The 57,671-nt window shown below is 75.1% G+C and carries 34 protein-coding genes and 1 pseudogene (2 of these 35 only partly in view); 16 read left to right on the top strand and 19 right to left on the bottom strand.

What is annotated here, in order from left to right; genetic code table 11:
* Together ACZ4M8_RS23895 and abc-f are read right to left on the bottom strand one after the other, a co-directional pair.
* Window positions 1-192: the 5' end (the start) of a CatB-related O-acetyltransferase gene (locus ACZ4M8_RS23895; protein ID WP_467610479.1), read on the bottom strand. 474 nt of this gene lie to the left of the window's left edge; only the first 192 of its 666 coding nucleotides appear in the window; its start codon is at window positions 190-192; its stop codon lies beyond the left edge, outside the window.
* A 50-nt stretch (window positions 193-242) separates the two neighbouring features.
* The gene (gene abc-f, locus ACZ4M8_RS23890; protein ID WP_467610478.1) at window positions 243-1,862 is read right to left on the bottom strand and encodes a ribosomal protection-like ABC-F family protein; all 1,620 of its coding nucleotides are present in this window, start codon (window positions 1,860-1,862) and stop codon (window positions 243-245) included.
* Between the two features lie 152 nt (window positions 1,863-2,014).
* On the opposite strand from abc-f, the gene ACZ4M8_RS23885 reads away from it, so the two are divergent.
* A complete protein-coding gene (locus ACZ4M8_RS23885) occupies window positions 2,015-2,680 on the top strand; it encodes a TetR/AcrR family transcriptional regulator (protein WP_467610476.1) in 666 nt (221 codons plus the stop codon).
* A 94-nt stretch (window positions 2,681-2,774) separates the two neighbouring features.
* On the opposite strand, the gene ACZ4M8_RS23880 is transcribed toward ACZ4M8_RS23885, so the two are convergent.
* From ACZ4M8_RS23880 to ACZ4M8_RS23870, 3 genes are read right to left on the bottom strand one after another with little or no spacing between them, the layout of a single operon-like run.
* The gene (locus tag ACZ4M8_RS23880) at window positions 2,775-3,665 is read right to left on the bottom strand and encodes a ricin-type beta-trefoil lectin domain protein (RefSeq protein ID WP_467610475.1); all 891 of its coding nucleotides are present in this window, start codon (window positions 3,663-3,665) and stop codon (window positions 2,775-2,777) included.
* 38 nt (window positions 3,666-3,703) lie between these two features.
* Window positions 3,704-6,388 (bottom strand): right-handed parallel beta-helix repeat-containing protein, encoded by a 2,685-nt coding sequence (locus ACZ4M8_RS23875; RefSeq protein WP_467610473.1) that lies wholly within the window; start codon window positions 6,386-6,388, stop codon window positions 3,704-3,706.
* Window positions 6,385-19,977, bottom strand: coding sequence for a hypothetical protein (locus ACZ4M8_RS23870; RefSeq protein WP_467610471.1), 13,593 nt, complete (start codon window positions 19,975-19,977; stop codon window positions 6,385-6,387). The genes ACZ4M8_RS23875 and ACZ4M8_RS23870 overlap by 4 nt, the downstream gene beginning before the upstream one ends.
* Before the next feature lie 293 nt (window positions 19,978-20,270).
* Here ACZ4M8_RS23870 and ACZ4M8_RS23865 point away from each other — a divergent pair, with 293 nt between their 5' ends.
* The 3 genes from ACZ4M8_RS23865 to ACZ4M8_RS23855 all read left to right on the top strand — a co-directional run bounded on the left by ACZ4M8_RS23865 (window position 20,271) and on the right by ACZ4M8_RS23855 (window position 21,976).
* Entirely contained in the window at window positions 20,271-21,212 is a 942-nt protein-coding gene (locus ACZ4M8_RS23865) for a serine/arginine repetitive matrix protein 2 (protein ID WP_467610470.1), read from the top strand.
* 86 nt (window positions 21,213-21,298) lie between these two features.
* Entirely contained in the window at window positions 21,299-21,607 is a 309-nt protein-coding gene (locus ACZ4M8_RS23860; RefSeq protein ID WP_143940075.1) for a M3 family metallopeptidase, read from the top strand.
* Between the two features lie 57 nt (window positions 21,608-21,664).
* Window positions 21,665-21,976, top strand: coding sequence for a WXG100 family type VII secretion target (locus ACZ4M8_RS23855; RefSeq protein WP_467610469.1), 312 nt, complete (start codon window positions 21,665-21,667; stop codon window positions 21,974-21,976).
* A 97-nt stretch (window positions 21,977-22,073) separates the two neighbouring features.
* Here the strand turns inward: ACZ4M8_RS23855 and ACZ4M8_RS23850 are convergent, their stop codons facing one another.
* The 4 genes from ACZ4M8_RS23850 to ACZ4M8_RS23835 form a co-directional block, all read right to left on the bottom strand.
* The gene (locus ACZ4M8_RS23850; RefSeq protein WP_467610467.1) at window positions 22,074-26,711 is read right to left on the bottom strand and encodes an FtsK/SpoIIIE domain-containing protein; all 4,638 of its coding nucleotides are present in this window, start codon (window positions 26,709-26,711) and stop codon (window positions 22,074-22,076) included.
* 87 nt (window positions 26,712-26,798) lie between these two features.
* Entirely contained in the window at window positions 26,799-28,136 is a 1,338-nt protein-coding gene (locus ACZ4M8_RS23845) for a hypothetical protein (RefSeq protein WP_467610465.1), read from the bottom strand.
* Window positions 28,133-29,188, bottom strand: a complete 1,056-nt coding sequence (locus ACZ4M8_RS23840) for a sigma factor (protein WP_467610463.1) — start codon at window positions 29,186-29,188, stop codon at window positions 28,133-28,135. Before ACZ4M8_RS23840 ends, ACZ4M8_RS23845 begins: the two co-directional genes overlap by 4 nt.
* A gap of 472 nt (window positions 29,189-29,660) precedes the next feature.
* Window positions 29,661-30,371 (bottom strand): DUF2470 domain-containing protein, encoded by a 711-nt coding sequence (locus tag ACZ4M8_RS23835; protein ID WP_467610462.1) that lies wholly within the window; start codon window positions 30,369-30,371, stop codon window positions 29,661-29,663.
* A gap of 405 nt (window positions 30,372-30,776) precedes the next feature.
* Here ACZ4M8_RS23835 and ACZ4M8_RS23830 point away from each other — a divergent pair, with 405 nt between their 5' ends.
* From ACZ4M8_RS23830 to ACZ4M8_RS23805, 6 genes are all read left to right on the top strand, one after another.
* Complete coding sequence (locus ACZ4M8_RS23830) at window positions 30,777-31,610, top strand: M55 family metallopeptidase (protein WP_467610461.1); 834 nt, start codon at window positions 30,777-30,779, stop codon at window positions 31,608-31,610.
* A complete protein-coding gene (locus tag ACZ4M8_RS23825) occupies window positions 31,603-32,940 on the top strand; it encodes a M20/M25/M40 family metallo-hydrolase (protein ID WP_467610459.1) in 1,338 nt (445 codons plus the stop codon). Before ACZ4M8_RS23830 ends, ACZ4M8_RS23825 begins: the two co-directional genes overlap by 8 nt.
* A 111-nt stretch (window positions 32,941-33,051) precedes the next feature.
* Window positions 33,052-35,064 (top strand): dipeptidyl-peptidase 5, encoded by a 2,013-nt coding sequence (locus tag ACZ4M8_RS23820; protein ID WP_467610458.1) that lies wholly within the window; start codon window positions 33,052-33,054, stop codon window positions 35,062-35,064.
* A 271-nt stretch (window positions 35,065-35,335) separates the two neighbouring features.
* Complete coding sequence (locus ACZ4M8_RS23815; RefSeq protein ID WP_467610626.1) at window positions 35,336-37,120, top strand: CocE/NonD family hydrolase; 1,785 nt, start codon at window positions 35,336-35,338, stop codon at window positions 37,118-37,120.
* Between the two features lie 286 nt (window positions 37,121-37,406).
* A complete protein-coding gene (locus ACZ4M8_RS23810) occupies window positions 37,407-38,816 on the top strand; it encodes a CoA transferase (RefSeq protein WP_467610456.1) in 1,410 nt (469 codons plus the stop codon).
* A gap of 75 nt (window positions 38,817-38,891) precedes the next feature.
* Entirely contained in the window at window positions 38,892-39,443 is a 552-nt protein-coding gene (locus ACZ4M8_RS23805) for a GNAT family N-acetyltransferase (RefSeq protein ID WP_467610454.1), read from the top strand.
* A 38-nt stretch (window positions 39,444-39,481) separates the two neighbouring features.
* Here ACZ4M8_RS23805 and ACZ4M8_RS23800 read toward each other — a convergent pair whose 3' ends face one another.
* On the bottom strand, window positions 39,482-39,817 hold the full coding sequence (locus ACZ4M8_RS23800; protein ID WP_467610453.1) for a DUF6204 family protein: 336 nt from the start codon (window positions 39,815-39,817) through the stop codon (window positions 39,482-39,484).
* A 241-nt stretch (window positions 39,818-40,058) separates the two neighbouring features.
* Between ACZ4M8_RS23800 and ACZ4M8_RS23795 the strand changes: the two genes are divergently transcribed.
* Entirely contained in the window at window positions 40,059-40,982 is a 924-nt protein-coding gene (locus ACZ4M8_RS23795) for an NADP-dependent oxidoreductase (protein WP_467610451.1), read from the top strand.
* A gap of 199 nt (window positions 40,983-41,181) precedes the next feature.
* On the opposite strand, the gene ACZ4M8_RS23790 is transcribed toward ACZ4M8_RS23795, so the two are convergent.
* From ACZ4M8_RS23790 to ACZ4M8_RS23780, 3 genes are all read right to left on the bottom strand, one after another.
* Window positions 41,182-41,532 carry a VOC family protein gene (locus ACZ4M8_RS23790; protein WP_467610449.1) on the bottom strand — a complete coding sequence of 117 codons (351 nt, stop codon included), beginning with the start codon at window positions 41,530-41,532 and terminating at the stop codon, window positions 41,182-41,184.
* A 267-nt stretch (window positions 41,533-41,799) separates the two neighbouring features.
* Complete coding sequence (locus ACZ4M8_RS23785) at window positions 41,800-42,615, bottom strand: class I SAM-dependent methyltransferase (RefSeq protein WP_467610447.1); 816 nt, start codon at window positions 42,613-42,615, stop codon at window positions 41,800-41,802.
* Between the two features lie 143 nt (window positions 42,616-42,758).
* Window positions 42,759-44,243 carry a phosphatase PAP2 family protein gene (locus ACZ4M8_RS23780; RefSeq protein ID WP_467610445.1) on the bottom strand — a complete coding sequence of 495 codons (1,485 nt, stop codon included), beginning with the start codon at window positions 44,241-44,243 and terminating at the stop codon, window positions 42,759-42,761.
* A 418-nt stretch (window positions 44,244-44,661) separates the two neighbouring features.
* Here ACZ4M8_RS23780 and ACZ4M8_RS23775 point away from each other — a divergent pair, with 418 nt between their 5' ends.
* Both ACZ4M8_RS23775 and ACZ4M8_RS23770 read left to right on the top strand, forming a co-directional pair.
* Complete coding sequence (locus ACZ4M8_RS23775; protein ID WP_467610443.1) at window positions 44,662-45,867, top strand: aminotransferase class I/II-fold pyridoxal phosphate-dependent enzyme; 1,206 nt, start codon at window positions 44,662-44,664, stop codon at window positions 45,865-45,867.
* A gap of 182 nt (window positions 45,868-46,049) precedes the next feature.
* Window positions 46,050-47,162 (top strand): MBL fold metallo-hydrolase, encoded by a 1,113-nt coding sequence (locus tag ACZ4M8_RS23770; RefSeq protein WP_467610441.1) that lies wholly within the window; start codon window positions 46,050-46,052, stop codon window positions 47,160-47,162.
* Window positions 47,163-47,169: 7 nt separating this feature from the next.
* On the opposite strand, the gene ACZ4M8_RS23765 is transcribed toward ACZ4M8_RS23770, so the two are convergent.
* Both ACZ4M8_RS23765 and ACZ4M8_RS23760 read right to left on the bottom strand, forming a co-directional pair.
* Window positions 47,170-47,799 (bottom strand): DedA family protein, encoded by a 630-nt coding sequence (locus ACZ4M8_RS23765; RefSeq protein ID WP_467610439.1) that lies wholly within the window; start codon window positions 47,797-47,799, stop codon window positions 47,170-47,172.
* Window positions 47,796-48,587, bottom strand: a complete 792-nt coding sequence (locus ACZ4M8_RS23760) for an MBL fold metallo-hydrolase (RefSeq protein WP_467610437.1) — start codon at window positions 48,585-48,587, stop codon at window positions 47,796-47,798. Before ACZ4M8_RS23760 ends, ACZ4M8_RS23765 begins: the two co-directional genes overlap by 4 nt.
* Window positions 48,588-48,813: 226 nt before the next feature.
* Between ACZ4M8_RS23760 and ACZ4M8_RS23755 the strand changes: the two genes are divergently transcribed.
* The 3 genes from ACZ4M8_RS23755 to ACZ4M8_RS23745 all read left to right on the top strand — a co-directional run bounded on the left by ACZ4M8_RS23755 (window position 48,814) and on the right by ACZ4M8_RS23745 (window position 52,989).
* The gene (locus tag ACZ4M8_RS23755) at window positions 48,814-50,925 is read left to right on the top strand and encodes a phage holin family protein (RefSeq protein WP_467610435.1); all 2,112 of its coding nucleotides are present in this window, start codon (window positions 48,814-48,816) and stop codon (window positions 50,923-50,925) included.
* Between the two features lie 207 nt (window positions 50,926-51,132).
* Window positions 51,133-52,533: an amino acid permease gene (locus tag ACZ4M8_RS23750; protein WP_467610433.1), complete on the top strand. Its 1,401-nt coding sequence runs from the start codon at window positions 51,133-51,135 to the stop codon at window positions 52,531-52,533.
* Between the two features lie 147 nt (window positions 52,534-52,680).
* Window positions 52,681-52,989 carry a 4a-hydroxytetrahydrobiopterin dehydratase gene (locus ACZ4M8_RS23745; RefSeq protein ID WP_399083618.1) on the top strand — a complete coding sequence of 103 codons (309 nt, stop codon included), beginning with the start codon at window positions 52,681-52,683 and terminating at the stop codon, window positions 52,987-52,989.
* A gap of 516 nt (window positions 52,990-53,505) precedes the next feature.
* Here the strand turns inward: ACZ4M8_RS23745 and ACZ4M8_RS23740 are convergent.
* The 4 genes and pseudogenes from ACZ4M8_RS23740 to ACZ4M8_RS23725 all read right to left on the bottom strand — a co-directional run.
* Window positions 53,506-54,375: pseudogene (locus tag ACZ4M8_RS23740) on the bottom strand (YihY/virulence factor BrkB family protein); the annotation flags it as partial.
* A gap of 135 nt (window positions 54,376-54,510) precedes the next feature.
* Entirely contained in the window at window positions 54,511-55,047 is a 537-nt protein-coding gene (locus ACZ4M8_RS23735) for a DUF6286 domain-containing protein (protein WP_467610431.1), read from the bottom strand.
* 181 nt (window positions 55,048-55,228) lie between these two features.
* Window positions 55,229-56,083: an endo alpha-1,4 polygalactosaminidase gene (locus ACZ4M8_RS23730; protein ID WP_467610429.1), complete on the bottom strand. Its 855-nt coding sequence runs from the start codon at window positions 56,081-56,083 to the stop codon at window positions 55,229-55,231.
* A gap of 324 nt (window positions 56,084-56,407) precedes the next feature.
* A protein-coding gene (locus ACZ4M8_RS23725; protein WP_467610427.1) for a cryptochrome/photolyase family protein crosses the window boundary here: on the bottom strand, window positions 56,408-57,671 show its 3' portion. It continues 137 nt past the right edge of the window; only the last 1,264 of its 1,401 coding nucleotides appear in the window; the start codon falls outside the window, past its right edge — the gene reads right to left on this strand; it ends in the stop codon at window positions 56,408-56,410.

Here is a 57,671-nt window from a genome sequence, read left to right as displayed (position 1 = left end):
GACCAGCCTCTCCGGCCCGTAGTGGTACAGCACGTTGCGGGTCTCGAAGGCGGTCGGGTCGTCGGGGTCGTCGTAGTAGGAGAACTCCCCGACCTCGATCAGCGGGGAGGTGACCAGCGGTTTGAGCAGCACCACCCGCGGCTGGCCGGGGATCGGGTGCAACACGGTCGGATCGGGGGGGAGGGGCGGCATGGCGGAGGGTTTCCTCACTGTGCGGGGGAGGGCGTGGAGGCGCGGCGGTCTCAGACGCGGGCGGCGGACAGCGCGGCGCCCGGCAGATCGAGCCGGGTGCCCTGCCAGCGCCGCCGCAGCCGGCGGTCGTGGCTGACGATGACGAGGGTGCCGCCGTACCCGGCCAGCGCGGTCTCCAACTCCTCGACGAGGGCGGGGGAGAGGTGGTTGGTGGGTTCGTCGAGCAGCAGGACGTCCGACGGCTCGTCGAGCAGCCGGGCCAGGGCGAGGCGCTGGAGCTGGCCGGTGGAGAGGCGGCCGACCGGCACCGTGAGCCGTTCGCGGTCGAACAGGCCGAGCGAGAGCAGCCGTTCGGCGTGGTCGGCCGGCTCCCCGGTCCGGCCGCGGGCGAAGGCGGCCAGTACGGTCTCGTGCGGCTCCCCGGGGCGCGGGTCCTGGGGGAGGTGGCCGATCCTGCCGCGGCGGATGACGCTTCCGTGGTCGGGGGCGGTCTCACCGGCCAGGACGCGCAGGAGGGTGCTCTTGCCCGCGCCGTTCGGGCCCGTGATCAGCAGCTTCTCGCCTGCCGTGACGGTGAGGTCGGTGCGGTCGAGCCGGCCGGTGACGGTGACGCCGGCGGCGTCGAGGACGGCGCCCTCCAGGCGGCCGGCCCGCAGGACGGGCGTGAAGCGCAGCGGCTCCGGCGGCGCCGGGACCGGGTCGGCGAGGAGACGGCGCAGCCGCTCCTCGGCGTTGCGCACCCGGGCGGCGAGCGACTGCTGCACCCGGCCGCCCGCCCGGTCGTAGGCCATCTTGTTGCCGTCCTTCATCGGGCGGCCCGGGGCCACCTGACGGGCGCTGGTCGCGGCGGACTCGCGGAGCCGGGCGATGTCGGCCCGCCACCCCTCGTACGCCTGGGCCCAGCGCTGCCGGGCGGCGGCCTTCCCGGCGAGGTAGCCGGAGTAGCCGTTGCCGTACCGGACGACGTGGTGCCGGTCGCCGTCCACCTCCAGCAGGGTGGTGGCGACGCGGTCGAGGAAGACCCGGTCGTGGGAGGCGGCCACCGTGGTGCCACGGCGGGCGCGCAGATGGTCCTCCAGCCAGGTCAGGGCGGTGTCGTCGAGGTGGTTGGTGGGCTCGTCCAGCAGCAGTACCTCCGGCGCGGACGCCAGGACGGCCGCCAGCCGGAGCCGGACCCGCTCCCCGCCGGAGAGGCTGCCGACGGTGCGGTCGCGGTCCACCAGGCCCAGACCGAGGCCGTGCAGGGCGCGCTCCACCCGGGCGTCGGCGTCGTAGCCGCCGCGGAGTTCGAAGACGGTCAGCAGCTCGCCGTACTCGGCCATACCGGACTCGTCGCCGGTGGCCATCGCGGCTTCCAGGTGGCGCATCCGCCGCTCGACGGCGCGCAGGTCGCCCAGGGCCCGGTCGATGATCTGCTGGACGGTCGCCCGCGGCGCCATCCGCTCGTTCTGCGCCAGGTAGCCGACGCCGCCGGTGGCCTGGACGACGATCTCGCCCTGATCGGGCCGTTCGCAGCCGGCGAGCAGCCGCAGGAGCGTGCTCTTGCCGGAGCCGTTCTCCCCGATGATGCCGGTGCGTTCACCCGCGGCGAGCGAGCAGCTCACGGAGGTGAGAACGGGCCTGCCGTTGAAGGACTTGCTGACGTCGAGGGCGGTGATCTGGGTGGGCATACGGGGTCTCCAGGGCATTCGGGAAGGGGGCGGTCCTCGTGGGCCGCGTGGCCGGGCGAACGCTCCGGTGAACCATCGATCACTCCACTAGTGCGACAACTGATGCTTTAAGATGGTGACACACCACCGTCCCCCGATCAATCGGATTTCCCGTGCCGCCTTCCGCAGAGCCGGAACCGGAGCCCGTACCGGAACCGGACACCACCACGCCGTCACCGCCCCGCCGCCGTCCCGGGGGCCGCACCGCCCGCATCCGCCGGCAGGTCCTCGACGCGGTCCTCGCCGAGCTGGGCGAACACGGCTACGACGGGCTCACCACCGATGCCGTCGCCGCCCGCGCGGGCGTCCACCGCACCACGGTCTACCGGCGCTGGGGAGACGTCGGCGGGCTGCTCGGCGACGTCCTCGACGCGGCGGGTGACGACGACTGGCAGCCGCCGGACACCGGCTCACTGCAAGGCGATCTGACCGCGCTGAACCAGGAGATCCAGGACGCGCTGAGTGCCGAGCCGCCGGTCGTGGCCGCGCTGATCGCCGCCTCCTTCCGCTCCGAGAAGGCCGCCGACGCCCAGCTGCGGCTCTGGGAGGACCGGTACACCCGCTGCGGCATCGTCGTCGAACGGGCCGCGCGCCGCGGGGAACTCCCGCCGCACACCGACGCCCGGCAACTGCTCCTGAGCGCCACCGCGCCCCTCTACCACCAGCTGCTGCTCCTGCGCGCCCCCGCCGATCCGCTGCTGCCCGCCCGCGCGGCCAGGACCACCGCCCTCGCCGCGGGCGCCGGCGCCTTCGTGGAGCCCTGGCCGGACGGCGGCTGAGGCGGGCGCCCGGACGCCGGGTACGGCAACGGGCGCGGAGGAGAGAAACCTCCGCGCCCGTTGCCCGTTCAGGCGTCGCCGTCCGGTGGCCGGATCAGGTCGGCACGCTCCACTTCTGCGCCGGGTTGCCGGAGCAGTTGGCGATCTGCACCCGGGTGCCGTTCGAGGCGTTGGCCGCGCGGATGTCCAGGCACTTGTTGGCCGGGAGGTTCACCAGGTCGTGCGGGGCGCCGGCGAAGACCCACTGCTGCGAGGCACGGCCGTTGCAGTCCCACAGGTGGATCAGCGAACCGTCCGACGTGGCGTTGTTCGCGACGTCCATGCACTTGCCGTAGGCGCGGACCGTGCCGTCCGACGCCATCGTCCAGCGCTGCGCGGGCATGCCGTTGCAGTCGTGGACCTGGATGGGCGTGCCGTTGGCGCGGTTGCCGTTGGCGACGTCCAGGCAGATGCCGTTCATCCCGGTGATGGTGCCGGTCGGGCCGGTGACCTTCGGCTTCGCCGGCTTGTGCTTCGTGGTGCCGGTGCCGGTGCCGGTGCGGGGCGGGTCGCCGGCCACCGCACCGCCGTTGACACCCTGCGGCGGCGGCGCGTCCCCGGTGCGCGGCGGGGGCGCGTCGTGCGCGGGTTTGCCGGCCGGCGGCGCGTCGTCGCTCTTCTTGCCGGGCGTCTCGGTGGGCTCGGCCTTCTTCGTCGCGCTGGGCGACGGGTCGGCCTTCTTCGACGCCTCCGGCGACGGGCTCGCCACCGAGGCGGCGGCCACCCGGGTGTCGTCGGCGCTCATCTGCAGCCCGCGCTGGGCCAGCGGCCCGAGCACCACGGCACCGGTGACCAGCGCGACGGTCGAGCCGAGCGCGATCCACACCCGGCGCTCGGGCAGCAGCCCGATCCGCGGCCGGCCCGGATCACGGGCGAACGTACGGGAGAAACCGCCGGCGGGATCCTTCGGCGGGGATTCGGGGGAACGGGAACTGTCCGGTGGCACGGGGACCTCCGAGTCGGAACGGATGGGAGGGAGGAAGGTCAGAGGGTGAGGGCGTTCTCCGGCAGGTCGAGCGGCGACAGCTGCATCAGCGCGTCGGCGTCCGGCGCCTCCAGCTCGGAGACGCGCATCGCCTGCCGCTCGGTCATCTCCTGGAACACCTGGCGCGCGGTACGGCCGTTGCCGAAGCGGACGGTCCGCGGGATCGCCGCGAAGTGGCCGGACAGCGCCTCGCGCGCCTCGTCGGTCAGCTTGTACGCGTGCCGCTCGGCGTGGTGCTCCACGATGTGCACCAGCTCGTCGGAGCTGTAGTCCTCGAACAGCAGGGTGCGGGAGAAACGCGACGACAGACCGGGGTTGGAGCCGATGAAGCGGTCCATGTCGTCCGGGTAGCCCGCCGCGATGACGACGACCTCGTCACGCTGGTCCTCCATGAGCTTCACCAGCGTGGCGATGGCCTCCGTACCGAAGTCGTTGCCGGCGATGGCCGGGGCCAGCGAGTACGCCTCGTCGATGAAGAGCACCCCGCCGCGCGCCCGGTTGAACGCCTCGGTCGTCTTCGGACCGGTGTGGCCGACGTACTCGCCGACCAGCGCGGAGCGGTCCACCTCCACCAGATGCCCGACGGCCAGCAGGCCCAGCGCCTTCAGCAGCCGGCCGTAGAGCCGGGCCACCGTCGTCTTGCCGGTGCCGGGGTTGCCCGCGAAGACCAGATGGCGGCTGAGGGGCGGCGCGGGCAGCCCGGCCTCGCGGCGGCGCCGGACCGTCTGCATCAGCTTCACCATGCCGCCGACATCGCTCTTGACCCGCTCCAGACCGACCAGTTCGCCCAGCTCGGTCAGCAGGTCCTCCAGCGACTCCGGCTCCGCCTCGGGCGCGCCCTCGTCGGCCAGCTCCGCGTCCTGGCCCTCCGCGGCCCCACTCTCCGGCGCCTCGGCCCCGGACGACGGGCCGGACGGTTGACCGGGCGCGCCGGGCCGGGCGGGGCCCGCCGGTCCCGGCCCCGGCCCCGGTGGTGTCGCGGTCGGCAGCATCGACTGCTCCACCCCGTGTGCCGTGCAGTCCTCGAACACCGGGGACGCGCCCTCGGCGGTGCCCAGGTCCTGGGCACAGTCGAAGACCCGGCAGCGGACGAACCGCGGCTCGGCCCGCTCCCCGACGTGCAGCGCGGGGAAGGCGGTGGCCCGGATGTCGCAGTACTCGAAGGTGCCGGACGCGTCGTCGCCGACGAGGATGCCGTTCTTGCCCGTGGTGTCGATCCGGACGCCGCTCACCGCGCAGTCGGTGTCCTTCCACAGCACCAGCGCCGTGCCGCCGGCCCGGAACACCCCGCCGCCGTCCATCCGCAGCCGTCCGCCGCCCGCCACCGTCACCCCCGCGCTGCCCACGTCCGCTATCCGGGCGCCGGTCAGCTGCGCCCGCGCACCGGGCCCCAGCTCCACACCGGCCTTGCGCTGCCCGGCGACCACCGTCTCGACCAGCACCGACTCCTCGTCCGACAGCAGCCGTACGCCGCTCTCGCCGCCGGTGACCCGGCATCCGGTCAGCGTCACCGCACCGGCCATCGCCACCTGCACCCCGCACATCGCGGCGTCCCGCAGCGCGGTGTCCCGGGCGTGCACCCGGGCCTCGTCCGTCACGACCAGCGCGTGCTCCTCGCTGTCCGTCACCCGGCAGCCGGTCAGCTCACCGCGGGCCCGCTCGCCCAGGTGCAGGGAGCTGAAACCGCTGCCACAGACCGCGCAGTCCGTCAGCTCCAGCGCGCTGTCGCCCAGCGCCAGCGCGCCGTTGGCCACCGGCGTCACCACCCGGCAATCGCGCGCGGCCAGCCGGGCACCGCCGCCGGTGACCAGCCCGCTGCCGCCCGGCGCCACGATCCGGCAGCCGGTCAGATCGACCCGCGCCTCGTGCTCGGCCTGGACACCGGAGCCGGCCGCGCCCTCCACCAGGCAGTCGTCCAGGAGTACCTGCGCGGTGTCCTGGGCCAGCAGCCCGTGGCGGCCCGGACCGGTCAGCCGGGCGGCGCGCACCGCCAGCCGGGTCGCGCCCCGGGCGCGCAGCGCGGAGCCCGAACTCCCGGTGATCCGCAGCCCGTCGGCGACCACCCGCGCGGTGCCCGACAGCACCACGCCGATGCCGTCGACCGAGGTGATCACGGTGTCCTCGATCCGCGCCCGGCCGTCGCCGCTGACGTGCAGCGCGGCATGGCGGGCACCGTGCAGCCGGGTGTGGCGCAGCAGCAGCACCCCGCCCGTCGTCGGATCCTGCAGCTCCTCCACCAGATCCGCGGCGAGCGCACCGTGCAGCGCCGCCAACCGGTCGCCCTCCTCGGGCGGTTCGCCGCCCTCCGGGGCGTCCGGCGCGTCGGGCCGCCCCAGCACCTCGATCCGGCCGTGGCTGAGCGCGCACTCCTCCAGCACCAGACCGGCCGCGTCCTCGACCCGTACCAGCGCCTCCGCGGGGTCGGTGCCCTGGAGTGTCAGCTGCCGCACCGCGCAGTCCGGGGCGGCGACGCTGAGCGCCGGGCCGTGTGCCGGACGGATCTCGACGGTGCCGGGGCCCTGTTCGGGGACGAGTACCACCCGGCGCTCCAGCCGGACGTTCTCCGGGTAGACACCGGGCGAGACGGCGACCACCGCGCCCGCGGGGACGGCCGCCACCGCGTCGGAGATCGTCCGGTGGGCACCGCGCCCCCGGGCGGCGACGCGGTACACGGGGTTGGTCATGACGTGCTCTCCTGCGGGTCGTGCGGGTCGTCCTCGGACGGCTCCGGTGCGGGCTGCTGCTGCCACCACGGCGGATCGGCCTTCCGCAGCTCGGGGGTGAGGATCAGCCCGCCGAACATCTTGTCGGCGAACTTGCTGATGCCACCCACCAGGAACAGGTCCACCAGACCCTGCCGATGGTAGAACCTGCCCGCCGCGGTCTGCTGCAGCACCGTCTTGGCCGCCCCGAAGCTGAGGCCGCCGGCCAGGCCCGACGCCATGCCGAGGGCGCCCTCGCGCAGTGCGTCGGTGCCCGAGAGATGGACGAGGTTGCCGTTGGAGTCGTACACCCCGAAGATCGCCGAGTTGGCGGCGCCGACGATGAGGCCGGACGCCAGGCCGGAGGTGATGCCGACGCTGAAGTCGTACGTACCGGCGCGCCAGCGGGTGACCTTCTCGTTGCCCGCCCACTCCGTCGACCAGGTGTCGTCGGAGGCCGGCGGCCGGGCGTACGGTTTGCCGGCGTCGACGTTGCTCATCCCGGTCTTGACGGAGCCGCCGCGGCCCGCCATGTTGTGCAGCCCGCTCACGCCGATCTTCACGGTGGAGCCGACCGCCGCGCCGAACGCCGCCTTCGCCACGTCCGTCCAGCTGAACTCCCGGCCGGAGATCTCCGCCGCGATGGCGTTGACGATCAGACCGACGGTGAAGTCCAGCGTGAACTCCTGGATGAACTCCACCAGCGCCTGGTTGGCGGCCTTCTGCACGAACGGTGTGTACAGCGATTCGCCGTTCACGTTCTTCGACCACTCGAAGCGGTTCGGCTCGCGCATCATCCGGCTGCCGCCGCGGAACTCGGCGGCCCAGCCCCGGAAGTCGTTCTCCCGGCCGACCAGCGTCATCCGGCCGAAGCTGTCCTTCTCCCAGACGTACCCGGCCATCGTCCGCTCGGACAGCAGCGTGGTGCCGTCCGCGCCGCCGTAGCGCCGCCACTGCTTGTTCCACTCGTCGGACTCCAGGAACGTCCCGTCGTCCAGTGCGGTCCGCGTGCGCACCGCCGCGCCGTTGTCGAACTCCCGCCACTCGCCGGGCTTGTACTCGGCGTCCGGGGTGGCGCGGTGCTCGCGGACCCGGAGCGACGGATCGCCGAAGTGGTCCTGGAAGAGGGAGCCGGAGCGCGGCACCGGCGGGATCTCCTGGACCAGGTCGCCGCCGGAGTGGTCGCGCCACAGCGCGCCCTCGCGCCAGTCGTCCAGCGGGTTGCCCCGGGCGTCGGTCCAGGTGCGGACGCGCCCGGCACCGTCGCCGAACTCCAGGATGTGGCCTTCCTTGTCGGTCTTGTTCCAGTGCCAGACCGGCGGTTCGCCCTCGCCGCCGGCGACCCGCCAGGCATCGACGGTCGTGCCGTCGTCGAGCACCCGGTGGTCGCGGACCAGCCGGCCCGCGGCGTCGAAGTCCTGGTACGAGGCGTTGTCCCAGTACCGTCCGGTGCCGCCGCCCGCCGACTGCACCCGGACGCCCAACTCGCCGCCCGCCTCCCAGGTGACCTTGGCGGCGCCGGGGCGGCCGGTCGCGGTGACCTCGATGCCCGCGCCGCCGTCGCCGCCCGGCCAGGTGTCGCGGCGCGCCACGACCTCGCCGTGCTGGTTGGTACGGATCCAGTCGTCGCCCGGTCCGGCGTGCACGGCCTCCCCGCCGGCGGCGCGCGGCGGGGTGCGGTACTCCACCACGGTGCCGTCGGCGAAGCCCTCCCGGGCCACGCGCCACTCCCCGGCGCCCGGCGTGAACCAGTCGCCCTCCGCGGCGCCGGGGCGGTAGCGGTCCTGCCAGAGGAGCGCGCCGTGGCCGCGGTCGCCGCCGCCGGTGCCGGTGAAGTCGTCGGGGTGGAAGGTGCGGTGGCCCTTGAGCCCGTCGTCCCCCGCCGACCAGGGCAGATAGCCGTCCTGGCGGGTAGCTCCGGCCGGCAGCTCCACATCGCCGACGGTCAGCTTGGAGCCGTCGGAGAGAGTGGTGGTGGCGCGGACGACGGTGCCGTCGGAGGCGATGTCGAGCGTTGAGCTGTCCCGGCCCACCAGCCGCACCCCGGTCGTCGTGGGCGCTTCGGCGCCGGCGGGGGTGTACTTCCAGGTGTGTACCTGGAAGCCGTTGTCGGCGGTGAGCCACGCCTTCCCGGCGAAGGTGCGGTGCTCGACGGAGGAGAGCAGGTTGCGGACCCACGACGGGGGCCGCTGCTCCGTGAGGCGGTGCGTCTGGAGGAACCCGCCGTCCTTGAGGGTCTTGCCCGCGGCGTTCTCCTTGCCGTGCGCGGAGTGCGAGATCCAGTCCTTCTTGAGGGAGCCGTCCGCCTCCATCTCCCGCTGGAAGTACCGGCGGTTGTCGTCGGCGTGCAGCCGCCCGAACCGCTCGTGGACGGTCTCGGTCAGCCCCGTCCGCGTGTCGGTCATGGTGTCGGTCCAGCCGCGCCCCGGGCTCCACGTCCGCTCGCCCTGGGCGAGGTGCGTGTACTCCTCGTCGTAGCGGTGCCAGGTGGTCGGGCGGCCGGTCAGGCCCTGGGTGAGCGGGTCGCGGTCCAGCTGGGCGAGGACGTGGCCGCCGTCGGGGTTCTCCCGCCAGTGCCGTACGCGGACGGCGCCGTCCATGTCGTACCAGCTGCGGCCGCTGGTGCCGAAGTGGCGCTTGCCGTGGCGTCCGGCGGAGCCGTCGGCCGCGATCTCCTGCCAGTCGCTGCGCTGGTGGCCGAAGCGGGCGAAGCCGGTGGAGGCGGTGGGCCGCTGGGCGTCCAGGAAGCCGCCGCCGGGCAGCGGGCGCCGCTCGAAGACCTCGGCGCCGCTGTGGCTGAGCAGCTGCACCCGGCCGCCCGCGACGCCCTTCTCACCGACGGTCCCGGAGTCGAACCACTTCGCGGTGGCGTCCGGCCGCTCCGTGGTGCCGGGTGTGACCCGCTTCCAGGTGGCCTTCGCAGCGTCGGTGCCGTCGGCGGGCTTCGCCGGGAAGTCCACCTCGAAGTGGTGGCCGGGCCGCGGCGACCCGTGGTGGATGACGTTGATCCGCATCTTTTCCAGGCTGCCGTCGGCCCGGTAGCGGGTGAACTCGCCCTGGCGCAGCGGCCCGGTGCCGTCGGTGCGGAAGCCGCCGCCGTCCTCCCGGGTGACGCGGACGCCGGTGCCCTCCAGGTTGGCGTCGAGCAGTTCGTCGGAGCCGGTCCGCAGGAACCGTCCGTCGGGCGCGTCGGCCAGCCGTACCGCGTCGTAGAGGTGGTTCCCGGCGCCGTCCGCGACGTGGAACGTACTGCCCTCGACGGTGACCACGTGGGTGGCGGCGCCGTCCTCGCCGACGAGCCGGAAGCCGCCGTCGCCGTCCTCGATACGGAAACCGCCGCCGGGCCGGGTACGGGCGGTGAACCCCTCGGCCCGGGTGCCGTCGCCGAGGACCTCCAGCGCGCCGTGTTCGTACGTGCGCAGCAGCTGTCCGGTGGCGCCGGGGGCGTCCGGGAGCCGCAGCGCGCGGAACTCGAAGGTGCCGGAGGAGTCGAAGACGTGCACGGTGGTGCCGTCCGTCACCCGGAAGCCGTCACCGTGCACGGCGACCTCGGTGCCGGCCACCGGCACGCCGTCCGCCCGGTGCAGCTCCCCGGACGGGAGCGGCGTCGTGCCGCCGTGCCGGGTGAGCGGCCGGTGGGCGAAGTACGTCAGGCCGTCCGCGCCGGTCAGTTCCACCAGGTCGTGGAGGTGGGTGCCGTCCGCGGCGAAGACCTGGTGCATCTGGGGGGTGGAGACGCGGAGGTGTTCCCCGTACGCCTCGACGCGGGCGCCCGGCACCGGGGCGCCGTCGGCGCCGGTGAAGCGCAGGACCGGCCCGTCGGGGGTGTGCACCACCTGGCGGAAGTGCGACAGGCCCTCCGGCGAGTGCAGCTGCACCGCGCCGGTGCCGCCGGTGCCCGCCGCCGCGGGCGGCGGGGCGCCGTGGGTGGCCGCCACGTCTCCGGCGGGCGGCGGCGGGGTGGGCCGTTCCCCGGGGATGTGCGCCGGGGGCAGGTCCGCGGGGGGTGTGCCGAGCCCGGTGCGGGTGGCCCGGAAGTGGGCCAGTTCCAGCTCCAGCTCCCGCAGCTCGTGCCATTCGCCCGAGGCCCGGCCCGGCCCCCGCCCGGAGCCGCCGAGCAGCCGGGGGCGTTCCTTGAGGGAATCGGCGGTCAGCTCGTCCATCCGGGCGCCGACCGCGTCCGGGTCCATGCCGTGCGCCCGGAACGCCTCCCGCGCCTCGTCGAACCGGGTCTGCGCGAGGTGCAGTTCGGCACGGGCCCGGTCGCCGACGCCGAGACCGCGCGAGGAGCCGTCGATCCGGCCGCCGTCGCGCTCCACACGGGCCTGCGCGTCCGCGAGGCCGTTCCGTGCGAGCTGTACGTCGTTCCAGGCGGCGGCGCGGGCGTTGACGACGTCCTCGGAGTCGCCGGGGCGGCGGAGGACGTCGAGGCGCGCCTCGGCCTCCCGGGCGTGGATCTTCTCCAGCTCCGCGCCGGTGAGGCGGGAGGAGTGCGGCGCGGGCACGCTGCCCTCGGGGAGCTTGCCGGCGGCCTTGGCGCTGACGCCGGAGGCGGGCGCGTCGCCCACGCGGAGGTCGCCGGTGGAGACGGTGAGGTCGTCCACGGCGCCGTCCACCGGGGTGTGCGGACTCTCCCAACTTCCCGGCTTCGGCAGGTTGGTGAACTCGTCGGCGTTGTGCAGCACCCCGCCGCGCAGGTCCGCGGCGATGTCGCGGAAGTCCGTACCGCTCCAGCTCTTCGGCGTCGCCAGCAGCCCGTCCGAGCCCGCGAAGGCGACGCCGACGCGGTTGTCGCCGGGCTGATGGGTGACGGTGATGGTCAGACGGTCGGGCGAGCCGGGCTTGGTGACGGTGAACGTCTTGACCAGCCCGTCCTCACTGGTCGACGGATGCACGGTGACATCGTCGAAGTCCTTCCAGCGCACGATGGAGGACTGGTCGAAAGCCTTGCCGAAGTCGTCGAACGCGGTGCCCGACGGCAGGCCGGGCCACTCCTCCTTGAGCACGGCGGCGAAGTCGTCCGGGGAGATCGCCTCCGCCCGCACCGGCACGACGTTCAGTCCGTCCTCGACGCGGGTGGGGCCGGTGCGCACCAGCTTCGTCGGGGGAAGGGTGATCTCCCACTGGTCGGGGCTGCGCGGCGCCGGGGAGCCGGTGGCGAGATGGTCGAAGTGCGGCGGGTACGCCATCGCGAGCTTGCCGTGACCGGCCGGGACGTGGATCTCGAAGACCACCCGGTTGCTCAGCTCCAGGCCCTTGGCCCACTCGTGCTGGAACGCGAAGTTGTTGGAGGTCGAGATCGGCAGCCGCTCCGTGAAGACGTCGGCCGACTGGCTCGCCGGGTCCATGGAGACACCGCGGTAGACCGTGATGTCCTTGTTGGCCCCCTCGAACAGCAGGTCCTGGGTGACCTGGTGGAAGTACCGCACATTGGTCAGGAGCTTGTCGTCCGCCGCCCCCGGCTTGAGGAAACCGCCGTAGCCGCGCTTGGACGTGAACGCCGAACCGGACCTGACGTCCGTCATCAGCGCGTAGATCTTGCTGTCGCCCGCCGCGCGCCCGAGGTGGCGGTGGCCGACGTCGACGAGGGCGTTCCAGTTCTCGGCGGCCTTCCCGTCGAGCCCCGCGGCGGCGGGCGGTGTGTCGGTGCGGGGCGCCGGGACCGGCGGCGCGTCGTGGAAGGCGCCGTTGGACCACAGATAGCGCTGCGGACCGGACGGCGAGGCGACGGTGATGTGGCCGTCCTCGACCTTCACCGGCCAGCTGTGGCCGCCGTTCGGGTCCGCCATCGGCGCCGCGTGGCGCTTGTCGAGGTCCGCCCTGGTGGTGATGGTGACGTCGTCGAGCGCCCCGCCGCGCAGGACGACGTCCTCGCCGGAGAGGGTGAGCCGGTTGCCGAACCCGACCTTGTAGTGCCAGGTGCGCACGGTGGCACCGCCCGGTGCGTCCAGCATGTCGACGCGGAACACCTTGTTGCGCGGGCCGAAGTCCTCGGCACGCATCACCAGCAGACCGTCCGCGTCGTCCCCGCCGCGGAACCGCGGCACCCCGCCGCGCGGCGCCTCGACGACGGTGCCCTTGCCGAAGGGCAGGGGCTGCTGGTGGGGGCCGAGTTCGTCGCCGCTGCCGCCGAGCAGGCGGGGGCGTTCCTTGAGCGAGTCGGCGGTCAACTCGTCGAGACGGGCGCCGACGGTGTCCGGGTCCATGCCGTGGGCGCGGAAGGCGTCCCGGGCCAGGTCGAGGCGGGCGACGGCCTCCGCGTGGCTGATCCGGGCGTGGTCGCCGGCGGTGAGGCCGTCGGAGGCGCCGGCGCCGCTGCCGCCCTCGGCGTCGAGGCGCACCTGCGCCTGGTCCAGCTGCTTCTGGGCCCGTACGACCTCTCCCCAGGCGTCGATCCGGGCGTTGACGACGCCGTCGGAGTCGCCGGGACGGCGGAACACATCGAGGCGCGCCGCGCTCTCCTGGGCGTGGATCTTCTCCAGCTCCGCGCCGGTGAGGCGGGAGGAGTGGGGCGCGGGGACGGACCCCTCGGGCAGCTTGCCCATCGCCTTGGCGCTGAGGCCGGAGGCGGGGGCGTCGCCGACGCGCAGACCGCCGACGGACGAGGCGAGGTCGTCCACGGCGCCCGCCGGGGTGTGCGGGGTCTCCCAACTACCGGGCTTCGGCAGGCTGCTGAACTCCTCCGCGTTGTGCAGGACACCGCCGCGCAGATCGGCGGCGATATGGGTGAAGCCGGTACCGCTCCAGCTCTTGTCGAGCAGCTTCTCGCCGCCGGGACCGGTGAAGGTCACGCCGACGCGGTTGTCGCCGGGGTGGTGGGTGACGGTGACGGTGAGGTGGTCGGGCGAGCCGGGCTTGGTGACGGTGAACGTCTTGACCAGCCCGTCCGCGCTGTCCGACGGGTGGACGGTGACGTCCTCGAAACCGCTCCAGCGGACGATGGAGGACTGGTCGAAAGCCTTGCCGAAGTCGTCGAAGGCGGTGCCCGACGGCAGACCCGGCCACTCCTCCTGGATGACCTTCGCGAAGTCGTCGGGGGAGATCGCCTCCGCGCGCACCGGCACGATCGTCAGGCCGCTGCCCGGATCGGTCCGGCTCGCGCCGGTGCGGACCAGCTTCGTCGGGGAGAGGGTGATCTCCCACTGATCGGGGCTGCGCGGCGCCGGGTTACCGGTGTGGTCGAAGTGCGGCGGGTACGCCATCGCCAGCTTGCCGTGGTCGGCGGGCACCTGGATCTCGAAGACGACGCGGTTGCTCACCACCCCGTTCTTCGCCCACTCGGGCTGGAAATCGAAGGTGTTGGACGTCGAGATCGGCAGCCGCTCGGTGAAGACGTCCGCCGCCTGGGCGGACGGTTCCATCGAGACGCCCCGGTAGACCGTCAGCTCCTTGTTGGGCCCCTCGAACAGCAGGTCCTGCGTGACGCGGTGGAAGTCCTCCACCTTCGCGAGCAGCGCCCCGTCCTCCAGCTTGGAGGGGATGACGAAACCGCCGTAGCCGCGCTTGGAGGTGAACGAGCCGCCGATGACGTCCCGCATCAGCGCGGCGACCTTGCCGTCGGTGTCCGCACGCCCCAGGTGCAGGCGGGCGACGTCGATGAGGGAGTTCCAGTTCTCCGCGGACGCGCCGTGCAGCCCCGACGCGGCGGGCGGGGTGCCGGTGTGCGGCGCCGGGACCGGCGGCGCGTCGTGGAACGCGCCGTCGGACCAGGTGTAGCGCTGCGGACCGGACGGCGAGGCGACGGTGATGTGGCCGTCCTCGATCTTCACCGGCCAGGCGTGGCCGCCGGCCGTGTCCAGCACCGGCGCCGCCGTCGAACTGCCCAGCTTGGACGTCGTGGCGACCGTGACCCCGTCGAGCGGGCCGCCGCGCAGGGCGATGTCCTCACCGGTCAGCGTCAGCCCGGAGAAGCCGCGCTGGTAGTGCCAGGTGCGGACGGGGCTGCCGCCCGGCGCGTCCAGCAACTGGACGTCGATCCGGGTGTCGGCGGCGCCGCCGTGGACGACGAGCCGGTCCCCGAACGCCTCGGCGTCCGCGAGCGTCGGCACCTGCCGGCGCGGCGCCTGGAGCACCACTCCGCCCAGCCCCGGGAGGTCCTTCTCGAAACGGTTCTGGGCCGAGGCGCCGCCCAGCAGCCGCGGACGCTCGTTGAGGGAGAGGTCGTCCAGCGCGCGCAGTTCGTGCGCGACGGTGTCCGGGTCCATCCCGAGCTGCCGGAAGCTGTCCCGGGCGTGGCCGAGGCGGTTGGCCGCCGCGTCCAGATCGACCCGTGCCTGCTCACCGACGGACGGCCCGGCGGAACTGCCGTCCGTACGGACGCCGTCGGCGTCGAAGTCGAGCTTCGCCCGGTCGAACTCCCGCTGTGCGCGCTGCACCTCACCCCAGGCGCCGACCCGCGCGTCCACCAGGTCGTCCGACGCGCCGGAGCCGCGGAAGACATCGAGGCGGGCATCGGACTCCTGGGCCCAGATCCTCTCCAGCTCCGCCCCCGAGGGACGGGACGGGGCGCCGTGGCCGCCGCCGGTACGCACATCGAGCGCACCGGTGCCCTCCGGCAGTCCGCCGGTGGCGCCGGTGACCGGGCCGGGTGCGGGGGGTGTGACGTCGGCGGTCGCGCCGGCGCCGGGGGAGTGGGGGGCCTCCGCGGGCGGACGCCATCCCTCGGGCAGCGGCAGCGGCCTCAGCGAGTCGTTCGCGTACATGACATCGCCCCGCAGGTCCGCGCCGATGCGCTGGAACTGCTCCTGGCCGAAGGTCCGCTCGGTGAGGATCTTGCCGTCGCCGTCGGTGAACGTGAGACGGACGGCTTCCTTCTCCGGCAGGTGGGCGATGTCGATGGTGAGTTCGCCCGCGTGGCCGGGCTTGGTGACGGTGATCGTCCGCCCCAGGCCGTCGCCGCTCAGCTCGGAGCGGGCGACGGAGCCCTCCAGCCCGCTCCAGCGGTCGATCGTGCCCGGGTCGAAGGCGCGGCCGAAGTCGTCGAAGGCGGTGCTGGACGGGAAGCCGGGCCATTTCTCGTTGATGAGGGCGGGGATGTCGCCCCGGGGGATCGCCTCGGCACGGACCGGCACGATCGTCAGACCGCTCTCGGGGTCGATGCGGTTGGGGCCGGTCCGCACCAGCGTCGTCGGCGCGAGGGTGATCTCCCACTGGTCGGTCAGGGGCGGCGGCGCGCCGGCTCCGGCGTGGTCGTAGTGCGGCGGGTACGACATGGCGATCTTGCCGTGGTCGGCCGGGACATCGATCTCGAAGACGACGCGGTTGCTCAGCGGCAGGTTCTTCGCCCACAGCGGCTGGAACTCGAAGGTGTTGGACGTGGAGACCGGCACCCGCTCGATGAAGGCGTCCACCCTCTGCGCCTGCGGTTCCATCGACACACCGCGGTAGACGGTGATCCGCTCGTTGGCGCCCTTGAACAGCAGATCCTGGGCGATGTCGTGGAACTTCTCCGTGCTGCTGACGAGGACGCCGTCCTCCAGCTTGCTGGGCTTGACGAAACCGCCGTAGCCGCGCTTGTCGGTGAAGCCGTTGACCTTGACGCGGTCGATCATGGAGGCGAGCGCCTTGTTGCCGACCGCCTCGCCCAGGTGTACATGGGCCAGGTCGACGAGCTTGCCCCAGTTGGCGGCGGCGTCGCCGGTCAGGCCCGCGGCGGCGGGCGGGGCGGGGTGCGGCGCCGGGACGGGCGGGCCCTCCTGGAAGGCGCCGTCGGACCAGGAGTAGCGCTGCGGCCCGGTCGGCGAGGCGATCGTGACCTGGTCCCCGTCGATCCGGATCGGCCAGGAGTGTCCGGCCGAGTCGAGGGGCGCCGCCGTCGACGTGCCCAGCTTCGAGGTGGTGGAGACCGTCGCGCCGTCGAACGCCCCGCCGCGCAGGACGAAGTCCTCACCGGCGAGGCCGAGCCCCATACCGCGCTGATAGTGCCAGGTGCGGACGGGGCTGCCGCCCGGCGCGTCCAGCAGCTGGACGCTGAACTGCCGGTCGGCGGCGCCGCCGTGGACCACCAGCCGGTCCCCGAGGGCACCGGCGTCGAGGACCTCCGGTACCTGGCCGCGCGGCGCGTTCACCACCGCGCCCTCGACACCGGGCAGTTCCTTCTGGAACCGGCCGCTCGGCGTCGCACCGCCCAGCAGCCGCGGCCGCTCCTTCAGCGACGCGGCGTCCAGCGCGTCCAGCTTCCGGGTCACGTCGTGCGGGTCCATCCCGTGGACCCGGAACGCGTCCTCGGCGTCGCCGAGCGCCTTCCCGGTGGCCCGGAAATCGTTCAGCGCCTGCTCCCCGACGGACGGACCGGACGACGGGCCGTCGATCCGCCCGCCGACCGCGTCCAGACGCGCCTCGGCCGCCGCGTGGTCGATCCGCGCCTGCTGCACCCGGTTCCACGCGCCCAGCCGGGCCTCCAGGTCGCCGGGGAGGTCGCCCGGCTTGCGGAACACGTCCACCTTGGCGAGCGATTCGTTCTTCCAGTCCGCGAACGGATCGGGCGCCTTGCCCTTGCCCTTGCCGCCGATGCCGCTGCCGCTGCCGCCGAGGTCGACGCCGTCGGGGCGCCCGTGCGGCGCGGCCGGCGCGGGCACGTGCCCGGTGGCGGGCCGGACCACTCCGGCGCCCGGTACGTCGACACCGCCCGTGTGCGGGACCACCGGGGTGTGCGCGCCGTCCAGCGCGGGACCGCCGTGCCCGGGTACGCCGGCACCGGGTACCTCCGGCAGCTTCGGCTCCGGAACGGCGGTGTGCGCACCGGCGCCGGCCACCGGGGTCTCCACCGGGCGGCCCGGCACGGCGCCGGGCCCGTCGATCCCGCGGCCGGGCGCGGGCGCCGGGACGGTCCGCTCGCCCAGCCCGGCGAGGTCGCCCCCGGCCCCGCCCTGCGGCATCCGCACCGGACCGCCCACCACGGGCACATCGGTGTGGGCCGCGGCGGCGGGCGGCGGGGTGATGCCGTGCGCGGTGGCGCCCGGCGTGACGGCCGGCGGGGTGATGCCGTGCTCCCCGGCGGCCGGCGGCGTGACGCCCCGGGTACCGGTCGGCGGGGTGACGCCGGTCGTCCCGGTCGCGGGCACGTCGACACCGTGCGTGACGGTGCCGGGCGGGGTGATGCCGTGGGTGGCGGACGCCGGGGGCGTGACGCCGTGGGTGGCGATCGTCGGCGGGGTGACGCCGTGGGTGACGGCGGTCGGCGGGGTGATACCGGAGACGTCCACGCCGGAGCCGAGGCCGCGGCCCGCGCCGACGTCGGCGATCTTCCCGGCGCCCGCGTTGACGGCGGCACCGGGCACATCGGTGTGGACCAGCCCCTGCACCGGACCCGGCGTCACCGAACCGGTGGCCGGCAGGTGCACGCCGCCCGGCGCGGTCACGCCGGGGGCGGCGCCCGTCGCGGGCAGGTCGACCCGGCCGACGGACGGCGTCGAGACCGGCGTGTGCGCCCCGGTCGCCGGGACGTCGAGGTGCCCGACGGTGGGCATCGACCCCGGTGTGACGGAGCCGGTGTGCAGGTCGAAGGTGCCGGCGGCGGGGACGCCCGGCGCCTCGACATGGCCGAGGTCGACCAGGCCCGCGCCCGAGCCGTGCGGCGCCGCCGTCGAGGGGGCGGGCAGGTCGAAGGAGCGCAGCGCGGGGACGTCCGCGATGCGCGCGCCCGAGCCGATGTTGCCCAGATCGCCCAGGTTGCCGGAGAAGTTGAAGTGCCCGCCGGAGACGGAGCCCAGCCCGTGCGAGCCCAGCCCGCTCACGCCGCCCGGCGCCGTCACCCCGGACAGCCCGCCCTGCGGCGAGAGGTGCGAGACGGGGCCCGCGGTCGGCAGGTCGCCGAGCATCCCGGAGTGGCCGAGGTTCGACAGTCCGCCGAGGGACGACTCGATCCCGCCCAGCCCCTGCATGGACGGCAGGTTCAGCCCGCCGTGCAGCCCGCCGACGCCCTGGAGCGACGGCATGGAGATCCCGCCGTGCAGTCCGCCGCCGATGCCCTGGACGGACGGCATGGAGATGCCGCCGTGGAGCCCGCCGCCGATGCCCTGGACGGACGGCATGGAGATGCCGCCGTGCAGACCCTCGCCCATGCCCTGGAGCGACGGCATGGACAGATGCGGGGTGCTCAGCCCGCCCATCGACCCGTCGAAGTGCATCGACGGCGGGGTGACCACGCCGTGCGTCGACAGCGACGGCGAGAACGACCCGGGACCGGCGAAGTTGCCGGTCCGGATCACCGCGAGGTCGCCGATCGGGTCGATGTGCACCGACGGGATACCGCCGCCGCCCGCGCCCACCAGGTGGTTGATCGGCCCGGCGCCGCCCAGCAGCCGACCGCCCGCGCCGACCGCGCCGAAGCGGTACTTGCCGAACACACCGCGGTCGATGAAGCCGATCCGGAGCGCCTTGCCGATGCCCAGCGCCTGGATCTCGGCGGCGTCCACCGGCAGGATCAGCCGCAGCGCCTTGAAGCCGGACAACCCGTTGACGACGGACTTCCCGCCGGCGACCAGCCCGGAGCCGATCCACTTGGCGGCGTTGCCGATGCCCTTCATCCCGCCGTACACCAGCGCCCCGGCGATGTGCAGACCGTTGATGCCCGCGGGGAGCATGAACGGCAGCGCCTTGAACGGCGTGACGATGTGGAACGAGCCGTTCATACCGGTGAAGATCCGGCCGCCGAACCCGGGGATCTTGCTGAACGGGGTGTGCGTCCACAGGCCGTTCAGGCCCCGGCTCCAACTCGCCGCGCCCCGCGCGAAGTCCTTCGTGCCGAAGAACAGGTGGAACGACATGTTCAGGATGTTGCGGCCGGTGAAGACGTTCTTGAACGACGTGAACGCCGTCTTGATGCCGCCGATACCCTTGGCTCCCAGCCCCCGCAGGCCCTTGAGCGCCTTCATGACGTTGAGGCCCTTGGTGCTGGGGGCGATCATGCCGAGCCCGGCCAGCAGCAGATCCAGCGCGCTGGCGTCGCCGTTGGCGAAGTCCACCGCGGTCTTGATGAAGATGGCGACGTTCAGCGCGACGGCGAACAGCGCCACCGGACCGCCGAAGATGATGGCGGGGATGATCAGGATGATCGCCAGCCAGCTGAGCGCCTTCATGATCTCGTCACAGGCGTCGATCGGCGAAGCGATCTTGTCGCGGGCCGCCCGCACCGCGCTCGCCGCCGTCGCCGACGCCTCTTTCTGGATGTCCCCGGCGTCCTTGGCCGTCGACTTCAGCGACTCCCGGCCGTCCTCGTCGTCCTCGGACAACTCCTTGGCCTGCTGGAGCGCGGCGTCCGCCCGGCCCTGCTGCTCCTCCATGACCGCTTGGTACGTCCGCAGCGCGCTCTGCACGTCCTCCTGCGCCTCGCGGAACGTCGAGACGAAGTTGCGCAGTTTGCCGTCGATGACCTCGCGCAGCGCGTCACCGGTCTTCCCGACGAAGGCGCCGTCCGTGGTGTTCTTCACCTCGGTGAGCCCGTCGTCGATCTTGTCGGCGAGGTCGACCAGATCCTGCTGGGAGGCGATGACCTCCCGGATCCTGGCCGCGTCCCCCGGGGTCGGGTCCGAGTCCAGGCCCAGGGCGCTCCAGTCCGTTTCGCGGGGCAACGACGGTACCGGCCTTCCATGATCGGCTGCCGCGGGCGGTGCGGCAGGGCGGTGCGGGTGGGGTGCGGTGCGGGCGGGTACGGGCAGTTCGGGCGGGTGCGGGCGGCTCTTCCGGCGGCGCGGCGGCCGGTGCGGAGGAGCACCCGTACGCATAACACGCACCACGGGGCCAGGAGGTTCACCGTTCCCCGGCATGAATTCCGCTTCCGGGTGAACCATCCGGCGCGTCCGTGCGTGAGAGGGGTGCAAGGTATTGCTTCCACGCCGCCCGGCCGCCGGCCCGAGAGGTGCCCATGCCCGACTTCTCCATCGACTACGAGCTGCTCAACCAGGTGCAGACGCGGATGCGTCAACTCGCCGACACCGCCGACTCCGGCGGCGCCAAGGGCGCGCTGAAGGACCTGTCGGAATCGACGAGCGCGGCGAAGAGCGTCATGGGCTTCAGCGACCTCGGCACCGCGATGTGGAGTTTCTCGCAGCGCTCCAGCCAGCGGGCGAAGGACGCGAAGGACGGCCTCAACAAGCTCGCCGACATCTTCGAGTCGGTCTCCGACAACTACTTCCAGGTCGACGCGGGCATGGCCGACAGCGCCGGGGTGATGGGCGCCAGCCTCGGCCTCGACGACTGGAAGCACAAGAAGGCCGCCTGGGACCAGTGGGACAAGGACACGAAGGCGTGGAACGACTACCTGGACAAGATCGGCGCCTCCGGCTACTTCAAGGAGCATCCGGACGCCGACATCAACGAGGTGTGCTCCGCCGACGGCGCCCCCGGCTGGTGCGACCGGTACAACAACGACAAGGACGTACCGTCGCAGCCCGGTGACCACCCCGAGGGCGAGCGGCCCAGCGACACCCCGCCCACCGAGAAGACCATCACCACGGAATCGGGCAGCACCCACGTCAAGGTGACCCTCGACGACGACAACAACGTCATGACCGAGGAGTCCACCGTCACGATCGGCTCCGGCGACGACGAGCAGAAGTACACGAACAAGACCACGTACGACTCGTCACCGCAGCCCATCACCCTCAAGGACGGCAAGACCTTCGACGCCCGTGACTACACCACGGTGACGACCGGTCCGGACGGTTCGAAGACCACCAGCCGCTACGTCATCAACGACGACGGCAGCGGCACCATGACCGTCACCACGGACGACGAGACCACCACCTACACCCGCTCCTCCCCCTTCGGCGACGGCGCCGAATGGAAGGAGAAGGAGGACGACTGAGCCGCGCCCCGCGCACCGGCCGTCCGCTCCCCGGGGCCCGCCCCGGACCTCGACCCCCGTCGGAAACCCGTAACCAAGGAGAGATCTTGGCCGCCAACATCAGCCTCGACTTCGCGGAGATCGAGCGCGTCTCGAACCTCCTCAAGAACAGTGCCGACAACACCCTTGTGCCCCGTATGACGGAGGCCAAGAACGAGGTCGACACGATGCTCAACTCCACGCTGAAGTTCAACAACTCCAGCCCCGCCCTCCAGCAGTCCTACGAGAAGCTCACGCAGTCGCTGACCGACGCGACGCAGAGCATCAAGGACTTCGCGGAGCAGTTCGAGAAGATCGTCCAGTCGATGCGGGACATGGACGACGAGATGGCGAACAAGATCCGCTCCAGCGGCTGACGCCCCCGCCGCCCGGCGGCATCCCGTACCACCCGACCGCATTCACCGGAGGAACACATGGCGCAGGACGTCTTTCTCGACTACGACGACATCAAGCGTGTCGCCAACACCATGGAGAACAAGTTCACCGACATCGCCAACGAACTCGGCGATCTGGAGAACACCGTCAGCGCGCTGCTCAAGGACGGTCTCGTCTTCGAGCAGTCCAGCCCGGCGCTGGAGGAGGCGTACCAGGCGTTCAGCAAGCAGATGAAGGAATCCTCCGCGAACATCAAGGTGTTCGCGCAGTCCTTCACCGACATCGTCAAGTCGATGACGGACTCCGACAGCCAGATCGCCGCTGGCGTCCGCAACAGCTCCAAGGGCTGACCCGCCCCGCGCGGACGGGCCCGGCACCCACCGTGGGTGCCGGGCCCGTCCGCGTTCCGCCCGCCCCAAGGCCGTGCTCCCGGGGCGGGCTGCCGTATCAGCTCTCCAGGACCGTCAGCGGGACCTGGACCGGCACCACGGTGCCGGACGGGCCCGCCGTCCAGGCGCGTCCGGGGACCATCCGGGTGCGGATGTGCTCGGCGGTGATGCGCGCGCCGATGATGTCGCCGTCACCGATCGTCCGCGCCCCGAGCAGCAGACCGCGCCGCGAGCGGCGGACCATGCCGATCCAGCCCATGGAGCTCATGCCCTCGGACGGACCGCCGATCAGGATGCCCTGGTTACGGTCCCGGCCCGACGAGGCGATCCGCCGCAGCACCTTGTCCGCACCGCAGCTGGAGAGCAGGTCGCTGTCGTCGGCGACCACGACCACCGGCTTGTCGCCGATGGCGCGCAGCGCCTCCTCGACGGTGTTCGCCGACGGGTCGGTGTCCGTGATGACCTGCGCCAGACCGTGGTCGGCGAGCTTGCGCAGCGGCGACTCGCGCGGGGCGAGCACCACCAGCGACGTACCGCCGGTGATCAGCGAGACCGACATCGCCGCCAGCGCCGTGGAGCGGCCCGAGCCGGGCGGGCCGACGACCGCGAAGCTGCCGCCGCCGGAGAGGAAGTCGAAGCCCAGCGGCCGGACCTCGTCCCCGCCGATGCCCAGCAGCGCCCACATCGGGCGGCGCGACGCCTCGGGAACCTGCTCCATCGCCTCCTGGAAGCCGATGGACTTCGGCATCTCCGCCACCCGGAACGGCCGCCGCTCGGCGCGGAGCCCGGCGTCCCGTTCGGTGGCGACGCGCCCGATCTCCCGCAGCGCGTCGGCCTGGTCGGCGCTGCCCTGGCCCGGCACCCCGTCACCGGCGGTCGGCAGCAGCGCGATCTGCGTCTCGACGGACGCGGGGGTGTGCCAGCCGCGGCCCGCCGGGATGTGGCTCGGCACCCGGTTGGGTGACATCCCCGCGAGGTAGTAGTCGCCCTTGTCCGACTGGCGCAGCAGCAGCCGGAAGTCGTTGTGCGCGGAGAGCCGGCCGCCGAGCAGCCCGCGCTCGGACGAGGCGACCAGGTGGATACCGGCCGCGGCACCCTCCCGCAGCAACCGCGTGACCTCCTCGAACAGCCGCCCGCCGTCGTACTCGTCGAGCATCTGCGAGATGCCGTCCCAGCCGTCGATCAGCAGCATCAGATGGGCCGGGCGCTCGGCGGCCGGCAGGGCGGCGCGCAGCTCCGTCAGGCTCGCGCAGTCGTGCGCCGCCATCTTCTCCTGACGCATGGTCAGCTCGCGGATGAGGCGGCTCAGCAGCCGCGCCAGCCGCTCGGTGTCGAACCGGGAGACCACCGCACCGCAGTGCGGCAGCGCCTCCAGCGCCGACAGACCGCCGCCCGCCGCGTCGATCGCGTACAGGTGCAGATCGGCGGTGGACAGCGTCCGCGCCGCCGAACCGGCCAGCGTCCGCAGCACCTGCGTACGGCCCGAGCGCGGCGCGCCCACGACGTAGAGGTGGCCGAAGGTGGCGAAGTCCAGGCAGCAGACCCGGCGTTCCTGGAGGCTCGGCAGGTCCAGGAGGGCGTACGGCACTGCGGCGGGACGGCCCGGCGGGGTCGGCGGGGCCTTGGGCAGGTCGTCGAGGGTGACGACGTCCGGCAGCGCCGGCAGCCACGGGCTGGCCTGCTCGCTGTGGTCCTCCAGCGCCGCGGTCGCCTTCCGGATCGTCTCGACCAGCGCCAGCAGGTCGGTCGCGGTCTCCGGGGCGGCGACCTCCTCCACCTCGTCGTCGTCGAACAGCTCGACGGGGCGGCCCAGCCGGTTCCAGGACAGCTCCACCCCGCGGACGTTGCGGGCGGCGGCGGTGACCGAGCCCGGCTGCGCGGGCGCCTCGTCCTCACCGGGCTCCGCACCGGCGCGGGCGGCACCCACCCAGGCGGTCTGGAACGGCGTCGGCGCGTGGTCGCCGCGGCGCACCAGGGCGCGGCCCGGCGTCGCGGAGGAGATGCTCACCGCGTCGCCGGAGTCGATGATGTCCTGGCTCTCGCTCTTGTCGGTGACCCGCAGCGCGATCCGGAGGTTGGTGTTGGCCTTGATGTCGGTGGAGACCGAGCCCCCGGGCCGCTGGGTCGCGAGGATCAGGTGCAGACCGAGCGAACGGCCGCGCTGCGCCAGGCTGATCAGGCCCGGCACGAAGTCCGGCACCTCGCGCACCAGCGTCGCGAACTCGTCGATGACGATCAGCAGCCGCGGCAGTGCGGGCAGTTCGCGGTTGCGGGAGCGCTTGGCGCGGTAGTCGGCGTGGTCCTTGGCCTCGACGTCCGCGAGCAACTGCTCACGGCGGCGCAGCTCCGCGTCGAGCGAGGCCAGCGCCCGCTGCACGAGGTGGCCGTCGAGGTCGGTGACCATGCCGAGGGTGTGCGGCAGTTCGGCGCACTCGCGGAACGCGCTGCCGCCCTTGTAGTCGATGAGGACGAAGGCCAGCTCGTCGGGCCGGTTGGCGGCGGCGAGCGAGGCGATCATCGTCTGGAGCAGTTCGGACTTGCCGGAGCCGGTGGTGCCCGCGACCAGCCCGTGCGGCCCGTCGCGGACCAGGTCGAGCCGGAGCGGCCCGTCGTACCCGGCGCCCAGCACGAACGTCGTGGAGGCGGGACGCTTCTCCCACGAGCGCAGCAGCGCCTCGACGCTCGGCGGCTCCTGGCCGATCAGCCCGAGCAGCTTGACGCCGTCGGGCAGGCCCGAGTCGCCGTCGAGGGTGACGTCACGGACCGGGGCGAGCGCCCGCGCGACCTCCTCGCACCAGGCGGTGTCCACCAGATCCGCGCGCACCCCGCTGACCTTGGGGATACCGGTGACGCGGACCGCGAGGTGGTTGCCGGTCGCGGTGATGACGGAGGTGCACTCCTCCGGCAGCAGCCGCTCCTGCTCGTCCACGCAGAGGCTGTAGATGTGCACCGGCGGACCGGCCTTGAGGACCTGCACCATGCCCGGTACGTCGCGCAGCCGCCGCGCGCCGTCCGCGATGACCAGCACGTCCGGCTCGTCCAGCAGGGTCCGGCCGAGCGCGGAGCCGGCGGCCGCGGTGCGCGCCTGGATGTCGGCGACGAGTTCGTTGATGCGGTGCGCGGTGCTCTCGGGGTCGTTGCCGAGCGCGACGACGCTGGTGCCGCGGCCGGTGTCCAGATGCGGCAGCCACCGCACCCACGACCACGCCTCGGCGTTCTCGTCGCTGGTGAGCACCACGATCCGCAGGTCCCGCGGGCTGTGCAGCACCGCGCTCTGCGCCACCGTCCAGGCGGCGACGGACCGGGTGGTCGCGCCGGGTCCGACCAGTCCGACGACGCCGAGGTCGGCCATCTCCAGGCCGTACGGCACATCGGCGAGCCGCCAGTGCACCGAGCGGTGGTTGGCGTCGCGGGCCTGGTCCTCGATCCGCCGCAGCGACGGGCGGGTCAGCGTGCCCAGCCGCACCGTGAGCCGGTCCGGGTCACGGCGGCGCCGCGCCCAGAGGGCGCCGGACGGGCCGGTGGCCGTCAGCAGCACCGACGCCGGGTCGGGGAAGGTGGTGTTGCGCAGCTCCCGCTCCTCGACGGCCGCCTCGCGCAGCTCCAGTTCGAGGGAGGCGCGGCGCAGCCGGTAGATGCGCAGCGACTCCTCGTACTGCTTGCGGCCGGTGCGGCGGCCGATGATCCAGTTGCTGACCGCCATCATCGGGCTGAAGAAGATGAAGATCATGAAGTAGAAGGACCGGAAGAGGCCCATCATGATCAGGCCCATCATCAGCGGCGCCAGCACGAACAGCAGCGGGAACGCCCGCGGTCCGGGACGCGACGGCGGACCCTGCATCCGCATCGTCTCGGCGTCCAGGTGCGGTGCGATCCGCGGCGGGCGGTTGTACTCCACCGCCATCCCGTCCGACGACGGGTTCACCGCCGCGTCCGGCTGGAACGGCGCCGACAGCCGCAGCAGGTGCTCGCCCAGGGAGAGGTCGGCGAAGGCCGGCCACTCGGCGGAGCCGTCGTCCGGCGGCGGCCGGTGGCCCGGCGGGCGCTCCGGCTCGGCCGGCGGCAGCCCGTCGGGGCCGGGCGCCACGGAGTGGCCGCCGGTGCCGCCGTCGCGGACCCCGGCGGGCTCCTCCGCCGTCAGCGGGGTGCCGGTCTCCGGGTCCACCGGCGGCGGGGGCGTCAGGCTGCGCAGTCCGCAGCTCTCCTCGTCGGCGTCCTCCGGCAGCAGGTACGTCACCTCGCCGTCCGGGCCGACGGTGAGCCAGACGCCGTGGTCGGGGGCGCCGCCGCCGGACAGCCGCAGTGCGCAGCCGCGGGCGGTGCCGATCTCGTGGCTGCCCGCGCCGAGCCGCCAGACCCGGCCCGCGCCGGGCCCGCCGACGTGCCGCACCTCGATGAGGACGGGGTCGCCCGGCGCCGGGTCCCACGCCCGCGACGGGTGGTCGATGGCGCACGGCGCGCCCAGACCGAGGACGGCGCCGTCCCGGATCCCGGAGCCGCGCAGCGGCAGCGCGCCGTCCAGCGCGCGGTCACCGAGGTAGACCTGCGGGGGCGGCGGGGGTGTCGAGGAGGGCTCGCCGGTGTCCGGCGGCGGGGCCAGGGAGGCGGCGAGGTCGGCGACGGTCGCCTGCTCGGGCACATCGAGCAGATGGTCCGTCAGGCGTCCGGCGTCGGAGGTGGTGAGCGTCAGTTTCACGGGGGTCCCACTGATCGGTGCCGTCAAAGGGGCGGTACGGGGCGAGCGGCCGCCGGGCGGCGGCCGCTCGCGGTGCGGCGGGTCGGGTCAGGAACGCGCGGTGGGCCGGGTGGCGGCGCCGGGCGTCTCCTGCGCCTGGTCGGCGGGTGCGGCCTGGCCGGGGAACCCGTCCGCGGCGTCCTGTGCGGTGCGGGCCGCGTCCGCGCGCGCGGAGACGCCGGGCGCACCGGCGGCGCCGCTCCGGGCGGAGGCCCCCGCAGCGGGCGGCTCGGCCGTCGCGGCGGCGCTCTTCGCGGTGGACACCGGGCGGCGCTCGGCGGGCGCCGGGGCACGGCCGCCGGCGGTCGCCGTCTCCTCGGCCGCGTCCTCGTCGAACAGCGCGTCCGGGTGGCCGTCGGCCATGCCCGCGGGCGGTGGCGGCGGCAGCACCGGCGGCAGATCGGCCAGCACCCGGGAAAGGGCCCGGCCCAGTGCGTTCGCCGAGGTCAGCAGCGGGGTACCGGCGAGCAGCAGCTGGCCGTGGCGGTCCGTCAGCAGCCGCCGGGCGTGGCCGCGGGGCCGGCCGGGGACCACGATCCGCAGCCGGGGCGGGCCGCCGGGGCTGCGCCCGAAGTCGTCGGGGAGCGGATCGGGCAGCTCGGCGGCGGCGAGCACCGGCGCGATGCCGTGCTTCGGCTCCGTCTCCCGGGCGGCGCGGTACGCCTCGCGCACCGGCGCGCCCGGATGCCGCGGGTGGACACCCTCGGCGACGGTCACCAGCCCCTCCGGGAGCCGCGCGTCGAGCTGCGCGGCGAGCGCCCGGACCATGGCGGGGGCGGTGCGGGCATCGCCCTCCACCGCCGTGAGGGCGGGCCCCGACGCCAGGTCGAGGAAGGCGCAGCGGCCCTCCCCGACGCCGACGGCGACGAGCAGCGGCGGGCCGTCCTGCGCGGACGGCGCGACGGCGGGCAGGTCCTCGCGCCGCACCGTCCAGCGGCGCGGGTCCTCAAGGTCCTCGGACCAGGGGGCGCCGGGCGCGTCGGCGGGGGTGCCGGCGAACAGCACGGTGACGGTGGCGCCGTCGGCCAGCGCCGCGTACGGGCGCGGGGCACGGTCTGTGGCGGAGCCGGGCGCGGCGGCCTGCCGGGCGGCGGTCACGGCGCGCTCGGCGTCACGCCAGGTGTGCGGGGACTTCAGGTGGCGCACCAGCAGCCGCAGTGACCTGCGGTGGGCGCGCAGGGCGCGCAGCGGTGCCCCGAAGGCGTAGGCGGTGGCGGTGGCCTCACGGCGTACGGCGTCCTTGGACGCCTTCCAGCCGCCCGCCCGCTTCACGGGGATCCGCAGCAGCAGGAAGAGCAGCAGGACCATCCCGAGCACGCCGAGGATGGTGAAGATGAGGTTCTGGTGGGCGCTGATGAAGGCGAACGGATCGCCGGAACGGCTCATGCGGCGGCGCTTTCGGCGGGGGAGGGAGGGGGCGTCGCGGTCGTACGGTCGGCGGGGTGCGGGGGCGTCGCGTTCGTGGCGGTCCTCGTGGTCGTGTTCCGCAGCCGGGGGCGCGGGACGGTGGGCCGGGAAGGGGCGGCGAGTTCACGCCGCATTGCGAGCAGAGCGTAGTGCGTACGGGACTTGACGGTGCCACGCGGTATGCCCATGGCCTGGGCCGCGTCGGCTCCCGTGCGGTCCATCAGATGGATGTGGACGAGGGCGTCACGGTGTTCGGGGCTCAGCCGGCACAGCGCCTGGGTGATCACACAGCGGTCCACGACGGCGTCGGCCATGTCCGCCCCGGCGGGCCGGGTCAGGGCCTCGGCGGGCGTCGGGCCCACCGGTACGGCCCGTTCGCGGCGGTGCGCGTCCACGGCGAGGTTGTGCGCCACGGTGAACAGCCAGGACCCGAGCCGGGGGGTGCCCCGCCCGCCGTCCGCGCGCCCCGGCCCGTCGCCCCTGCCCCCGCTCCGCCGGTGGTGACCGTCCTCGGCGCCCGGACAGGAACCGCCGGCGCGGGGACCCGGCGGAGGTACGGACGCGGTCTCTTCCGCCCGGAGCATCCGGTTTTCCCGCAACGCCCGTGATTCATCGGCCTTCTGACGCTCCAGGCAGGTCGGCGGCTCAAGGGAGCCTTGCGGTGATTTCCCCCGTACCGCGCGCCTTTCCTCCTCTTCTTCCCCTCCGTCGTATCCGTCCTCCTCCCCGGCCTCCCGGGGTGCGCCGGGCCCGTAGGGGGTTTCGGTGGCGCGGAGTTCGTGGAGATCCTCCTCGGCGAGGTCGAGGCGGTCGGCGGCGAGCCAGGCGCGCAGGAAGGTCTCCTGCACGATGTCCTCGGCGCGGTAGGGATCGCCGGAGGTCAGCCGGGCGGCATAGCGCAGCAGCGCGGGACGGTGCCGCTCCATCGCGCCGCGCAGCAGCGCGTCCGCGGAGGCGGGCGGGCGTATCCCGCCGGAGCGGGCGCCGTCTGCACGAGGTGTCGACGGGTGGGCCGTGTGCAAAACGGGCACTCCTCCTCGGACAGGGCACGAACCGGGAAAAGCTCTCTCGTGCCGCCGGTACGTGGCGTTTCTCGGCGCGGGGCGCGGGGGGTGAACGGAGTCCGTGGGGCTCCCCGATCCTGGTCGGGGGTGCGCCGCTCCCGCCCCGGGTGGTCATCCCGGGAGCGCGCCGGATACTTCGCGAGCTTGACGCAAAGTCCGGCCCGGCAACCTCAAGGGACCCTCTGAACTTCTCACAGAATACGTGAAGTGTGCAGCCATGATCCGTGCGGATCCGGCCGTCCCGGAGCGCCGCGGGCGCGCTGACGCGCTGTCGGCCTGCGATGTCGTCGGGGGAACTGCGCCGTGTTCATATGAAGTTCACCGCCCCGTCCGTCCCAACCGTGCCCGGTGGGTGCGCCAGACCCCGTGGCCGACAATCGCCCCTCGGTCACGGGCGCGCGGAGGGGCCGTGCTTCCGCCGCGCCGATGCGCCGCCCCGTCAGGAGCCGTGGAAGAGGCGGCTGCGGTGGGAGGCGCGGCGGGCGGTGGCCAGCAGCGCCTGGAGCTGGGGGCCGAACTGGTCGGCGTGGTGGAGCCGCCGGTGGAAGGGGAGGCGGACGTCGTGGTGGCCGAGCGGGTACTCCAGGCGCAGGGTGAGGCCGTACCGGTCGAGGGCGAGCGGGAGTGCCCGCCGGACATGCCGGCGCAGGCGCGGCTCGACCAGGCGCAGCAGCAGCGGGACGAGGTGTCCGTGTCCGTCGGCGAGGTGGGTGAGCAGGCCGGCCTCGCGGGTGGCGAGCGGGTCCGGCGCCGCGGCCAGCAGTTCGTCCAGGGTGACGGAGGTGCGGCCGGTGGGCGTCGTGAGGAGGGCGCTGCCGAACTCCAGGCACCGGCCGGCCCCCGCCTCCGGTCCGTCCTGGGGCAGCAGCCGGCCGGTCAGGGTGAGGCGGGCGCGCACCCGGCTGCGGGCCGGGAGCGGGGCGATATCGGTGAATTCAAGGGTGGCGTCGGCGCTGTCCTGTTCCGTCCCGGTACGGCCGCCGGGTGCCGGACGGAGGCGGAGCGGGCTCGCCGTCCCGTCGGTGCCCGTGCGGGAGATCTCCGTGCGGCGGCCGTCGGTCAGCAGGGACATCGACTGTGCCGAGGTCAGGATCGTACGGACCTGTTCGGCGCTGGTGGGTCGCCCGCCGGGGGAGTTGAAGATGCGCACGCACGCCTCCTGGATAATTAGGTAAGGCTAATCTTACTTTGAGCGGGTGTGTGGTGGTGCGCCGGGGCGGTGCCGGGACGATGCGGAGCCGGGAGGCCCGCGCCGCCCCGGCCAAGTTCCCTGCCGCACGCAGGTGTTGGAGTGCGCGGGGCGGTGCCGCGGGGGAAGGGGCCGGGCGTGTGGCCGAACGGGCCGGTGCCCGCCGGGGCCGCCCGCGCCGCCGGACCCGCCCGGAACGGCGGCGCGCCCGCCCGCCGCCGACCGGGGGAGGGGCGGCGCCGCCGCGGCGGAGGATGCTTGGATGGGCCGGTCGAACACGGGACCCGGTGCCCCCGCAGGGGCGGCCGCCGGGCCCGCGGTCACGACGGTACGGACAGCTTCTGACCGGCGAGAGGGCGCGAACCTGTGAAGATCCTCATCAGCGCGGACATGGAGGGCGCCACCGGCGTCACCTGGCCCGCCGACGTGCTGCCGGGCACGCCCCAATGGGAGCGCTGCCGCCATATGTTCACCTCCGACGTCAACGCCGCGGCCGCCGGGTTCTTCGCCGGCGGCGCCGACGAGGTGCTGATCAACGAGGCGCACTGGACGATGCGGAACCTCCTGCTGGAACAGCTCGACGAACGCGTCCGGATGCTCACCGGCCGCCACAAGGCCCTGAGCATGGTCGAGGGCGTCCAGCACGGCGACGTCGACGGCATCGCCTTCGTCGGCTACCACACCGGCGCCGGCACCGAAGGCGTCCTCGCCCACACCTACCTCGCCAACTCCCTCACCGGCGTCTGGGTCAACGGCACCCGCGCCAGCGAGGGGTACCTCAACGCCCTCGTCGTCGCCGAGTACGGCGTCCCCGTCGTCCTCGTCACCGGCGACGACCGCACCTGCGCCGACGCCCGCGGCTACGCCCCCGGCGCCCGCACCGTCGCCGTCAAGGACTACGTCTCCCGCTACGCCGCCGTCTGCCGGCCCCCGGCCCGTACCGCCGCCGACATCCGCGAGGCGGCCCGCGAGGCCACCGCGCTGGCGGTCCGCCACGAGCCCGCGCGCGGCGGGCCGTTCCGGGTGGAGATGGAGTTCGACGCCGAGCACCTCGTCGGCGCCGCCTCCTGCGTCCCCGGCGTCGAACGCTGCGGGGAGCGCCGCGTCGCCTACACCAGCGACGACATGTACGAAGGGATCCGCTGCTTCAAGGCGGTCACCACTCTCGCCTCGTCCGCCGTGGAGGAACAGTATGGCTGAGCAGCACTTCGGAGCCGTCGACGACAAGGCCCTCGACGAGGTCGTCCGCTTCACCTCCGACCTGATCCGCATCGACACCACCAACCACGGCGACGGCACCTGCCGGGAGCGCCCGGCCGCCGAGTACGTCGCCGAGGCCCTCGCGGAGACCGGGCTCGAACCGGCGCTGCTGGAGCGGACCGGGGGCCGTACCAACGTCGTCGCCCGGATCGAGGGCACCGACCCGTCGGCCGACGCCCTCCTCGTCCACGGCCACCTCGACGTCGTCCCGGCCGAGCCCGCCGACTGGAGTGTGCACCCCTTCTCCGGCGAGGTCCGCGACGGCGTCGTCTGGGGGCGCGGTGCCATCGACATGAAGAACATGGACGCGATGGTGCTCGCCACCGTCCGCCGCTGGGCCCGCGACGGCGTCCGCCCGCGCCGCGACATCGTCCTCGCCTTCACCGCCGACGAGGAGGCCAGCGCCGAGGACGGCTCCGGCTTCCTCGCCGACCGGCACGCCGCGCTCTTCGAGGGCTGCACCGAGGGCATCAGCGAATCCGGCGCCTTCTCCTTCCACACCGACTCCGGGCTGCACCTCTACCCCGTCGCTGCGGGCGAGCGCGGCACCGCCTGGCTGAAACTGACCGCCCACGGCCGCGCCGGCCACGGCTCGAAGGTCAACCGCGACAACGCCGTCACCCGCCTCGCCGCCGCGATCACCCGCATCGGCGAGCACCGCTGGCCGGTCCGGCTGACCCCCACCGTCCGCGCCGCGCTCCGCGAACTCGCCGCCCTGCACGGCATCGACGCCGACCCGGACGCACCGGGCTTCGACGTCGACGCACTCCTCGCCCGTCTCGGCACCGCCGCCGCCCTCGTCGAGCCGACCGTCCGCAACAGCGCCAACCCGACGATGCTGGACGCCGGTTACAAGGTGAACGTCATCCCCGGCAGCGCCGCCGCCCAGGTGGACGGCCGGATCGTGCCCGGCGGCGAGGACGAGTTCCGCGCCACCTTGGACCGGCTCACCGGACCCGGCGTCGACTGGACGGTCGACCACGGCGAGGTCGCCCTCCAGGCCCCCGTCGACTCGCCCGCCTTCGCCGGGATGCGCGCCGCCCTGGAGCACTTCGACCCGGACGCCCATGTCGTCCCGTACTGCATGTCCGGCGGGACCGACGCCAAGCAGTTCTCCCGGCTCGGCATCACCGGCTACGGCTTCTCGCCGCTCAAGCTCCCGCCGGGCTTCGACTACCAGGCGCTCTTCCACGGCGTGGACGAACGCGTGCCCGTCGACGCCTTGCACTTCGGCGTCCGCGTCCTGGACCGCTTCCTGCTCCGCGCCTGACCGCCCGCGCGGCCGTACGCCCCGCCCGGGGCCGCCCGCGCGCCCGCCACGCCCCGTCGTCCGCGCACCCCACGATCCGGCCCCGCCGGTGCACAAGGAGGAAGACCCCGCATGGTGACCACGGCCCCCTACGGAACCTGGACGTCCCCCGTGGACGCCGAGGCCGTCGCCGCCCACGACGGACGCCCCGCCTTCATCGGCGTGATCGGCGACGAGATCTGGTGGACCGCGCCGCGCCCCGCCGAGGGCGGCCGCCGGGCGCTCGTCCGCCATCGCGCCGACGGCACGGAGGAGTCCGTCCTCCCCGCGCCCTGGAACGTCCGCAGCCGCGTCCACGAGTACGGCGGCCAGCCCTGGGCCGGCACCGTCACCGGCCACGGGCCGCTCGTCGTCTTCAGCCACTTCGCCGACCAGCGCCTCTACGCCTACGCACCCGACCACGACGCGGAGCCCCGGCCCCTCACCCCGCTCTCACCCGTGGGCGACGGACTGCGCTGGGCCGATCCGGTGCTCGTCGGCGACGAGGTCTGGTGTGTCCTGGAGGAGTTCACCGGCGACGGGCCCACCGACGTCCGCCGCCTCGTCGCCGCCGTCCCCCTCGACGGCTCCGCCGCCGACGACCGCGCGGCCGTCCGGGAGCTGAGCGACGACCGCCACCGCTTCGTCACCGGCCCGCGCCTCGCGCCCGACGGCCGGCACGCCGCCTGGCTCGCCTGGGATCACCCCCGGATGCCGTGGGACGGCACCCTCGTGATGCTCGCGGACGTCACGGGCGGGGAGTTCACCGCCGTCCGCCCGCTCCTCGGCGACCTTGGCCCCGACGTGCCCGCGCCCGGCAAGCGCGGCGAGTCCGTCGCCCAGATCGAATGGGCCCCGGACGGCGCGCTGCTCTTCGCCTCCGACCGTGAGGGCTGGTGGGAGCTGTACCGCACCGAGATCGACGGCGACCGGGCCAAGGAGCCCCGGCGGCTGTGCGGCGCCCGGCAGGAGGAGTTCGGCGGGCCGCTGTGGAACATCGGCTCACGGTGGTTCCTGCCCCTGGAGAGCGGCACCGTCGCCACCCTCCACGGCCACGGCACCACCGCCCTCGGCATCCTCGACCCGGTCAGCGGCGACCTCGTCGACACCGCCGGCCCCTGGACGGAGTGGGCGCCCGCCCTCGCCGTCCACGGCAGCCGCGTCATCGGTGTCGCCGCCGGACACCGCACCGGCTACGAGATCGTCGAACTGGACACCTGCACCGGCCGGGCCCGCGTCCTGGCCCACCGCCACACCGACGCCGTCGACCCGGCCCACTACCCGCGGCCCGAGGCCCGTACCTTCACCGGGCCCGGCGGGCGCGCCGTCCACGCCCACCTCTATCCGCCGCACAACCCGGACCACACCGCGCCCGACGGCGAACTCCCGCCGTACGTCGTCTGGGCGCACGGCGGCCCCACCGGCCACGCCCCGCTCGTCCTCGACCTGGAGATCGCCTACTTCACCTCCCGCGGCATCGGCGTCGCCGAGGTCAACTACGGCGGCTCCACCGGCTACGGCCGCGACTACCGCGAACGGCTGCGCGGGCAGTGGGGCGTGGTCGACGTCGAGGACTGCGCCGCCGTCGCCCAGGCGCTGGCCGACGAGGGCACCGCCGACCGCGCTCGGCTCGCCATCCGCGGCGGCAGCGCCGGCGGCTGGACCACCGCCGCCTCCCTCACCTCGACGGACCTGTACGCCTGCGGCACCATCAGCTACCCGATCCTGGACCTCGCGGGCTGGGCCACCGGCGAGACCCACGACTTCGAATCGCAGTACCTGCAATCCCTCGTCGGCCCGCTCGCGGAGGTCCCCGACCGCTACCGCGCACGCTCGCCGCTGCACCACGCCGACCGCGTCCGGGCGCCGTTCCTGCTGCTCCAGGGCCTGGACGACGTCATCTGTCCGCCCGCGCAGTGCGACCGTTTCCTCGCCGAGGTCGCCGGACGCGGCGTCCCGCACGCCTACCTCGCCTTCGAGGGGGAGGGCCACGGCTTCCGCCGCGCCGACACCATGATCCGCGCCCTGGAGTCCGAATTCGCCCTGTACGCCCATGCGTTCGGCTTCGAGCGGCCGGACCTGACGCCGCTCGACCTGCGGTCCTGAACCCGGCCGCCGGGCCGCCCCGCGCCGGGCGGCCCGGCGGCCCCGGCGCGCAGGGCGGCGGACGGTGCGCGCGCCGGCACCAACTGCCCCCTGACGGGCCCGAATCCCTCCTGTCCGGGCCGTTGACACCCCTGTCGGGCGTACCGGAGCATGAGCGCGCCGTTACCGACTGGTGGGTACGGCACGTCTCGTGGAGGTCCTCGTGCCCAGCGTCTTCCGCCCCGCGCACCGCCGCACCACCCGCCCCGCACTCCGCGCCGCCCTCACCGCCGTGACCGCCACGGCGCTCACCGCACCGCTCGCCCTCGCCGCCCCGGCCACCGCCGCGTCCGCCGGCCCGTACACCACCACCGCGCTGAAACTCACCGTCCACGCGGGCGACCGCGACTGCACCGTGGACGCCGACCTCTACCGCCCGGCGGGCGTCGACGCCGCGCATCCGGCGCCCGCCGTGCTGACCACCAACGGCTTCGGCGGCAGCAAGTCCGACGGCTCCACCGCCGCGACGGCGCGGGCGTTCGCCGCCCGCGGCTACGTCGCCCTCGCCTACTCCGGGCTCGGCTTCGGCAGGTCCGGCTGCCCGATCTCGCTGGACGACCCGCGGACCGACGGGGTGGCGGCGAGCCAACTGATCGACTTCCTCGCCGGTTCGCGCGCCGCCGACGACGGCACCCGCATCGACTACGTCACCAAGGACCGCACCGCGAAGGGCGCCGCCCCCGACCCCCGCGTCGGCATGATCGGCGGCTCCTACGGCGGCGCCATCCAGATGGCCACCGCCGCCGTCGACCACCGGGTGGACGCCCTCGTCCCCCTCATCACCTGGAACGATCTGTCGTACTCCCTCGACCCGAACAACGCGGGCCGCACCGACGGGGTCAGCGGTCCGCTCCCCGGTGCGTACAAGAAGGAGTGGACCAGCGGGTTCTTCCTGATAGGTGAGGCGCAGGGGCTGCTGAACCCGAGCCTGGACCCGTCCCGGACCGGCAGCGCCGGCTGTCTGCACTTCGTCGCCGGCGCCTGCCGCACCAAACGGCTGCTGGACTCCGGCAGTTACCCCGAGGACCGCACCCGTCAGATGCTGACGTACGCGCGCAGCGTCTCGCCGGTGTCGTACCTGAAGTCGGTCAAGGCGCCGACCCTGCTCGTCCAGGGGGAGGCCGACACCCTCTTCAACCTCAACGAGGCGGCCGCCACCTACCGCACCCTCGCGGCCCAGGGCACCGACACCAAGATGATCTGGCAGTCCTGGGGCCACAGCGGCGGGATGGCCGATCCCGCGCCCGGCGAACTCGACCTGGGCAAGGGCAACCTGGACACCAGCTACGTCGGCCGCCGCGTCCTGGCGTGGTTCGACCGCTACCTCCACCACCGCACCGCCACGGACACCGGCCCCGCGTTCGCCTACTACCGGGACTGGGCCGCCGACGGCGACACGTACGCCACCGCGGACACCTTCCCGGCGGCGGGCGCGCGCAAGCTGTACCTCTCCGGTGACGGCACGCTCGTCGGCAGCCGCGCCGAGGTGGTCCGCGGCAGCCGCGAGTACCGCAACTGGCCGGTCCCCACCAGCCATTCGGAGAGCTCCCTCGCCGGGACGCTGGGCATGTCCGACCCGGCCCCGTACGACCTGCCGGGCACCGCCTTGAACTGGACCTCCGCGCCCGTCACCGGAGAACCGCTGGACGTCGCGGGCATCCCCCGGGCGACGCTGAAGGTCGTCTCGCCCCGGACCGAGCAGACCCAGCACAGCACGGACGCCGCCGACCGGCTGGTGCTCTTCGCCAAGCTCTACGACATCGCGCCGGACGGCTCGCAGACGCTGGTGCACCGCCTGGTGGCGCCGGTACGGGTCCCCGACGTCACCCGGAAGTTCACCGTCCAGCTGCCGGGCATCGTCCACCGCTACGCCCCCGGCCACCGGCTCCGTTTCACGATCGCCGCGAGCGACGGCGCCTACAAGGGCAATCGCGGCATCAAGCCGGTGACGGTCACCAGCGCGCCCGACGACACCGGGGTCCTCGAACTCCCCGTCGTCGCGGGGAGCGTGCGGTAGGGCGGAGGGCGCATCCGGCGGGCGCCGCGCGCCGCCCCGGGAATTCCGGGGCGGCGCGTCCCCACGTCCGGGGCGGGCGCCCTCCCGGGGCCGGTCACGGACGTCCGGCCCGCGCCGCCGCCCCGCGGCCGGTGCCCGTACGGCACCGCCCGGCAGCGGACGGAGACGGTCCTCTTCCGCCGTGCACCGCACCTGCCGTCCCACCCGCCCCACCACGGCTCCGGCGCTCCGCCCACCGCCCCACCCCGGCTACCCCCGGCCCGGCGCACGGTGCCAGACTGCGCCCATGGGGCAACGAGACGGCGGGAAAACCGCGCAGGCGTGGGCGGCGCTCGGCGGCGCCCCGGAGCTGACCGACCGGATCCGGTACACCGGACCACAAGGACTGCTGCCCGCCCGGCTGCCGGTACGGGACCTGGCCCGCGCCGCGGTCGCCTGCTGCGCACTGGCCGCCGCCGAACTGGCCGCCCACCGCACCGCACGCCCCGTCCCCGCCGTCCGCGTCGACGACGCCGCGGTGGCGACCGCCTTCGTCAGCGAACGCCATCTGCGGGTCGACGGCCGCGCCGCCTCCACCTTCGCCCCGCTCTCCCGCTTCTGGCGCACCGCCGACGGCTGGGTCCGCACCCACGCCAACTACCCGCACCACCGCGAGCGGTTGCTGCACGCCCTCGGCCTGCCCGCGTCCGCCGACGCCACCGCCGTCGCCGCCGAACTGTCCGGACGGCGCGCCGAAGAGGTCCAGGAAGCGGTGTACGCGGCGGGCGGGCTGGCGGTCGCCGCCCGCACGCCCGAGGAGTGGGCCGTCCACGGCCAGGGCGCGACCGTCGCCACCCACCCGCTCGTCACCCGCCAGCGCCTCGGCGCGGGCGCCGGGCCGCGCCGCCTGCCGCCCCTGACCGGCCCTGAGCTGCTGCCCGCCCACGGGCTGCGGGTCCTGGACCTGACCCGGGTCATCGCGGGCCCGGTCGCCACCCGCACGCTCGCGCTGCTCGGCGCCGATGTGCTGCGTATCGACGCCCCGCAGCTGCCGGAGAGCCAGGACGCGCACGACGACACCGGGTTCGGCAAACGCTCCACCACTCTCGACCTGGGCGCCCGCGCCGACCGGGCCCGCTTCGAGGAACTGCTGGCCGGTGCCGACGTGGTGGTGACCGGCTACCGCCCCGGCTCCCTCGACCGCTTCGGCCTCGCCCCCGAGGCGCTGGCCGAACGCCGCCCGGGACTGGTCCTCGCCCGCCTCTCCGCCTGGGGCGAGGACGGCCCCTGGGGCGGCCGCCGGGGCTTCGACAGCCTGGTGCAGGTGGCCACCGGTATCGCCGCCGTCGAGGCGGACGCCGACGGCACCCCGGGCGCCCTGCCCGCCCAGGCGCTCGACCACGGCACCGGCTATCTGCTCGCCGCCGCGGTGCTGCGCTCCCTCACCGAACAGATGGAGACCGGCGACGCCCGGCTCACCTCGGTCTCCCTGGCCCGCACCGCCCGCTGGCTGGTGCACGGCGCCGCCCCGGACCTGGAGCCCGGCCCCGCGGACGACGGCACGTACGACCCCGAGCACCATCTGCGCACCACGGACGGCCCGCTCGGCCGGCTGCGGTACGCCGCCTCGCCCGTCACGTTCGACGGCGGGCCCGCGGACTGGGCCACCCCGCCCGGCCGGTGCGGCGCGGACGCGCCCCGGTGGCGCGACGGCTGACCGCCACGGCCCGGCACCGCGCCGCCGTCCGGACGGCCCTGGCCCCGCGCGCCCGCCGCTCCGTACGATCGCCCGATGACCGATGATCACTATCTCGCGACGGGTCCCCGGGTGGGCATCCGGCACTTCACCCCGGAGGACTGCGCGGAGTTCACCGCCCGCGCGCGGGAGAGCGCCGCGCTGCACCACCCGTGGCTCGCCCCGCCGTGCGACGCCGACGCGTACGCCGGGTACACCGCCAAACTCCGCGAACCGCTGCGCGAGGGCTTCTTGATCTGCGAACGCGACGGCGGCGCCCTCGCCGGCTATCTGACGATCAACAACATCGTGCACGGCGCCTTCCGCTGCGGGGCGATCGGCTACGGCGGCTTCGCCCACGCCGCCGGACGCGGCCTGATGAGCGAGGGCCTGGGCCTGATCCTGCGGTACGCCTTCGACGTCCTCGGGCTGCACCGGCTGGAGGCCAACATCCAGCCCGGCAACGCCCGTTCCCTCGCGCTGGTGGGCCGGGCGGGCTTCCGGCTGGAGGGCTTCTCGCCGGACTTCCTCTTCATCGACGGCGCCTGGCGCGACCACGAGCGCTGGGCGATCACCAGCGAGATGGTGGCGCGGGAGACGGCGACCTGACGGAGCCGAGGCCCGGCCGGGTCGGGCCCCGGCGGCCGTCAGCGGCCCTTGCGGTTGATCTTCATCGTGTCCATGTCGGTGGCGGTGGAGCGGAGGTTGCGGTAGCCGTGCCCGGCGGCCCGCAGCGCCGCCTCCGCCTTCTCCTCGGCGAGAGCGGCGGCCATCTCCTCACCGTCCTCGGCGTCCGAGACGACGGTGTAGCGGTAGCTGAACGACACCAGCGCGGCGTCGTAGGCGAGCGAACCCTCGGGCGTGAACCGCAACTGCGCCAGCCCGTGGTCGTCCACCTCGGCGAGGAGAGTGGCGCGGGACTCCTCCGACAGGCGGTCCCAGGTGCCGCGGACGATCACTCGGTAGGTGTGCTGCGCTGCCATCGGCCCGTCTTTCCGTACTCCGTGGTGTGCCGGGCGTGCCGCCCCGCCTGTCCGTACCGCCCGGCGCCGCCGGAGGGCGCGGACAGCGTAGAGGGGGCAGGGGCGACGGCGCGCGGGAATTTCCCGGCGGCGCGGGGCGTGCCGGGGCGCCCGGCCCTCGTCCCCGCCGCGTCCGGGAAATTCATCCGGAGAGAGCAGCGGGGCGCGGAATCATCCGCGATGGTTACGCGTTGTGACGAACATGAAGGCAATCATTGCGAACAGTTACGGCGGGCCCGAGGTCCTCACGCTCGCCGACCGCCCCGACCCCAAGGTCGGCCCCGATTCCGTCCTCGTCCGCGTGCGGGCCGCCGGCGTCAATCCGGTCGACTGGAAGGTCGTCGCCGGTGGGCTCGATCCGATGATGGATGTCTACTTCCCGCTCATCCCCGGCTGGGACGTGGCCGGTGAGGTGGTGGCCACCGGCGCCGACGCCACCGAATTCGCCGTCGGCGACGAGGTCATCGGCTACGTCCGCAAGGACGCCGTCCAGCACGGCACCTACGCCGAGCTGGTCGCCGCGCCGGTGCGCACCCTCGCCCGCCGCCCGGCGGCGCTGAGCTGGCAGCAGGCCGCGGGGCTGCCGCTCGCCGGGCTGACCGCGTACCAGTCGATCCGCCGGGTCGGGCTGCGCCACGGCGAGACGGTGCTGGTGCACGCGGCGTCCGGCGGGGTCGGCTCGCTCGCCGTGCAGATCGCCGTGGCCGAGGGCGCCCGCGTCATCGGCACCGCGGGCGAGCGCAACCACGACTTCCTCCGCTCCCTCGGCGCCGAGCCGGTGCGCTACGGTCCCGGGCTCGCCGAGCGGGTACGGGAGCTCGCCCCCGATGGTGTGGACGCGGCGCTGGACTTCGTCGGCGGCGGGGTGGTGGCCGTCTCCCAGGAGGTCCTCAAGGACGCGTCCCGGGTGGCGTCGATCGCCGACGGCGAGGTCACCGCCCGCGGCGGACACATGGTGTGGGTGCGGCCCGACAGCGCCGATCTCACCGCCCTCGCCGCCCTGGCGGACGCCGGCCGGCTGACGGTCCCGGTCGAGGCCACCTTCCCGCTCGCCGCGGCGGCCGACGCCTTCCGCCTCAGCCAGGGCGGCCACGTCCGGGGGAAGGTCGTGCTGGAGGTGGCGTGACCGTCCGGTACACCCTCACCGGCCGCACCCCGCCCACCGGCGGCTGACGGCGCAGCCCGCGCCGGGGCGCCGGCCGCGCGCCCCGGCGACGGCGCCGGGGCCCCGGTCCCGCTGCCGGTCCTCCGGGTTCTCCGGCGGACACGGTGGTACCGGCGCCCCGGGCGGCTGGTGGCGGCTGGTGGCGGCTGGTGACGGTGGGTCAGGCGGCCTGGCGGTCGACGTACTCGAAGACCGAGCCGTCCGGGTGGCGGGCGATGAGGTTGCGGCCGATCGGGGTCGGCAGCGGACCGGCGATGATCTCCGCGCCGACCGCCTGCAGATCGGTCACCGCCTCGTCCACGTCCTTGACGGCCAGCGTCGCGGTCACCTTCGACAGCACCGAGAGTTCCGCCTCGGGGCCGCTCATGAGGAAGAAGCAGCCCACCGCCGCGACCGCGACCGGCCCGCGCCGGAAACGCACCGCCTCCGCCCCGGTCAACCGCTCGTAAACCCCGACCGCCGCGTCCAGATCACCGACACACACCCGCAAGGAAGTCCCCAGAATGTCCATGCGGGGCAGGGTAGTTGAGGCGGCGGGCGCTACGCGATCAACAGATCGGACGGACCGTCAGGAACGGTGCGGGGCACGGTTGTGCGACTGCGGTGCGGCCCCGGGGGGCGTGCACCACGGGCGGCCGTACGGCCGCGCCGCCGTGTGCCGCGCCTCGCGTGCCCGGTGCGCCCGGACCGCAGCTCGTACGGCCGTCGCGCCGCGCGGTCGGACGGCCGCGCCCCCCCCGTGTGCCCGCGCCTTCCGCTCCCGCGCCCCCGCGTCTTCTCATACCCGGCAGAGGAGTTCACCGTTCAGTACGGCGAACCAGGCGTCCTCGGTGGCGCCCCAGGTGCGCCAGGTCTCCGCGATCTCCGTCAGCTCCTGCGGGGTGGCGTGGCCGCCGTCCACCGCGCGCTCGGCGTACGCGGAGGAGACCGTGCGGTCCGCCCACAGGCCGCTCCACCAGGCGCGTTCCTCGGGGGTGCGGTAACACCAGGCGGAGGCGGTCGCGGTGACCGCCTCCGGGGCGAAGCCCGCCTCGCGGGCCCAGGCGTGCAGGCGCCGCCCGGCGTCCGGCTCGCCGCCGTTGGCGCGCGCCACCCGCTCGTAGAGGTCCAGCCAGGCGTCCATGCCGGGGACCTCGGGGTACCAGGTCATCGCCGCGTAGTCCGCGTCGCGGACGGCGACGATGCCGCCGGGCTTGGTCACCCGGCGCATCTCCCGCAGCGCCTGGACGGGGTCGCCGACGTGCTGGAGCACCTGGTGGGCGTGGGTGACGCAGAAGGTGTCGTCCGGGTAGTCCAGTGCGTGGACGTCGCCGACCGCGAAGCGGACGTTGGTCAGACCCCGCTCCTCGGCGGTGGCGCGGGCCTTCTCCAGGATGCCGGGCGCGTGGTCGAGGGCGGTGACCTGGCCGTCGGGCACCAGTGCGGCGAGGTCGGCGGTGATGGTGCCGGGGCCGCAGCCGATGTCCAGGACCTGCATGTGCGGTTTGAGGGAACTCAGCAGGTAGGCGGCGGAGTTGGCGGCGGTGCGCCAGGTGTGCGAGCGGAGGACGGACTCGTGGTGGCCGTGGGTGTAGACGGCGGTTTCCTGCGGCATGGGGGTCTCCTTCGCGGCGTCGGACGGCGGCCCGATCCGGCGGGCCGCCCCGGGTCCCCGGGGCGCCCGTGCCGGTGGCACGGGCGCCCTCGCGGCGTGCGGAACCACCGTACGCCGACGTCTTGCATGACGAGAGAGATATCTCAGGATTCGGGCAACAGGCGGTAGACCGTCAGCGCCTCGTTCTCCTTCGTCAGCGTCAACGGGCCCGGAGCGGCGGCGACTTCACCGTCGTACGCCAGGTCCGTACCGGCCGGCAGCCCGTCGATGCGCATACTGCGCAGCCGCGCCTCCTTGAGGACGGGGGAGGAGCGCGGGGTGCCGGTCAGCGCCGCGACCAGCAGCCGGGTGCGGGCCAGCCGGCCGGCCCGCACCACCCGTACGTCCAGCACACCGTCGGCCAGATCGTGGCGGCGTACGGGCGTCAGGCCCAGCCCGCGGTAGGAGCAGTTGCCGACGAACAGCATCCACAGCTCCATCCGGCGGCCGTTGATCTCGGCGGAGACCGGCTCGGCGGTGCGCAGGACGTGCCAGGCGGCGAGCACCCCCGCCGGCCAGGCGCCGATCATGCCCGCCCAGCGCTCCCGCAGCCGGACCAGCTCCGGGTAGGCGCCGATCGAGAAGGTGTTGAGGAAGTACTGCCCCTCGCGGTGCGGTGCGGTGCGGAAGCACGCCAGGTCCACGGCGACCGCCTCACCGTCCTCCACGGCGCGCGCGGCCTCCCCGATCGTCTCGATGCCCAGGTCGTAGGCGAAGTGGTTGTGGGTGCCGCCGGGCAGCACCGCCAGCGGCAGGCCGTGCCGGACCGCGACGGCGGCCGCCGCGTTGACGGTGCCGTCGCCGCCGAGCACCCCCAGCGCGCCACCGCACCGCTTGGCCTGCTCCGCGGCCTCCTCCAGCGCCTTGTCCAGATCGGGGGCGTCCGCCCCGCCGCAGGTCACGACCGTGGCACGGGGCAGCGAGCCGTGCACCTCCGGCGCCCGGTCCGGCCGGGTCTCGCCGCGCTGCCCCGACCCCTGGTTCGCCACCACGAACAGTCCGCGGCCACCGGGCAGCGCGGGCGCGTCGGCGCGCGGCCGGGCCGGCGGCGCGAGTTGGGCGCGGGTCGGGGCGAGGCCGCGCACCGCGAAGGCGGCCCCGGCGCCGAGCGCGGCGCCCGCCAGCACGTCACCGGGGTAGTGCACCCCGGTGTAGACGCGGGAGAACGCCACGGACGCGGCGAGCGGCGCCAGCGCCAGCCCCCACCACCTGTTCTCGAAGGCGACCCCGGTGGCGAAGGCGACCGCGGACGCCGCGTGCCCGGACGGGAACGACGAGGTGAAGGGCTGGCGGCGCAGACGGCGTATGACGGGCACCGGGTCCAGCAGCGGGCGCTCGCGCCGCACGGAGCGTTTGCCCAGGGTGTTGACGGTCGCGGAGGCCACGGCGAGGGAGGCGACCCCGCGGACGGCGGCACGGCGCGCGGGCCGCCCGCCGAGCGCCGCGGCGCCGGCCGCGAGCCCCAGCCAGAGCAGCCCGTGGTCCGCGCCGCGGGTCAGCCGCGGCAGAACGCGCTGCGCGCCGGGCCACTCGCGCGCGGCGATGGTGGCGAAGAGCCGTCGGTCGACACGGGACAGGAGTGTTCGCATGCGCCCCCTTGTACCCCGAGCAGGGGTCCGGACACGACAGCACCCCCCCCCGCGCACGGCTCCGGAAGGGCGGCGGACCACCGCAGCGACCCCGGCCCCGCACCCGGTCGCCACGGTCCGCTGCCCGCCCGGCGCCCGCGCCACCGGTCCCCGCCCACCGCACACCCCGGCCCGTCCGCCTCCCCGTTGCTCCGTTCGGATGGTGATGCCGCGGTCAGGTCCGGCCGGGTGGGCGTGGCGCGGGGTCCGCTGCCGTGTCGGGGGTGCCCCGGGCGCGGGATCTGCCAAGGTGGGCCGGGCGTGATTCATGTGATGGGCCCATGAACGACCCACGCGGACGACGGCCGGTCGGCGCACCGCCGGCGCCGCGGCCGGGCGTCGGCGGCCCCGTTCCGTCGTGTGCACTGTGGAGGTACGGATGCAGCGGACCGTCCCGGATCCGCGGCCGGAGCCCGCCCCGGACCCGCCCGGCCTCCCGGTGCTCCCCGAACTCGCCGACCGCCTCGCCGCCGCGGCCGGACGCGCCGACCCGGAACCGCCCGGCGGCTCCCCGGAGCTGCGCGCCGCCGCCGCCGGACACGCCGCGCGCCGCGTCCCCGCCACCGGCCCCGACCGCCTCCTCCTCGGGCCCGGCGCCCCGGCCCTGCTCCTCGCGCTGTACGCGGCGGTGGGCGGCGCCGTGGTGCTGCCCCGGCCCTGCGCCGCCTGGTACGCGCCGCCCGCCCGGCTGCTCGGCCGCGCCGTGCACCTCGCGCCCGTACCGGCCGAATCGGGTGGCGCGCCGGACCCGTTCGCCTTCCTGGAGACCGTCCGCCGGGCCCGGCTGGAGGGGGACGGGCCCGGGGTGCTGGTGCTCTCCGTCGCCGACGATCCGACCGGTACCTGTCCGCCGCCCGAGCTGCTGCACGAGGTCTGCGAGGCGGCCGTGGGGGAGGGGATGTGGGTGGTCAGCGACGAGACGCGCCGCGATCTGCTGCACGATCCGCACGACACGGTGGTGCTCAGCCCCGCCGAGATGCTGCCCGCGGACGTCGTGGTGCTGACCGACCTGCGGGCCACCCTGCTGCCCGCGTCCTGGCCGGTGGGCACCGCCCGTTTCCCGGCGGGGGAGCGCGGCGCCGCGCTGCGTGCCGCCACCCTGGGTGCGCTGGGCGCCGCGCACCCCCCGCTGCCCGGCCCGCTCGCCGACGCCACCCGGTACGCGCTCGGCGAACCGGCACCGGTCCGCGCCCGCACCGCGGCCGCCGCCCGGCTGCACGGCACCCTCGCCGCCGCCCTGTACCGCACCCTCACCGCCGCCGGCGCGCTCTGCCGCCCGCCGCACTCCGGCAGCCACCTCTACGCCGACCTCGAACCGCTCCGCCGCCCGCTGGCCGCCGCCGGGGTCACGGGGGCCGCCGCGCTGGAGCGGGAGCTGGCGCCCTGGGCGGCGCGCGGCGGGCACCGGTTCGGCGACGACCCCGGCGCGCTCCGCGTCCGCCTGGGCACCGACGCGCTCCTCGGCCCCGACCCGGACGCCCGCCCCCCGGTCCTGAGCGCCCCCGACCCGCTGCGCACCGCCCCGGTGGCCGAGGCCCTGGCCGGCCTGGACCGCGCCCTGACCGCGCTGACCTCGGGCGGCTGACAGGCCGTCATCATCCCGCTGCCCGTTTCTCCCGCCTCGTGTCCGCGACCCGCCACCGTCCGCCCCGACCCGCGGCCCGCCCGTCCCGGCCCCTGCTCGTAGCCCGGCCGCACCGGCCCGCCCGCCACCGCACCCGTGCCCGCCCGCCCCGCCGTCCCACCTCACCGAAAGGGAGCACCGCGATGACCGAACAGACCGAACGCTCCGTCCCCGCGTCCCCGCCCGGCGGGTCCGCCGCGTCCCCGGGGCGGGCCGCCGCGGCCCGTTCCGCGGTGCGGCGGCCCGGGGCTGCCGTCCGCCGGGACGCCCCGCCGCTCACCGCGCCCCGGCCGCTGGGCGAACCCCGCACCTGGCCGCGGGACTTCACCGACCGGCTGACCGCCCCGCTGCCCGGCGTCCGCGCGCTGGCCCGGATCGCGCGGGAGGGCAAACTGCGGCCCGCGCCTCAGACCCTGGCGCAGATCCAGGACCTGCCGTTCGCGCCCGGCCCGCTGCCGGCCGCCGGGCCCGCCACCACCGCCGTCACCTGGGCCGGGCACGCCAGCTGGATCGTGACCATCGGCGGGCTGACCGTCCTGACCGACCCCGTCTGGTCCCGCAAGATCCTCGGCACCCCCGCCCGCGTCACGCCCGTCGGCGTCCGCTGGGAGGATCTGCCGCCCGTCGACGCGGTGGTCATCAGCCACAACCACTACGACCACCTCGACGCGCCCACCCTCAAGCGGCTGCCGCGCACCACCCCGCTGCTGCTCCCGGCGGGCCTCGCACCGTGGGCCCGGCGCCGCGGCTTCACCGCCGTCACCGAACTCGACTGGTGGGAGGCGGTCGAACTACCCGCGCCCGGCGGCCCCGTACGCGTCGACTTCGTCCCCGCGCACCACTGGAGCAAGCGGACCCTCCTCGACACCTGCCGCACGCTGTGGGGCGGCTGGGTGCTCACCGCGCCCGACGGACGCCGGGTGTACTTCGCCGGGGACACCGGCTACGGCCACTGGTTCGAGGAGATCGGCCGCCGCCACCCGGGCATCGACGTGGCGCTGCTGCCGATCGGCGCGTACGACCCGCGGTGGATGCTGCGGCCGGTGCACACCGACCCGGAGGAGGCGGTCCGCGCCTGCCAGGACCTCGGCGCGCGGGCGCTGGCCCCCATGCACTGGTCGACGTTCCTGCTCTCCGGGGAGCCGCCGATGGAGCCGCTGCACCGCGTCCGCGCCGCCTGGCAGGCCACCGGGCGCCCCCGCGAGGACCTCTGGGACCTGCCGGTCGGCGCCTCCCGCGCACTGCCCGAGACCTGACCGGTGCTCACACCCCGCCGCGCGCCTCCCGCACCCGCCGCCACACCGCGGGGACCGCGCCGACCAGCGCGGTCAGCGCCACCGCCGCCACCACGCCCTGCCACGGACTGCCGAACAGCGAACCGCCCGCCACCCCGATGAGCTGGTACGTCGCCGTCCAGGCCAGACAGGCGGGCGCATCGCCGCGGGCGAAGGCCGCAAGCGGCATCCGCGACAGCAGACACGCCAGCATCACCGGGATCCGCCCGGCCGGCACCAGCCGCGACACCGTCAGCACCAGCACCCCGTGCGTACGCAACTGCTCCCGCGCCCGCGCCAGCCGCTCCGGCGCCGCCCGGTCCCGCAGCCGCTCCGGCCACCGCGACCCGCTCCCGGCGCGCAGCCCGCGGGCGCCCAGCCCGTACAGGCCCAGATCGCCGAGGAACGCCGCGAGCGACGCCACCGCGAAGACGTACAGCGGCGCGAGGGGCGACGCGTGGTGGAAGGCGACCACCGCCGCCGAACTGACCACCGCGCCCGTCGGCACCACCGGCACCAGCGAGCCCACGACCACCAGCAGGAACAGCGACGGATAGCCCACCGCCTGCTGGGTCGACTCCGGCGGCACCGCGGCCGCCAGCAGCAGCGCGGGCGTCACCGCGCGACCGCCGGCCGGACCCGTTCGCCATGCGCGGGCCGGTACACCCGCACCCCCGGCGCCAGCCGCGCCGCCTGCCGCTCGAACTCCTGGCCCGGCGCGTGGAACTCGTGCGGCCGCACCGCGTCCAGACCGATCGGCCAGTACGTGCCGTAGTGCACCGGCACCGCGCACACCGGGTCCAGCAGCGCCGCCGCCCGCGCCGCGCGCCGCGCGTCCAGATGCCCGCCGCCCAGGAACGGCCCCCAGCCGCCGACCGGCAGCAACGCCACCTCGCACGGGCCGACCGCCTCCGCCATCGCGTCGTACAGCCCGGTGTCGCCCGCGAAGTACGTCCGCGCAGTGCCCCGGACGACGTAGCCCAGGGCGGGCACCCGGTGCGGTCCGTACGGCAGCCGCCGCCCGTCGTGCGCCGCCGGGACCGCGGTGACGGTGACCGTGCCCGCGGCGTCGGCGGCGACCGTCCCGCCCGGCGCCACCTCCGTCAGCCGCAGCCCGCGGGTGCGCACCACCCGCCGCAGCGCCGGCACCGCCGCGAACGCGCCGCGCGGCACCACCAGACGGGTCCCGGGCGCGAGGCGGGCGAGGGAGGCGGGGTGGAGATGGTCGGCGTGCAGATGGGAGACGACGACGAGATCGGCGCGGGCCGCTTCGGGCGGGGGCAGGGCGCCGCGGCGGCGCCGCAGATGCGCCAGCCGGCGGGTGAAGAGCGGATCGGTCAGCACCCGCACCCCGGAGTCCTCGATCGTCGCGGTGGCATGTCCCCACCAGGTGATCTCCACCGGCACCGCGCACCTCCCGACTCCCGGCGCCGGACCCTCTCCCGCGCGCCGGGAGTCGATCCTGCCTCATCCCCGCCCCGCACCCCGCCCCGGGGCCAACGGGACACGAGGCCGCATACCGCTCCATTCCCGCCGATCACTGGGCCAAGGCCGAGGAGCTACGCGTATATGACAGGCTGGGGCGGACGCCCGTGCCGTGCGGTCCGGGGCCGCAGCGAAGGAGAGGAAGGCCGTGACCGGGCGGTGGAGATCCCTCGGCGGCGCCGCGCTGCGCGTACTCGCCGTCTGGGCCGTTTCCAGCCTCACCCTGCTGGTGCTCGCCACCGCGCTGCCGGACTTCCGCCTCCAGTCGCCCGGCGGCGACAGCCTCACCCGCACCGCGCTCAGCGCCGTCTACGGCGCCGGCGCCTTCGGCCTCCTCGGCGCGCTGGTCTGGCCGCTGCTGGTCCGCGCGTTCCTGCTGGTCCCCGCCCTCGTCCTGGGCCTGCTGGTCTTCTTCCTCAACGGCTCGCTGCTGCTCGTCGCGCTCGGGCTGCTCCCCGAGGGCCGCGGCCAGGTCGCCCCCGAGACCGCCGTGATCGTCGCCGCCGCGATGTCCGCGACCTCCTCGGCCACCTCCGCCTTCCTCGCCGTCCGCAACGACGAGGCGTACCGCAGACGGCTGGTGCGGCTCGCCGGACGCCGGGCCCGCCGCGCCAAGGCCGCCGCGCCCCGCACCCCCGGCACCCTCTTCGTCCAGCTCGACGGCGTCGGCCACGACGTGCTGCGTGACGCGACCGAGGGCGAGCGGCCGCTGATGCCGACGGTGGCCCGCTGGCGCGCCGACGGTCACCGCCTCACCCCCTGGCACACCGACTGGTCCAGCCAGACCGGCGCCAGCCAGCTCGGCATCCTGCACGGCACCAACCACGACCTGCCCGCCTTCCGCTGGTACGAGAAGGAGAGCGGCCGCACCCTCGTCAGCAACCGGCCGACCGCCGCCGCCGAACTCCAGCGCCGCGCGGTGGCCCGCACCGGCCACCCCGGACTCCTCGCCGACGACGGCGCCAGCCGCGGCAACCTCTTCAGCGGCGGCGCGGGTCAGCTCGCCCTCGTCATGTCGGTCGCCGCCCGCCGGGGCCGCGCCACCCGCTCCCGCGCCGGCTACTTCGCCTACTTCTCCGACCCGGCCAACGCCACCCGCACCGCCGTCTCCTTCGTCGCCGAACTCCTCCGCGAGACGGGCCAGTCGCTGCGCGCCCGCGCCCGGCGCGAGACGCCCCGGGTGGGCCGCGGCGGTCTCTACCCCGTCCTGCGCGCCTTCGCCACCGTCGTCGAACGGGACGTGGTCGTCGCCGCGATCGTCGGCGACCTCGTCGCCGGACGCACCGCCGTCTACGCCGACCTCGTCGCCTACGACGAGGTCGCCCACCACTGCGGCCCCCGCCACCGCGACACCCACCAGGTGCTCCGCGGCCTCGACCGCGCCCTCGCCCTGATCGCCGAGGCCGCCCGGCACGCCCCGCGCCCGTACCGCATCGTGCTCCTCTCCGACCACGGCCAGAGCCCCGGCGAGACGTTCCTGGCGCGCTACGGGCTGAGCCTCGGCGACCTCGTCCGCGCCGGGTGCGGGCTGCCGGTGCCGCGCCGGGCGGGCCGCACCCGCAGCGGCGCCGAGGCCCGCGAGGCGGCACGCGCCGCCCTGGGCCGGCCCGAGGACGCGGCCGGGGAGCGCCCCGGGCGGACGCGGCGGAACGGAGCCGCCCCGGGCCGGTCCGGCGACGGCCACCGCACCGCCTCCCAACCCGTGGTGCTGGCCTCCGGCAACCTCGGCCTGGTGTCGTTCCCGGACATGCCGGGCCGCGTCACCCGCGAGGAGCTCGACCGCCGCAACCCGGCCCTGCTCACCACCCTCGCCAACCACCCCGGCATCGGCTTCCTGCTGGTCCGCTCGGCGGCGCACGGCGCGGTGGTGCTCGGCCCGGCGGGCGCCGAACACCACCTCGACACCGGACGGATCATCGGCACCGACCCGCTCGCCCCGTTCGGTCCGGGCGCCGCCGACGCGGTACGCCGCACCGACACCTTCCCGCACGTCGCCGACATCATGGTCAACTCCGCCTACGACCCGGCCACCGGCGAGGTGCACGCCTTCGAGGAACAGATCGGCTCGCACGGCGGCCTCGGCGGCGACCAGAGCCGCCCCTTCCTGCTCGCCCCCGCCGACCTCTCGCCCCCGGTCCCCGACGGCGCCCCGCCGCTGACCGGCGCCGCCCGCGTCCACCACGTCCTGCGCCGCTGGCTGCGCGAGGCGGCGGAGTCCCACGAGGCACCCACGGCCACGCCGGTCGCCGACGAGGTGTGAGGGCGCCGCCCGCCCCCCACCAGGACGGACACCCGTTCGGAGGTGCCCCCGGGTTTTCCGCGCGCCGCCCGCCGTGCCGGAGATCCTCCGTCCCGGCGAACGGTTGACGGGAGCATTCGCGGCGATTTTGCGCCCCGCCCCGAACCGGTGACCATGTGCATCAGTCCGGCACTCCGGACACCCCGCACGACGAGAGACACCCCCTCCATGCACCGCAGCCCCGACGAGCGGCCCCCCGCAACGGGCGCGACCACCGACGCACCCCCGCCGGCCCGCCGCTTCGGACTCGCCACCGCCACCTGCCTGGTGATGGGCAACATCATCGGCGGCGGCATCTTCCTGCTCCCCGCGTCCGTCGCCCCGTACGGCACGGTCAGCCTGGTCGCCTTCGGCGTCCTCACCCTCGGCGCGGTGGCGCTCGCCCTGGTCTTCGGCAAGCTGGCCCGCCGCCACCCGGAGACCGGCGGTCCCTACGTCTACGCCCGCGAGGCGTTCGGCGACTTCGCCGGCTTCCTGTCGGCCTGGTCGTACTGGACCATGACCTGGGTCAGCAACGCGGCCCTCGCGGTCGCCGCCGTCGGCTACGTCCACGTCCTGCTGCCCGGCCACGCGGGGCGCGGCACCGACCTCGCCGTGGCGCTGGCCGCGCTGTGGCTCCCGGCGCTCGCCAACCTCGCCGGGACCCGCTACGTCGCCGCCGTCCAGCTGGTCTCCACGGTCTTGAAGTTCGTCCCGCTGCTGTTCATCGCGGTCGTCGGACTGTTCTTCTTCGACCCGGACAACCTCGGCCCGTTCACCGAGGGCAACGCCGGCACCCTCGGCGGACTCTCGGCCGCCGCGGCGATCCTGCTCTACAGCTACGTCGGCGTGGAGTCCGCGGCGATGAGCGCGGGCGAGGTCCGCGACCCGGAGCGCAACGTCGGCCGGGCCACGGTCCTGGGCACCCTCGGCGCCGCCCTCGTCTATCTCCTGGGCACCGTCGCCGTCTTCGGCACCGTCTCCCACGCGGCGCTGGTCCGCTCCAAGGCGCCGTTCTCGGACGCGGTCGACGCGATGTTCGGCGGCCACTGGGGCGGCACGCTGATCGCCGCCGCCGCCGTCATCTCGATCGTCGGCGCCCTCAACGGCTGGACGCTGATGTCCGCGCAGTCCCCGTACGCCGCCGCGCGGGACGGGCTCTTCCCCGCAGCCTTCCTGACCAAGCGCCGCGGGGTGCCGACCTTCGGCGTGCTGGCCGCCGTGGTGCTGGCCAGCGGCCTGACGGTGATCAACTACCTGCTGGGTGCCGGCGGCGTCTTCGAGATCCTGGTGCTCATCACCACCTTCTCGGCGACCGTCCCCTACCTCCTCGCGGCCGGCGCGCAGATCTACTTCCTGCTCACCGGCGAACGCGACCGGGTCCGCCCGGCACGCTTCGCCCGCGACCTGGCCATGGCGCTCGCCGCGTTCGGCTTCACCTTCTGGCTCGTCGCCGGCGCCGGATACGCCGCGATCTACCAGGGCGTGCTCTTCCTCTTCGCCGGCATCCTCGTCTACGCCTGGATGGCCGCCCGCCGTACCTCCCGCACCACCGACGCGGCGGTCCCCGAGGACGCCCCGGCGCCGTGACCGGCCCGCCCGGCCCGCCGCCGGGCGCCCGCCCGCACCCGCGTGCCACGCTGGAAGCCGTACGGGCCGACGGCCGCGGGCACGTCCGCGCGGCCGGGCCGCCCGGTGCGGAGCGGCCGCGCCGGGGGACGACGAGGAGGCGACGGGATGCCCCAGCCGGAACCGCTCAGTGACCAGGACATCGACGCCCGGCTCGGGGACCTGCCCGGCTGGTCGGTCTCCGACGGGCTGCTGCGCCGCGGCTACCACTTCGCGGGCCACTTCCCGGCCGCCGCGATGGTCCTCCACATCGCCCAGATCCAGGAGGAACTGGGCCACCACGCCGATCTGACCCTCGGCTACAACCGGCTCGCCGTCGCGGTCAACACCCACAGCGCCGGCGGCCGCATCACCGCCCTCGACTTCGCCCTGGCCCACCGCATCGAGGCCATCGCCGCCGCGCACGGGGCGGACTGAGGGGGCGGACGCGGGGCGGCCACGGGGGCGGGCGGCCCGTGGCCGGAGCGCCCGGCCGGGGTCCACCGGGCCCGGACCGGCCGGGGCGCCGTCGTGCCAGGGAACCGGACGAACCGGACGCCGGGCCGGTACGCCGGGCCGGAGGCCGGGACCGCGCCACCGCCCGCGGCCTCAGCCCGAGGGGCGGCTGACCCCCGGACCGGGCCGTGGCACCTTCCCCCGCGCGGACGGCTCCGGGTCCGGGCCCGGAGCGTCCGGCACGGAGCCCGGCGCGGTGCCCGGTCCGGGACCGGCGTCCGGCCGGGAACCGGCATCCGGCCCGTCATCCGCCCGCTGCCCCGGCCCCGCCGCGCGCCCCGGCCGCGAAGGCGCTACGGACTCCTCCCCGGACTCCTCCCCGGGCGCCGGCCCCGCCGCGCCCTCGGCCCCGGACGCGCGGCCCGGCCCGCCCGCCGGACCGGCCCCGGCCTCCCGGTCGTCCCCGTGGACGCGGCCGTCCCGCTCACCGCCGTGCCACCCCGCCCGCCGCAGCTCCACGTTGAACTGCGCGCCCGACAGCAGCGACAGATGGGAGAACCACAGCCAGATCAGGAAGACCACCGGCCCGGCCAGCGACCCGTAGAGGCGGTTGAACGTGCCGACGTACGACGCGTAGAAGGTGAACGCCGCCGACGAGACCAGCCACATCAGCACCGCGACCACCCCGCCCGGCACGGCGCGCGGCACCCCGCGCGAGGGCGGCGGGCCGGAGCGGTACAGCACCATCACCAGTACCACGGCCAGCAGCAACAGCAGCGGCCACTGGAGGAGGTTCCAGGTCTCCTCACCGGCCTCGCCCAGGCCCAGCGCCCGGCCCAGCGCCGTCGCGATCGGCCCGCTCACCAGCAGCGCCACCGCCGAGCTGATGAGCAGCGCGATCAGCAGCAGCGCGGTGGCGAGGATGCGCGGCGCCTTCCGCCACGGCGGCCGGTCGTCCTTCACCCGGTTCATCGCGTGCAGCGCCCGCCGGAACACCGCGAGATAGCTGCACGACGACCAGACCGCGCTGACCAGCGCACCGCCGACCAGCATCCACGCGGCGGTCCGCTGATGCGCCATGCCCACCAGCGCCCGCCGCAGGGTGGGCCCGGACTCGGCCGGCGCCAGCGACGTCAGATGGTTGATCAACTGCTCGGTGGCCGGCGGATCGGCCAGCCCGATCAGCGACACCGTCACGATCGTCGAGGGCAGCAGCGCCAGCACGGAGTAGTACGTCAGGCTCGCCGCCCAGTCCGTCACATCGTCGTGCCACACCGACAGCGGCGTCCGGCGCAGCGCGGTACGCCACTGCCGCGCCGTCGGCAGCGCCCGCCGCCGCCCGCCGCGCGGGGCGGCCCCGGCGCTCACCCGGACCTCCCGCGGCGGCACGGCGCGACGGCGCCCGGCGGTACGCGGCCCGAACCGCTCCCGGCCATGTCGTATCCATCCTTCACGTGAGCAGGGGTGATGTCGGGAACGCGCCCCGGGGCGACGACGCCCGGGTCAGGGCATCAGGTGGTGGGCGGGTGCGAGCCGGATCACCAGACGCGGCGGCCCGACGAGGCCCAGCAGATCGCGCAGGGCCCGCAGCTCCGCGGTGAGCGCGGCCCGCGCCTCGGCCGGATCGCCGAACACCAGCACCGCCCGGACCACGGCCCGGCCGCCCCGCACCCGCACCCGGGCCCGCGCGATGCCCGGCACCCGCAGGGCGGTGTCCCGCAGCAGGGCCCCCACCCCGCGCCGGTCGAGGGCGGCGCCCGGCAGCCGCACCCCGGCGCCCTCCCGGAGCCCGCCCGGCGCCAGGGCCAGCGCGACCATCGCCACGCCCAGCAGCGCGAGCAGCGCACCGCCCGCCACCAGCCATCCGTCGGCCGGCCGCAGGGCGGACACCACCGCGTCGAGCAGACCGGCGAGCACCCCCGTCCGCCCGGCGGGCCCGGGGAGGGGCCGGGCGCCCCACACCACCGCCGCCGCGGCGCAGCACGGCACCACGGCGGCCACCGTCAGCGCCGCCCGCCACCGGCGTTCCGTTCCCTGCATCCTCGTCCTCCTCGGCCCGGGTGCCCGGCGCTCCCCGGTCCCTTCCGCCCCACCGGACACTTCCGGCATCGCGTCCGCCCCTCTCGCCTGCCCACTGTCCCTGTGAAGTCAACCTCATCCGGCGGCCGCGCCGTGCCCGAACCCCTCCCGGTAGGGGGCCGGGCCGGATTCCGCGCCGGTCTCAGCAGTGCCGGCGGACGTAGCCGTCCTCCCCCGCCGGCCGTACGTCACGGTCGCGCAGGGTCAGGGAGAGACGCTCGCCCCAGTGACGGCAGCCGCCGGTGAAGTCCCGGGCGCGGTACTCGATGTCGAAGACCCGGCCGTCGTAGGCGGACAGATAGCGGTCGCACTCCCGGTAGCGGGCGCACTCCTCGGTCACCGCGAAGTCGAAGCCGATCCGGTCCTTCCGCCCGAGCAGATCGGCGGTGTTCTTCTGCGCGAAGGCCAGCCCCCGCGCGTGCGCCCGCCGCGCCAGCAGCCCGGCGAACGCCGCCGCGTCGTCCGCGCCGAGCCGCCCGCCGGAGCGTTCGTACGAATCGAGGTTGTCGGCCTCGACGGCGTCGAAGCCCGCCGAGGCGCAGCCGTCGATCCAGCCGCCCACGATCTTCGCGGCGGCGGTGCGCTTCGCGGGCGTGGACACATCCAGCAGCGGCTCGTCCCAGTCCTCGTCGATGACCAGCGGTCCGTCGTCGCCGTCCTCGTGCAGCAGCAGCTCGGGGTGGTGGCGCCGCCACCAGCCGACCGCCGCGCCGGGCTGGGTCTGGAAGGCGTTCACGTAGCAGACGGAGTAGCGGCCCTTCGCCGGTTTCGCGGTGCGGTCGCGGGAGACCACCCGCACGTCGCCCCGCGGCGGGTACGCGCCGCCCAACTGGTAGTCGAAGACAGCGTCCGCGGGCGGCAGCCGCACCGTCGAGGACGCGGCGGTGGCGGGCCGCGCCCCGGCCGGGCCACCGGCGGCGGGGGAGCACCCGGCGAGGGCGGTCACCGAGCACCACAGGGCGAGGAGCAGCACGGAACGGCGGAACGGGCGGCGCACGACGGCATCAGCTTTCGGTCGGGGTCACCTGGGGAACCGGCCCGGCGAAGGGCCGGGAGCACACGCGCGGCGCGCTCGACGGGACACCGGAAAGCGTACGCACCGGGGCGCGGCCGGCCGACGGGCGCCCCCTGGGGGGCCGTTCGCCCGGGGTGGCCACCGGTGGCCACCGGGTCCGTTCCGGCCACGCTGCGACCGTGCCCCGCCTCGCCCGGGACGGCGGCCAAGTCCCCTCCCGGCCGCCGCCCTTGCCCCGGCACCCGGTCTCCGCCCCGCCGCGGGGTCACGGCCGCCGGGCCCACCCGCGGCGGGCGTCCGCCGTGCTCAGTCCGCCTCCAGCCCCCTCGCCCGGCGGAAGCGGGCCAGGCCGTCGGTGAGGTCGATCAGCGGGGGCGGGTAGTCCAGCGCGGCCCGTTCCCCGGGATCCAGCCGCCACGGGCGGTGGACGGCGGAGCCCGGCAGACCGGCCAACTCCGGTACCCAGCGGCGTACGTACGCGCCGTCCGGGTCGAAACGGCGGCCCTGGGTGACCGGGTTGAGGACGCGGTGGGGGCGGGTGTCGGTGCCGGTGCCCGCCGCCCACTGCCAGTTCAGCTGGTTGTCGGCGACATCGCCGTCCACCAGCAGATCGAGGAAGTGCCGCGCCCCGACCCGCCAGTCCACGTACAACGTCTTCGTCAGGAAACTCGCGGCCAGCAGCCGGGCGCGGTTGTGCATCCACCCCTCGTGCCGCAACTGCCGCATCGCCGCGTCGACCACCGGATAGCCGGTACGCCCCGCCCGCCAGGCCGCCGCCTCCGCGCCGTCGCCCCGCCAGTGGTCGCCCCGGGGCCGGTAGTCCTCCCACGCCGCCGCCGGACGCGCCGCCAGCACCTGATGGTGGAAGTCCCGCCAGGCCAGCTGCCGTACGAAGGCGGCGGCCCCCGCGTCGTCCCGCGCCGCCGCCTTGCGGACCAGCTCCACCGGGGAGACGCACCCGAAGTGCAGATACGGCGACAGGCGTGAGGTGGCGTCGCCCGGCAGATCGTCGTGCCGGTCCGCGTAGGCGGCCATCCCCGCCCGCTGCCAGGCGGCGAAGCGGCGCCGCCCGGCCGTCTCACCGCCCTCCGGGAGGCCCGGCGAGGGGCGGCCCCCGGGGCAGAGCTGCCCGGCCGTCGGCAGCGCCGCCGAGCGCACCCCGTCCGGCACCGTCAGGGCGCGCGGCGCGGCCACCACCGGGCGCGTCCCCTCGGCCCGCCACCGCCGGAAGTACGGTGTGAACACCGCGAAATGGTCCTTGCCCGCCCCGGAACGGGAACCGCCCGAGGGGACCACCGCGCCCGGCGGCACCGCCGTGATCACCGCGTCGTGCACCACCAACCGCCGCCCCGCCGCGGCGAGTTCACGGCCGAGCCGCCGCTCCCGCCGCGCCGCGTAGCCGGACACCCCCGCCGCCAGATGCACCTGCCCGGCACCGCACTCCGCCGCCACCTTGCAGGTCTCGGCCACCACCTCACCCGTACGGATGACCAGCCGCCCGCCCCGGGAGCGCAACCGCGCATCGAGACCGGCCAGCGCCTGGGCCAGGAAGGCGGCCCGGTTCGCCGTC

The sequence above is a fragment of the Streptomyces sp. NPDC027185 genome (assembly GCF_055567035.1).
The sequence above is the reverse complement of the archived record's forward strand: the minus strand, read 5'-3'. Positions and strand labels throughout refer to the sequence as shown.

Coding starts and splice junctions, on each gene's coding strand:
- abc-f (WP_467610478.1), bottom strand. CDS start 1,862: ATGCCCACCCAGATCACCGCCCTCGACGTCAGCAAGTCCTTCAACGGC.
- ACZ4M8_RS23875 (WP_467610473.1), bottom strand. CDS start 6,388: ATGACCAACCCCGTGTACCGCGTCGCCGCCCGGGGGCGCGGTGCCCAC.
- ACZ4M8_RS23865 (WP_467610470.1), top strand. CDS start 20,271: ATGCCCGACTTCTCCATCGACTACGAGCTGCTCAACCAGGTGCAGACG.
- ACZ4M8_RS23855 (WP_467610469.1), top strand. CDS start 21,665: ATGGCGCAGGACGTCTTTCTCGACTACGACGACATCAAGCGTGTCGCC.
- ACZ4M8_RS23845 (WP_467610465.1), bottom strand. CDS start 28,136: ATGAGCCGTTCCGGCGATCCGTTCGCCTTCATCAGCGCCCACCAGAAC.
- ACZ4M8_RS23825 (WP_467610459.1), top strand. CDS start 31,603: ATGGCTGAGCAGCACTTCGGAGCCGTCGACGACAAGGCCCTCGACGAG.
- ACZ4M8_RS23820 (WP_467610458.1), top strand. CDS start 33,052: ATGGTGACCACGGCCCCCTACGGAACCTGGACGTCCCCCGTGGACGCC.
- ACZ4M8_RS23810 (WP_467610456.1), top strand. CDS start 37,407: ATGGGGCAACGAGACGGCGGGAAAACCGCGCAGGCGTGGGCGGCGCTC.
- ACZ4M8_RS23805 (WP_467610454.1), top strand. CDS start 38,892: ATGACCGATGATCACTATCTCGCGACGGGTCCCCGGGTGGGCATCCGG.
- ACZ4M8_RS23800 (WP_467610453.1), bottom strand. CDS start 39,817: ATGGCAGCGCAGCACACCTACCGAGTGATCGTCCGCGGCACCTGGGAC.
- ACZ4M8_RS23795 (WP_467610451.1), top strand. CDS start 40,059: ATGAAGGCAATCATTGCGAACAGTTACGGCGGGCCCGAGGTCCTCACG.
- ACZ4M8_RS23790 (WP_467610449.1), bottom strand. CDS start 41,532: ATGGACATTCTGGGGACTTCCTTGCGGGTGTGTGTCGGTGATCTGGAC.
- ACZ4M8_RS23785 (WP_467610447.1), bottom strand. CDS start 42,615: ATGCCGCAGGAAACCGCCGTCTACACCCACGGCCACCACGAGTCCGTC.
- ACZ4M8_RS23780 (WP_467610445.1), bottom strand. CDS start 44,243: ATGCGAACACTCCTGTCCCGTGTCGACCGACGGCTCTTCGCCACCATC.
- ACZ4M8_RS23775 (WP_467610443.1), top strand. CDS start 44,662: ATGCAGCGGACCGTCCCGGATCCGCGGCCGGAGCCCGCCCCGGACCCG.
- ACZ4M8_RS23770 (WP_467610441.1), top strand. CDS start 46,050: ATGACCGAACAGACCGAACGCTCCGTCCCCGCGTCCCCGCCCGGCGGG.
- ACZ4M8_RS23750 (WP_467610433.1), top strand. CDS start 51,133: ATGCACCGCAGCCCCGACGAGCGGCCCCCCGCAACGGGCGCGACCACC.
- ACZ4M8_RS23745 (WP_399083618.1), top strand. CDS start 52,681: ATGCCCCAGCCGGAACCGCTCAGTGACCAGGACATCGACGCCCGGCTC.
- ACZ4M8_RS23735 (WP_467610431.1), bottom strand. CDS start 55,047: ATGCAGGGAACGGAACGCCGGTGGCGGGCGGCGCTGACGGTGGCCGCC.